The following is a 57,671-nucleotide window of genomic DNA, read 5'->3' on the forward strand; positions in this document are numbered from 1 at the left end:
GCCGCCATAGGCCGCATCGTCGAAATCCGGATGGAAGGTGACGGCAAGCGCCACGATGCCCTGGGCCTTGTCGAAGCCGATCTCGCCGCTGTCAAGGCTGGTCGGCCAGACATAGGCGTAGACGCTCGATCCCTCGAACCTGCCCGTCGCATCGGGCTTGTCCTTGCCCGCTTCGCCGCGTACGCGGGTCGTGAAGATCGCCGTGTCGCCCTTGGTGACGATCGTCGTCTCGATAATGTCGAAGGAGGCTTGAACCGCTTCTGCGGGCTCCGCCTTGATGGAGTGCGCTGACGCGGCTGTCAGCAATAGCAATGCCGTTCCGGCGCTGAGCGCGCCGGCCAAGAATTTCCCGAACATGATGCTGGTCTTCCTTTCTGTTGCCTGGAGGGTTGAATTATCCCGGTTGGAAAGCTTCCCAGGTGGCAGCCCGGGAAGCGGGATCGGCTTGATCGTGATCGCGGCAATCGATGCGCAGCTCCCGCTGGCCGAAGGACGCATCGACGAAATTGCAATGGTGTGGTTGCGCGGAATCCGAATGCGCGAAGGGCGCGAAGTAGCGACAGGTGACGCACATGCGCTGAACGGGGATGGCGTCCGTTTCCTGCAGGTGCCGGATCATCTTGACGAGCGCCAGCAGCAGGTCCTGCTGTTCGTCGGCATCGAGGGCATCGACGGCCTGCCTGGCGAGACCGTCGCTCGTTTCCACCGCGTGTAAATTCGCGATGCCTTCCGGCGTCAATGCCAAGCGAACAGCGCGCCGGTCAAGCTGGCCTGGCGTCTTGGCAAGATAGCCCTTGCGCTCCAGTGCATTGATCGAATCCGTCGCGGTCGGTTGCGAGACGCCGAGATGTGCGGCAATGTCCTTCACGCCGAATTCATGTTGTCCGCGCCCTTCCAGAAGGGCCAGGATCGCGAGTTGCGTGGGGTTGAGGCCGCTCGCCTTGGCCTTGTTCCATTCATCGACGCGCATTGCCATGGCCAGGCGCGCGAGGCCTTCGCGTATGCGGCAATTGATCGAAAGAGGGTTCTTCGGCGTTTCCATAAGAGAATATATATAGGAATCCTATCTATATTCAAGCATAAAATTGCGCGGAATGGCCTGCGCGGATCGCGCCAGACAGTTCGTCACGTGACGGATACATGGACTGGAGTGGGGCAGGGATATGACGGCGAACGACACGGGCACAGCTGAATACCCCTGGCCGAATGCGTGTCGGGTGAGGGCAGGCCGGTCGTTCGCCGTCGTCTCAGGCTCTTAGAAGCTTACGCCTGCCAATTTCCCCATCAGCGTGTCGCGGTCTTCGGCGGATCTCAGCCGGACCGTCAGGGCCGTGCTCTTGACGGGCACCTGGGGTGGAAGCGAGACGGCGACGCCGGGAATGTTTTCGGCCGCCCATTGCTTGAAACGGGGCAACTTGTTCGGGCCGCTGATGGGGAAGGTATGACTGTATTTGAAGGTCATAATGGTTCTCTCTGGAAAATCGGCAACGGATCGGCGCAACCATGCAACCGGCGTTGCTCGCAGGTTAAATCGGGACCGAAGACATTATCCTGGCGCCGCTCTTGCCATCGCAGTTAGGGGCGCCAGGCTGTCAGCGTTCGATGCTGACCCTGCGAAAAGGAAGGGTGGGGGATCTCCGCCGCCGGTGGCGCGCGACGGGGTATGACGAAGACATCAACGCTCTCACCTCGCGCACTCCTGCGTCTCGCCGGACGCCCTGAGCTGCTCCGGCGCCGCTTCGAGCGTCGTCACGAAGGCGGCGAGTTCCGCGTCGTCGAGCTTGTCCGCTGCTGCTTCGAGGGAAAACCAGCGCCTTTGTCTTTGCGATTTCTCCCGCCAATGGCTCAACGTGCCACGCACCTTCATGCCGAACACCGCGACGCGGCAAGGAACCTGCGCACCGTCGTTCGCCGCCTTTATGTAGCAATATTCGGTAAGCGGCGCCGGGCTGATATCGCCGATGACCCCGGCCTCCTCGAAGGCTTCGCGGGAGGCCGCGGCAAGAAGCGAACGGCCTTTTACCGGCCATCCCTTGGGCACGATCCATCGACCCTGCCGGCGCGAGGTGATGAGCAATATCTTCAACTCGCCGTCACGCCGGATGCGCCAGGGAAGTACCCCGACCTGCTGCATTTCCTCGGCATTGCCGGTGTCAAGGATGGAATCTCTGACATTTTCCGCGAGCATCAATGTCTGCCCCCCTTGTCGAAAGATGCCCAAGCCTGGTCACGCATGGCGCGACCGCGCAGAGCACGCGGACCGTGGGAAGCGGCAGGGCTGAGGATCGGCGTCTTGCACCAGGGGCAACGGCTGGCCGCCCGCGGGAAATGTCGGTCACAGGTGACGCAGATGGGCCGGGAACGAAAGAATGGCATGAAGAAGCTCCATCGTTACGCCAAAAAAAACGGGCGTAGATGAACCGCACTGTTTGCGAGTGGGGCCCGGAGCTAGGGGTCTGAGGCGGCGTTACAGAGTTATGGCTGCCAGCTCCGGGTAAGGGAGCATGCTTGATCGATGAGCCTCGAAATTCTGATAAAAGTTTCCATGCACATGAGCCTCATCTAGGAAGTCTTTAAGGCTATTCCAAGGAGGTGTTCTGCCATTCCATGGGATTACCGATGCGACGAGACGTCTCACCGTCGGACGGACGAGGCCTGCGCTGCGTCAGGTCTATGCCTGCTTTGAGGCGATGATTGGGGATTGGCGGATAAGTGCTTTGGCGCAAATGAATCCTGCCGATATATGTTCATGAAACGGGAGCCGTACGGGCCGCGCAATGCGCGCTCGGCGGCGGTCACATATGAAGGCGGATGATGGTTGCGATTGACGGCAGGCGGCTGGAGGAGGAGGTTGACGCCCTTCCGGCCCGGTATCAGGGTCCCGGCGGAGTTGTCGGCATTGTCAGCGAAGGACGAGTCATCGCCCGTCGTGCCTTCGGGTTCTCGGATCTCGACGACCACCGGCCGATGACGACGGAGACGCGGCTGCCGCTCTGTTCGGTCACGAAACAGTTTACCTGCGCGGCCCTTTTGGCCGCTTGCGGCGAGCCGGAGACGCTTGACCACCGGCTTGCGGCGCATCTGCCCAACCTTGCAGCGCCGTTGCCGCGGGTTCGCGATCTCTGCAACAACCAGTCGGGCCTGCGTGATTACTGGGCCCTGACCGTGCTTCACGGCGGCCGCGCAGAGCAGGTCTTTGCTCGCAAGGATGCAGCGTCCGTCTTTGCGCGGATGCGCAATTGCCATTTTTCGCCGGGTACCAGCTATTCCTACAGCAACGGCAATTTCCGCATTCTCGCCGATCTCATCGAAGAGGCCGCGTCGGAACCGCTCGAGGCGCTCTATGCGCGTCATATCTGGCAGCCGGCCGGGATGACCGGCGCCGTCTTGACCGCCGACACCCGCGATCCTGCGGATGGAGTCGTCGGCTATGAGGGCAATGACGCGACCGGATATTTGCCCGCGCAGAACGGCGTCTATTGGAAGGGGGACGCAGGGATTTCCGCCTCGCTCGACGACATGCTCGCCTATGAGCGCTGGATCGACGCCACCCGGGACGATCCGGACAGTCTCTACCAGCGGATCGCCGTGCCACAGACCTTCCGGGATGGAACAGCTGCCGCCTATGGCTTCGGCCTGCAGCATTCCCGGATTGGCGAATTCGCCTTCACCAGCCATGGCGGCGCGCTGCGTGGTTTTCGGACCTACCGCCTCTGTTCGACCGAAGCGCGGCTGTCGGTCGTGGTGATGTTCAACCATCACGGCGACGCCCATGGCGCGGCGCACCGGCTGGCACGCGCGGCGCTCGCCCTGCCGCATCCCAAGCCGCAGCCCTTGCGCGAAAGCTGGGCAGGCCAGTGGATCAGCCTTGAGACCGGTCTTCTCGCTCGTCTAGACCCGGGGGTCGATACGGTCGCCCTCCGTTACGGCACCTCTGTCGAGACGCTGACGGAAACGCCGGAGGGTGGACTTGCCTCGTCGGCGGTCCGGATTGCCCGCGACGGCGAAGACATTGTCATGCAGCGACCGCAGGAGAATTTCGCCGGTCGGCTGGTGCCGGTGGCACGGGTGATATCGGCTGCGGAGCAGGATATTGCCCGGCGCTATCGCTCCGAGGAACTCGATGCGGAACTGGTGATCGAAGTGCGAGACGGCGGCGCCTTTTTGTGGACCGAGGGATTTCTCGGCAAGGGGCGTCCGGAAATCCTCCAACCCGCCGGGCCCGACCTCTGGATCCTTGTCACGCGCCGCTCGATGGATGCGCCGGCTCCGGGAGACTGGACGTTGCAGCTCATGCGCGACGGCGACGGCTCCGTCACCGGGGTCAGGCTCGGATGCTGGTTGGCGAGAGGGATCGACTACGTCAAATGCGGCTGATGCCGGCCATGCCGATTAGATAAAAGCGTCACGCGGGTTCGCGTTCCAGCAATCGCGTGGCGGTGCGCCACAGGTCCTCGACCTTGCGACCGCGTTTTTCGGTATGACGGTAAAGCCTGATCTCGAGATCGAGGTTCCAGCCGTCATCCGCCGAGGCCGGCACAAGCCGCCCGGTCTCCATCTCATCGCGTGCCAGGCTTTCGGGCAGCCAGCACACGCCCGCTCCGGTCAGCGCCATGTTCATCAGGCCGGCGCTGATCGTATTCTCGTGCACCGTGCGACGGCGGAACGGCTTGCGCCGGACGAGCAGGCGCGAAAGGGCGACGCCGAAGAAGGAATTGAAGCCGTAATTGAGATAGGGCACTGTCAGCCTCGGCTGCGCGATGGCCTGGTCCAGGAGGTTGCGGCCCGGCTGCAGGCCGCCGCCAATCAGGACATTCGAGGCCACGAGCGGGATCAGCCGGTCATGCGCGATCGTCAGCGACGAAAATTTCCCACGGTCGAGATGGAAGGGAACCTCGGGATGGGCATAGGTGAGGAAAAAATCCGCTTCCTCGCCCACAAGCGCGTCCAGATTGGCTTCGATGCCGCCGCGATCCGGGATCAGCGACGTATTGAACACGGCTCCGGCCTTTTCGAGTTCGCCCAGCCAGCGCGGAAAGAAGGTGACCGTCAGGGTATGAAGGGCGGCGAAGCGAATGAGGTCGGCGTCCTGCGAGGGGCGCAGCGTCTCGCGCACGCCATGGAATGTCCGGATCGCATCCCGCGCGACAGGCAGGAAATTCCGCCCCGCCGAGGTCAGTTCGGCCGGCATCGTCGCTCGGCTGATCAAGGTCGCGCCCAGCCAGTCCTCGAGTTGCTTGATGCGGCGGCTGAAGGCGGGTTGCGTGACGTTGCGCAGTTCGGCCGCCCGCGAGAAACTGGACGTATCCGCAAGGGTGACAAAATCCTCCAGCCATTTGATCTCCATGTCACTCCCTTTCCGGCCGTGTACCACGGCCGATTGGATCATAAGTCTTTCCTTGCGGATAGATATGCAGTTTTCGCATGGCTTGGTGCAAAAAACGCATTGGCCAAGGCTCCCGCAAACCTTAACCTTGCAAACAGAGCGGAGGGGGGCCGGTCGGCACGACAGCGATTGGCGAGAGCCGGTCTGCCCTGATTTCCAAGGCTGGGAGGCTTTGGCCGCGGAAACGCGAAGGGTGCGCGACAGCGATCGGGAGGCTCGTCTCCGATGAATGTCGTCCCGGTGCTGACAACGGAGTGATGAATGCCTGTTCGAATTGAAGCCGATCTCATCCTGCACAATGGCCGCATCTGGCGCGGACGGCAGGAAGGCATCTGCGAGGCCCTTGCCGTCTGGCAGGGAAAGGTGCTGGCGACCGGGACCAGCGCCGAAATGCTCGACCTGAAGGGGGAGGGCACTAAGGTCATCGATCTGGAGGGCCGGTTTGCAAGTCCCGGGCTGATCGACAACCATCTGCACCTGATTTCGACCGGCATCGTCATGGGGTGGCTGGATGCCCGGCCGTCGGCCGCGCCGACGCTCGCAATCCTGCTCGAAGAAATCTCCAAGCGCGCCGCGACGACGCCGAAGGGCGGCTGGATTCGCGCCCGCGGTTATGACCAGGTCAAGCTGGATACCGGACAGCATCCGACGCGCTGGGACCTAGATCGTGCCGCTCCCGATCACCCGGTGTTGCTGACCCGTGCCTGCGGCCATGTCTCGGTGGCCAATTCGCGGGCACTTGAACTGGGTGGCGTCAGCGAGGCGACGCCGGTGCCGGATGGCGGCGTGATCGGCGTGACGGACGGCAAGCTCAACGGTTTCCTGGCGGAGAATGCCCAGCACCTCGTTACCGCCGCCATGCCGCCGGCAACAACGGAAGACCTGATCTCCGGCATCGAGCGGGGCGGGCAGCATCTCCTGTCCTTCGGAATCACCAGTTGCATGGACGCCGCCGTCGGGCAGATATCCGGTTTCGCCGAGATTCAGGCCTATGAGATGGCCAAGCTCGCCGGCCGCCTGCCGGTGCGCGTCTGGCTGACCGTCATGGGCGATCCGGAAGTGTCGATCGTCGAGGATTGCTGGCGCGCCGGCCTGCTTTCGGGCGCCGGCGACGACATGCTGCGCATGGGCGGCGTGAAAATCTTCCTCGACGGTTCGGCCGGCGGCCGCACCGCCTGGATGACCAAGCCCTACAAGGACGAGCCGGACAATATCGGCGTACAGATGCTGCCGGATGCGCAGGTCGAGGAAATGGTGAAGGCCTGCCACGACCGGGGCTACCAGATGGTCTGCCATGCGATCGGCGACGGGGCGATCGAGCAGCTGATCACGGCTTATGAAAAGGCACTGGACGCCAATCCGGATCCGGATCGCCGCCACCGGGTCGAACATTGCGGCTATTCCTCTCCCGAGCAGGAAGCGCGCATGAAGGCGGCGGGCATCCTGCCGGCGCCGCAAATGGCCTTCGTGCATGATTTCGGCGACAGCTATATCTCCGTTCTCGGCGAGGAACGCGGCATGCGCTCCTATCCGATCGGCACTTGGATGCGCATGGGCCTCAAGCCCTCGACCGGATCGGATTCGCCGGTCAGTTCGCCCGATCCCTTCCCGAACCTGCATGCGATGATCACCCGTAAAACCGGCAAGGGCACCGTGATGGATGCCTCCGAGCGATTGAGCAATGAGGAGGCCCTGCAGGCCTATACGGAATACGGCGCCTATTCGCAGAAGGCTGAAGCCGTGAAGGGGCGGCTGATACCCGGTCAGTGGGCCGATGTCGCGGTGTTCGACAACGACCTTTTGGCGGCATCGCCCGAAACGATCCTTTCAGGCACACGCTGCCTGCTGACCCTGCTTGCAGGCCGCGTCGTCCATGACGCGCGCTGATGGCCTGCCGGAATAACCAATTGAAACGAAGCCGTAAACGGCACGAGAGGGAGAACGAAATGTTGAAAAAACTGTCACTGGCCGCAATGCTCAGCCTTGGTGTGGCGACCGGAGCGTTTGCCGCGGGCGAACGTTCCGGCGGAACGCTCGTCTTCACCGCGCCTTATGGGGCGAGTTTCGCGACGCTGGACGTCATGTCCAGCCCGAACACGCAGGAAGAGTTCATCACCCAGGCCATCCACCGCGCGCTCTACAGCTGGGATTCGGTCAACAACAAGCCCGTGCTGGAACTGGCGACGTCCGAGGACGTATCCGAGGACGGAACGGTCCATACCTATCACCTGCGCGAAAATGCCGTATTCCACAACGGCAAGCCGATGACGGCCGATGACATCGTCTATAGCTACAAGCGCATCGCCAACCCGAAGAATGCCTTCCCGGGCGCCAGCTTCATCGCCAATATCAAGGGCGCCGATGACTATATCGCCGGCAAGGCCGAAGAGATCAGCGGCCTGAAGAAGATTGACGACCACACGCTGGAAATCACCTTCACCGGCCCGTTCAACCCCGGCTTTCCGCTGATGCAGAACACGACGGTGATCTATCCGTCCAATGTCGAGGACGAGGCCAGCTTCGCCACGAATCCCGTCGGTCTCGGCGCCTTCGTCTTCAAGGAGCACGTTCCCGGCTCGCAGGTCGTGGTCGAGAAGTTCGATAAATACTACGAGGAAGGCAAGCCCTATCTCGACAGCGTGAAGATCGTGCTGATGGCCGAAGACGCCGCCCGCGACGTGGCTTTCCGCAACAAGGAAATCGACGTGTCGATCCTGGGCCCGACCCAATACCAGGCATATCAGGGCGAAGAGGGCTTGAAGGACAATCTTCTCGAAGTCGCGGAGGTCTACACCCGCAATATCGGTTTCAATCCCGCTTACGAGCCGTTCAAGGACAAGCGGGTACGTCAGGCCATCAATTATGCGATCAACGCACCGCTGATCATCGACAAGCTGGTCAAGAACAAGGCCTATCCGGCATCCGGCTGGCTGCCGATCTCGTCCCCGGCCTTCGACAAGGACAAGGCGCCCTACACGTTTGATCCGGAAAAAGCCAAGGCACTTCTCGCCGAAGCCGGCTATGCCGACGGTTTCACCTTCGAGGTGACCGCCAGCCCGAACGAAAGCTGGGGCGTCCCGATCGTCGAGGCGATCCTGCCCATGCTGCAGAAGGTCGGCATTACGGTGAAGCCGAAGCCGGTCGAAAGTGCGGCACTTGGCGATGCAGTGAGCTCGAACAACTTCCAGGCCTTCATCTGGTCGAACGTGTCCGGCCCCGATCCCTTGAACGCGCTGCGATGCTATCATTCCAAGACGCTGCAATCGGCCTGCAACTATACGAGCTTTGCGAATGCCGAATTCGACAAGCTCTATGAGGCCGCCCAGATGGAGCGCGATCCGGCCAAGCAGAACGACCTTCTGCGCCAGGCCAACAACATCGTGCAGGATGACGCGCCGGTCTGGTTCTTCAACTACAACAAGGCCGTGATGGCCCATCAGCCCTGGGTTCACGGGCTGGTTCCGAATGCGAACGAGCTTGCCGTCCAGCCTTATGACGAGGTCTGGATCGACGAAACGGCGCCCGAATCGCGCAAATAGCGTGGGAGTTCGTGCCGTTGGTCGCGGGGGTCTCCCTGCGGCCAACGGAACAACCTGACTGTGTCCCGCCCATTCTTCGGGCGGTCAAACCGGAAAAGCCCATGCTTCGTTTTGCCCTGCGCCGCATCCTGCAGATCGTGCCGACGGTCATCGTGGTGGCGCTGCTGATCTTCATCATCTTCAGCGTCGTTCCCGGCAGTTTCGCCGCGAGCCTGTTTTCGGACGGCAAGCGCGCCGCGGACCCGCAGATGATCGCCCAGCTGAATGCCCAGTTCGGCCTCGACAAGCCTTTGACCGAACGGTTCGTGACCTATGCCACGGATCTTGCCCGGTTCGACCTGGGCACGAGTTTCCGCACCCGTCAGCCGGTCGCGGACCTGATCGGGGACCGCATGTGGGCCTCGCTGAAACTCGCCATCGCGGCCATGGTGTTCGCGGTGATTATCGGCGTGCCGCTCGGCTTTCTCGCAGCACTCAGGCCCGGATCGGTCCTCGATACCGTAACGATGGTCGGCGCCGTATCGGGCCTTTCCATGCCGCAGTTCTGGCTGGGCCTGCTGATGATGTATCTCTTTGCCCTGCAATTGAACTGGCTGCCGAGCTTCGGTTATGGCGACGGATCGTTCCGCCACTTGATCATGCCTGCCGTCACGCTTGGGGTGACGCCGCTTGCGCTCCTGGCAAGGACGACACGGGCAGGGGTTCTCGATGTCCTGAGTGCCGATTTCATCCGCACCGCCCATTCCAAGGGCATGAGCGAAGCCAAGGTGGTGCGGTGGCATGTGACGCGCAATGCGCTGGTCCTCATCGTCACCACGGTCGGGCTGCAGTTCGGCTCGCTGATCGGGCAGGCCGTCGTCATCGAGAAGCTGTTTGCCTGGCCCGGCATCGGTTCGCTCCTGGTCGACAGCGTGGCGATCCGCGACATTCCGGTGGTACAGGGGACCATCCTTGTCATCGTTCTCTGGTTCCTCGTCATCAATACCGCCGTCGATCTGATCTATGCCGCGATCGATCCGCGTATCAAGCAGGAGTGACGGGATGCGTTTCGGCTTCAATTTCATGCTCGGCGCCTTTCTGACGGCGCTCGTGATCCTGGCGGGTATTCTCGCTCCCTGGCTCGCGCCCTTCCATCCGGTGCTCGATGCCGACCTGATGAATTCCGAACTGCCGCCGGATGCGACCTTCTGGTTCGGGACCGATGCTCAGGGACGCGATGTCTATACCCGCATCCTTTTCGGCGCGCAGATTTCCCTGACCGTCGGCATCGTCTCGCAGGTGATCAATTCGATCATCGGCATTACGCTCGGCATGACCGCCGGCTATTGGGGTGGCTGGTGGGACGATCTGGTCAACGGGTTGACCAATGTGATGCTGGCCATCCCCTCGCTGATCTTCGCGCTGGCGGTCATGGCGGTGCTTGGGCCCGGCCTGCCATCGCTTCTGATCGCGCTTGGCCTGACGAACTGGAGCTGGACCTGCCGCATCGCCCGCTCGTCCACCCTGTCGCTCAAGTCGCAAGGCTATGTGCAGGCGGCGCAGACGCTCGGCTATGGCGATCTCCGCATCATGTTCACGCAGATCCTGCCCAATATGATGGGGCCCATCCTCGTCATGGCGACGCTGGGCATGGGGTCGGCGGTGCTGTCGGAAGCCGCCCTCTCGTTTCTCGGCCTCGGCATCCAGCCGCCTTTCCCCAGTTGGGGTTCGATGCTGACGGATGCGCGCCAGCTTATCCAGCTTGCGCCCTGGGTCGCGATCTTTCCGGGACTTGCCATCTTCCTGTCGGTGCTCGGGTTCAACCTGCTCGGCGATGGCCTGCGTGACAGTCTCGATCCGCATATGAGGACGCGTAATCCATGACCGATCCGCTTCTTCACGTCGATGGCCTGACGCTGGGCGTTTCGCTCGGCAGCTCCGTCCGTCCTATCCTCAGGGATGTCTCATTCCAGATCATGCCGGGCGAAACCTATGGTCTCGTCGGCGAATCCGGCTCCGGGAAATCGGTGACCTCGCTGGCCGTGATGGGCCTGGTCAAGCGGCCGTTGCGAATTTCCGATGGCAAGATCCTGTTCAAGGGCCAGAATCTCCTGGCGCTGCCGAAGCGGGAGATGCGGCGGCTGCGCGGCAATCGCATCGCCATGATCTTCCAGGAGCCGATGACGGCGCTCAACCCGCTGTCGACCGTCGGCCGCCAGATCGCCGAAATGTTCGTGCTGCACCAGAACAAGAGCTGGGGCGAGGCGGAAAAGCTTGCGGTCGATGCCCTGGCAAGCGTGCAGGTGCCCAATCCCGGCGAGCGGGCGCGAAACTATCCGCACCAGATGTCGGGTGGCCTGCGCCAGCGGGTGATGATCGCCATGGCGCTGGCCTGCAATCCCGATCTCCTGATCGCCGACGAGCCCACCACCGCGCTCGATGTGACCGTCCAGGCGGAGGTCCTGCGGCTGATCAAGGAACTCTGCGCCGAGCGCGGCACCGCCGTCCTGTTCATCAGCCATGATCTCGGCGTGATCGCCAGCGTCTGCCAAAGGGTGGGCGTGATGTATGCCGGCTGCCTGGTGGAGGAGAACGAAACGCAGGCGCTGTTCCGCAATCCGCGGCATGATTATACCAAGGGTCTTCTCGGCGCCTTGCCGCGGCTGGGCAGCCGCAGCCGGCATGGCCGTCAGCGGCTGGTGGATATCGACAGCATCATCGCCGATCGCTCGACATTGACCGATACGCGGTTCATTGCGCCGCGCGCTGCCGATGGAGGCCAGCCATGACCGCGCCGCTCCTGCAGGTGGACGATCTCCATGTACGCTTTCCCATTTCCGGCAGCGGGATGTTCGGAACTGGGCGGCGGACGCTCTATGCGGTGAACGGCATCAGCTTTGACCTGGTGAAAGGCGAATGCTTGTCGATCGTCGGCGAATCCGGCTGCGGCAAATCGACGACGGCGCTGGCGATCCTCGGATTGCAGGAGCCGACCGACGGTGCGATCCGCTATCACGGCCAGCCCTTTTCAGGACCCGGCGGGCCCGGGCGCATGGAACGTGCCAAGGCCGTGCAGATGGTGTTCCAGGACCCCTATTCGTCCCTGAATCCCCGCCAATCGGTGAGAACCTCGCTTGCCGCGCCGCTGCGGCTGCATGGCATTACGGCGGCGTCTGAGATCGCCGATCGAATCGAGGCGATGATGACCGATGTCGGCCTGACCCCGGAACAGGCCAGCCGCTATCCGCATGAGTTTTCCGGCGGCCAGCGCCAGCGTATCGGTATCGCCCGGGCCCTCATCCTCGAACCGGAGATCGTCGTGCTGGACGAGCCCGTTTCGGCGCTTGACGTCTCGATCCGGGCGCAGATCATCAATCTCCTTCTCGATTTGCAGGAGAAGCGCGGCCTTTCCTACCTGATGATCAGCCATGATCTGAGCGTGGTGGAGCATATGAGCGACAGGGTGCTGGTCATGTTCCGTGGCCAGATGGTCGAAGAGGGGGGCTGGCGGCAGATCTTCGAGACGCCTGTCCATCCCTATACGCGCCGGCTGATCGCGGCCATTCCCGATCCCGATATCGCCACCAAGCAGACCGAGACGCTGGAGCGATTTGCCGATATGCCGATGCCGGGGGGGCGCGACTTCGCCTCCGACGGCAGCAAGGCGCCGGATGTCTTCGTCGCACCCTCTCCATCCGAACTGGTTGAGATCGCACCCGACCACCGGGTACGGCTGGCGCTCGCCTGACCGGATTGTCAAAACAGGTAAGAACATGATGGAACGCAGGCCGAGAATTGCCGTGATCATGGATGAAGACACCAGTTCCGGTGGCACACGCTATGAAATCTCGAAGACATATTTTTCCGCCCTCAGCCGCGCCGGTGCTTTTCCCCTCGGCATCCCCTATGTGCTCGAAATGGTCGATCACATAGTCGACGAATTCGATGGGTTCCTGAGCGTCGGCGCGCGCATCAATTTCCCCGAGAAATGGTATGTCGAGGGTGATCAGTCCCAGTACCCGCCGTCGGAACGCCTCGCCGTCGAGATGGCGCTGATGAAAGACTTTCTCGGTCGCGACAAGCCCGTCCTCGGCATCTGCAACGGCATGCAGATGCTCGCCTGCCTGCACGGTTGCCGGATGGTTTCGGATGTGCGGACCTCCTGGCCCGGCGCGATCAATCATGACCAAGGGGATGTGTTCCACGACGTGGAGATCATGCCCGGCACCAGAATGGCCGATATCTTCAAGGCTGATAAGTTCAGCGTCAACACTTTCCATCGCGAGGCGATCGTCGAGGTCTCCGACGCTGTGATTGTAACGGCACGAGGCACGGACGGCGTTGTCGAGGCGATCGAGGTGCCGTCCTATAGGTTCGCCATGGGCCTGCAATGGCATCCGGAACGGCTCGACCCTGAAAGCCATCCCGGCGCGCGCATCTTCGACGCCTTTGTGGCAGCCTCGAACGTCAAGGCGTAGTGGTGGACTTGGGGTCGGAGTTGACATGAACGTTTAGGTCCGCACTCCGGTCACGGCGCCCGACCACCGGAAACGGCTGGCGCCCACTGCCTAACGCCTGTGCGAAATGCCGGGCGATAAACCCGAACGCGCCGTGGCAGGCGGGATGCAGCGGCGAAAAATTATTTCACTTCATTCGAGTATCTGGAATTTATTACCTCGGATTTATCGCGCTGCCGCGCGATAAGCTCGTGCCAGGATGAGCCTTGCAGGGGCAGGCAATCATTCATTGAAAAGGGACGACACGGGATGTTATGTCGGGGAGCGATCCGTCGAATGTGTTGCTGAAGACAGCCACACCTCATTTCCGGCCTGCCGCGATCCGTCGCGGATATCCACGAGTTCCCAATGTCACAGATTCCATCATCCGTTGTCCCGCCGCGTCCTGACGCGGCCATCATCCTGCCCGGGCAGCCGCTTGCGGCCAGCGCGCCCATGGTCGCGTTCGAGGCGGTCACCAAGCGTTTCGGCGGCGTCAATGGCCAGAATGCGTTCACTGCGCTCGACGGCATCGACCTGACGGTCGCCAAGGGCGCGATCACCGGCATCATCGGCCGCTCCGGCGCCGGCAAGTCCACCTTGATCCGCCTTGTGAACGGGCTCGAAAAGGCATCGTCCGGTCGTGTCGTCGTCGATGGCGTCGAGGTGGGCGGATTGTCGGAAACGGGCCTGCGGGACCTGCGCCGCCAAGTCGGCATGATCTTCCAGCATTTCAACCTGCTTTCCTCGCGCACCGCCTATGACAATGTCGCGCTGCCGCTCGAGATTGCCGGTTTCGACCGCAAGAAGATCCGCGAGCGCGTTGCGCCACTTATCGACCTCGTCGGTCTTGGCGACAAGTCCGGCCGCTATCCGGCGGAACTCTCCGGCGGCCAGAAGCAGCGGATCGGCATTGCCCGGGCGCTTGCCACGGAGCCGAAGCTGCTTTTGTCGGACGAGGCGACATCGGCGCTCGACCCGGAGACCACACAGTCCATTCTCGAACTCCTGAAGCGCATCAATGCGGATCTTGGCCTGACGGTGCTGCTCATCACCCACGAGATGGAGGTGGTAAAGACCATTGCCTCCGATGTCGCCGTCATCGACCGCGGCCTGATCGTGGAGGCGGGGCGCACCTTCGATGTGTTCACCGATCCGAAGCATGAAACCACCCGCGCGCTTCTTTCCGGCCTGCCGGGTTCCAACCTGCCCGAGGCCATTTCCCGCAAGCTGATGGAGGCTCCGCAACCCGGCTCGCGCGCCGTCGTTCGCGTGACCTTCTTCGGCGAGACCGCGCAACAGCCGCTGATTTCCAAGCTCATGCACGGGCTGGGTACGGAGGTGAACATCATTGCCGGCACCATCGACGAGATCGCCGGCGAGCCCTTCGGCTCGCTGGTCATCGCCTATGACGCCGGTCCTGAAACACTGGAACGGGCAAGCCGGTTCTACGCGCAAACCGGACTTCACACGGAGGTGCTCGGCTATGTCGCCTGAAATGCTGATTTCCCTTCTCCTGAAGGCCCTGTTCCAGACCCTGCACATGGTTGCGGTGGGCGGCGTCGTCGGCTCGATAATCGGGTTGCCGATCGGCATCTTCCTTGCCACCAGCAACAGGGGCGAGCTTTTCCCGGCGCCGCTCACCAACAAGATCGTCGGCGCCATCGTCAATGCCACGCGCTCGACGCCCTTCATTATCCTGGTCGTCGCCATCATCCCGTTCACCCGGCTGGTGACGGGAACCTCGATCGGTACGGCGGCGGCCATCGTGCCCCTGACCATCGCCACCATCCCCTTCGTCGCCCGCCTCGCAGAATCTGCGATCCGCGAGGTTGACCAGGGGTTGATCGAAGCCGCCCGCGCCATGGGCGCGACGCCCATGCAGATCGTCTTCAAGGTCTTGCTGGCGGAGGCCAAGCCCGGCCTGACGCTGGCCCTGACGCTTACCATCGTCAGTCTCGTCGGCTATTCGGCCATGGTCGGTGCCGTCGGCGGCGGCGGTCTCGGCGACCTCGGCATCCGCTATGGCTACCAGCGCTTCATGCCGGACGTGATGCTGGCCGTGGTGGTGGTGCTGATCGTGCTCGTCCAGGCAATCCAGAGCGCCGGCGACAGCCTTGCCCGCCGTTTCGATAAACGTAGCCGTAAGAACTAGATTCTGCGGCAGATTCTCAAGAAGGAGAAGATCATGAAGAAGCTCATCCTGGCGGCCGCGCTTGCCGCCCTCGTCGCCGGCCCGGCGCTTGCCGAGACCATCAAGGTCGGCGTCACCCCCGGTCCGCATGCGCAGATCATGGAGAAGGTGAAGGAAGTCGCGGCGAAGAAGGGTCTCGATATCGAGATCCTTGAATTCTCCGATTATGTGGTGCCGAACCAGGCGCTGGCCGATGGCGAGCTCAATGCCAATTCCTTCCAGCATCAGCCCTATCTCGACAACCAGGTGACCGACCGCGGTTTCGATATCGTCAGCGTCGCCAACAACGTCAACTTCCCAATGGGCGTCTATTCCAAGAAGGTGAAGAGCCTCGAGGAATTGAAGGATGGGGCGACGGTCTCCATCCCGAACGACCCGACCAATGGCGGACGTGCCTTGCTGGTCCTGGTCGACAAGGGGCTCATCAAGGTCGATGAGGCAAAGGGCCTGAAGATCGGTCCGGCCGATGTCACGGAAAATCCGAAGAATCTCGAATTCGTCGAACTCGACGCCGCCCAATTGCCGCGCTCGCTCGACGATGTCGATATCTCCGTCATCAACACCAACTACGCCATCGAGGCCGGCCTCAATCCGAAGACGGATTCCATCGCGATCGAAGGCGAGAAGGCGCCCTATGTCAACGTCATCGCCGTGCGCTCGGTCGACAAGGATGCGCCCTGGGTGAAGACGCTGATCGAGTCCTACCACAATGACGAGATCAAGGCCTTCGTGGCGGAAGAATTCAAGGGCGCGGTCGTCGCCGGCTGGTAAGATCGAGACCTGCAAATAGGAAGCACGGCCGTGTCCCACGGACGCGGCCGTTTTCGTTTGCTGTTCGCGCGGTGTAGTGGCAACGAAACTCCGTCAGACCGGTTTCCTTCCCCCGCGCCATGCACTAGAACGGCTTCTTCATGAAGATCGCGTTCTATTCTCCCTTGAAGCCGCCCAACCATCCCGTTCCTTCCGGAGACAGGCTGATGGCGCGGCTCTTGATGGCGGCGCTGGAAAAGGCCGGCCACCAGGTGCAGCTTGCCTCGCAGTTGCGTGCTTTCCTGCGCAATGACGAAGCCTCCACCAGCAAGGATTTGGCGGCGGCGGCGATGGCGGAAAGGCGGCGGCTGGCGGCGCTCTGGCAAAAAGAGGGGCTGCCCGATGCCTGGTTTTGCTATCATCCCTATTACAAGGCGCCCGACCTGATCGGTCCGGCGCTTTCGCGCGATTTTGGGCTCGCCTATATCACGGCGGAGGCCTCGTATTCGGCCCGGCGCAACAGCGGCATATGGGCGCAGACGCAAGGCCAGGTGCTCGATGCGGTCGGGCTCGCCGCCGTCAATCTCTGCCTGACGCAGCGTGATCACGACGGGCTTTGCAAGGCCTTGCCGGAGGCACGGCTTGCGCGTCTTCTGCCCTTCATCGATCCCGCCTTGCAGCTTGCGCGCCTGCCGGAGCCAAGTCGCGGCCGGCTGATCACGGTGGCGATGATGCGGGCTGGTGACAAGATGCAGAGCTATGCGATGCTGGCGGAAGCGCTTTCCAGGCTTTCGCATCTGGATTGGCAGCTGGATATCATCGGTGACGGGCCACGTGCCGGCGAGGTGCGGACGCTGTTTTCCGGCTTCGGCGCGGACCGTGTCGTCTGGCATGGGGAGAAGGGGCCGGACGAGATCGCCGATCTCCTGTCGCAGGCCGCGGTTTACGTCTGGCCCGGCTGCGGCGAAGCCTATGGCCTTGCCTATCTGGAGGCGCAGGCGGCCGGCCTGCCGGTGGTGGCGCAGGCGATTGCCGGCGTGCCGGAGGTGGTGAGCCACGGGCGCACCGGCCTGTTGACGCCGGCGGGCGATATCGATGCCTATGCACGGGCGGTCGAGCAGCTTCTGACCGGGCACGAGGAACGCAGCGCTTTTGCCGATGCCGCCCGGATATTTGCCGGCGAGGAGCGGTCGCTTGACAGGGCGGCGGTGCGGCTCGGCGAAATTCTCGACAGAACGCTGGCGCGGGTGCTTTGACCATGGATGATTTCGATGCGCTCCTGACGCAGGAACTGGATCGCTGGCACGCGGCGGGCAGGATAGCCGATTTCTGGTTGCGGGACGATGATGCGGTGGAGCCCACGGCGTCGCTCGATCGTCTGCTGGAGACGACGGCCGATTTCGGCATACCGCTGACGCTGGCCGTCATTCCGGCCCTGACCGGCGAGGCGCTGGCGCGGCGGCTGGAACAAGAGCCGCACTGCACGGTCGCCGTCCACGGCTGGGCGCATGTCAATCATGCAGGCATGACGGAAAAGAAGCAGGAACTCGGCCGACACCGGCCGGCGCCGGAGGTTCTGGAGCAATTGCGCCAGGGGCTCGTACGTCTCGACGAACTGAATCCCGGCCGTTTCGCACCGGTCCTGGTGCCGCCGTGGAACCGGATCGACGCCGATCTGGTGCCGCAACTGGGCAGTCTCGGCTATCGGGCGCTTTCGGTCTATGGGCCGGAAAAGCCGGCCGAATTGCCGCTTATCAATACGCATGTTGATGTCATCGACTGGCACGGGACGCGAGGCGGGCGGGATGCGCTGGCGCTCGCCGGCGAAACGATCACACGGCTCAGGCGGATGTTCGAGCATGGCGGGGCGATGGGGCTCCTCACCCATCACCTTGTTCACGACGCTGCCGTCGATGATTTCCTGCGGCGGCTTTTTACCATCACCGCAACGCAACCCGCCTGCCGGTGGCGGCCGGTGATGGATATTCTCACGGATATGGACGCAGCGCGGACTGATGCCGCCGGCTGAGAAGGCGGAACCCTTCAGAGGTCGATGATCTGGCCGTCGCGGGCCGTTACCGCGCCGTCGAATTCGCGCGTGGCAAGGTCCTGGATCGCATCGAGTTCCGCGTCCGTGCGCAGCGGCGAATGGTGGATGAAGGCGACCCGTTTTGCCCCAGCGGCCTTGGCGAGGCGGATGCCCTGCTGCCAGGAGGAATGGCCATAGCCGATATGGCGGTGCATTTCCTCGTCGGTATACATGCAATCATAGAGGAAGAGATCGGTGTCGCGGATCAGGTCCAGCACGGCGGGGTCGAGAACGCCCGGCTTGTGCTCGGTGTCGGTCACCAGGGCCACTGCACGGCCGTCCCATTCGACCCGGTAGCCGATGGCGCCGCCCGGATGATCGAGGCTGCCGGTGCGGATGGCGACGCCCGGATAGGGGCTAAGAACATCGCCGGAGCGGAAGTCGCGACAGCCAATCGAGGCGCGGCAGATATCGGGCTCGATCGGGAACCAGGGCGGCCGCATGAATTCGCCGATCATCTGGCGGGTGGACATGCGCCCGGCGAGATGCCCGGACCAGAGCGTTACGGCGGCATGCGGATCGAACAGGGCCGGCAGATAGGGCAGGCCGACGATATGATCATAATGGCAGTGGGTGAAAAACAGGTTGATATCGGATACGCCATCGGCCTTCAGGGCAAGGCCGGCCGGCATCAGCCCGGATCCGGCATCGAACAACAGCCTGTGGGGGCCACACTGCATCTCGATGCAGATGGTATTGCCGCCATATTGCTGGAATTCGGCCCCCGAGACCGGGAGGCTGCCGCGCACTCCCCACAATCGTACCCGAAACAATTTTTCGTTCACTCTCTCGCCTCAGTCAGGGCCGCGATAGCCCGCTGTCTGCAACTGTCCCACCAACGTTTTAACGCCGTCTTGTATATTGGGCCGGTTAACCAAGCCTCATTTCCGCCATGTTAGCCAAACTGCCCCGGTTAAGCGAGACGGCAATTCGCTTTTTCTTTTCATATGTGGCAGAGACGAAGGCAAACGAATCCGGTTTGAACGCACCGACGGACGCCAGACATGCCCGCCCTCCAGCCTTCGCGCATCGCCGTCATCGCCGATGCGCATTTTCACGATCTCCATGCCGATTACGGCCATGCCGGTATTGTCCGGGATGGTTCCCGCATGACCGCCAGATTGCTGGCCGATACGGCGCGCTCGACGCGGGTCTTCAACGAGAGCGATTTTGCGCTGCGCCATGCACTCGACAAGATCGCCGCCGACGGCATCCGCGACGTGGTGCTGCTCGGCGACTATTCCGACGATGGACAGGCGGAGACGGTGCGCGGCGTCAAGCGGCTGCTCGACAGCTATGTTGCCGAATATGGCATGCGTTTCCACGCAACGGTCGGCAATCACGATATTTTCGGCGCCAGCGGGCGCCATCGCTCCAAGCGGTTCATCAACGAGGACGGCAGCTACAGTATCGTCAGCAGCGATGCGGCGGTGCGCGACCGCGGCGCGCATGCCATTCTTGTGGACGAGCGCATGTATTGCGCCGGTTATCCGGGCGGGCTGGAGGCGATGGCGGATTTCGGGTTTTATCCGCGACCGGACGACCTCCATTGGGAAACACCCTTTGGCCACAGCGGCGAGCCAGCCGACCGGCTTTACGAGGTCACGTCGCCGGACGGCAAGAGCCGGCGCCGACTGATGGATGCGTCCTATCTGGTCGAGCCTTTCGCGGGCGTTTGGCTGCTGATGATCGATGCCAATGTCTTCGTGCCCGTCGATGGCGTGCCTGCGGGGGAGGCGGGCGACCTTGCTGATAGCACCAGTGCCGGCTGGAATGCCATGCTGGTCCGCAAGCGCTTCGTCCTCGACTGGATGAAGGACGTTTCCAGCCGCGCCCGCCGCGAAGGAAAATGCCTGCTGGCCTTTTCCCATTATCCGGTGCTTGATCCGCTCGATGGCACGGTCGAAGACGAGCTGGCACTTCTGGGGCGCACGGGCATGGTGGAGCGCATTCCGCAACAGGCAGTGGCCGAGGCGCTGATCGCCGCAGGCATCGAGGTGCATTTCAGCGGTCACCTGCATGTCAACGATACGGCGCGATATGCCAGAGACGGTGCGTTCCTCATCAATCTGGCGATGCCCTCGCTGGTGGCCTTTCCCTGTGCCTACAAGGTCATCACCGTCGGCGAGCGGCGGTTGGAGATCGAGACGGTCGGGATCGGCGAGATGCAGCCCGATGCGCGGCTGCGACGGGTTTACGAAACCGAGATCGTCGCGACCGGCCTCGATGCCGGCGGCATGCTCCATGCGAGCGATTACGGGACGTTTCTTTTCGAGCATCTCGGCCATCTGGTCAGCCGACGCTTTCTCAAGCGGGAATGGCCGAAGGAACTGGCGACGATGCTGCGCACGCTTGGCCTTGCCGATGTGGCGGCGCTGGCGCTGGTCGAGAAACCGGTTACGGTCGCCGATGCGGTGGCCGCTGCCGCGTCGATCCGCGACGACGACTGTCTACGACAGGCTCTGGCCGGGACGGCGATGGATTTGTTGCGGCAGCTTACGGCGATGGACATGCTGCGTGACTGGTACCGGCTGCGCATGGCAAGCGAACTGGCGCTGGACTGGATTCCGAAAGAAAGAATGGCGCTCTATCGTGCCATCGGCCGGCTTTTTGCAAAGGGCGACTGGCAGGACAGGCAGTCGGCGCAGGCGCGCCTTGCACTGATGTTCAGGATGCTGGAGAAATTCGTTTCCGGCCTCCCGTCGAACCATTTCAGCATCGACAGGAATACAGGGGAAATCTCACGGCGCGGGACTGCGGAAGCCGGTGACAGGAAGGAACAGGCGGTGGCGGGCGCGGCGTGATGCGGCAGCGAACCGCAAGGCTGCTAATCGGCGCTGCGGGCGCGGCTCCTTGCCTCGGTCAGTTCGCTCGTCGTGTGGCTGAGGCGATCGGCGAGCACGCGCATGATCTCGATGGTAATTTCGGGAAAATCCGTCAGGAGCTTGAGGAAATGGTCCTTGCGGATGCGCAGGGCTTCCAGCGCGGTCGTCGTCTGGACGGTAGCGGTTCGCGAGACATCGCAGAGGATGGCGATCTCGCCGACAATGGAATTGGTCTCGACTTCGGCTATCTTGACCGGACCGGTGGAAGAATCCACCAGGATATCGGCCTTGCCGGCCAGAACCACATAGGCCGCGTCGCCGATATCTCCCTGATGGAACAGTGCCTCGCCGACGCCATAGCTTACTCGGTCCGATGTGAAGGCCAGAAGCTTCAGCTTGCCCGGCTCGACATTCGAAAACAACGGCACCCGCCGCAGCATTTGAACTTCATCCTTCAAAAGCATGACCGTTTCCATTCCCATTTTTTTCCTCCATTCCTCGAACGTCTTCAGGCGCCTCCGCGCCGCGTCCGAACGGTTGCGATGCCTTATTGGCTGGCACGCATGACCGCTTCCCTTGACATTATGATGACACAAGCTCCTTAAAGATACCGTTATTGTTAACCAATGCGTCGGCCGTGCCGTCCTCCGCCAGAAAGCCCTTGTCGAACACCAGCACGCGATCGAACAGGTGCGACAGCGAGGTGTTGGACAGGACCCAGATGACGGCCGGATCGCGGTCGCCACGGCGCACCAGCTTCAGCACGTCGCGCACGATCTCGTCCTGCAGCCGGTGATCGAGGCCGGGCAGCGGCCGGTTGAAGATATAATAATCCGAACGGCGCACCAGCGCACGCGCCAGGTTGAGTTTCTGGCGCTGGACGGCGGTAAGCCGCCGGCCGCCGGCCCCAAGATTGAAATCCAGGCCAATATCGATCACCCGCTCGATCAGGCCGAGCGTGTTGAGGAGCGAGGTGACGACCGACCGAATCCGCTTGGATCCGTCTGTATGCTTGTGGCTGATGCGGCCGAACAGGATATTGTCCATCAAGCTTGCCGATGCCGAAAAATGCTCCGGATCATAGCGCTCGATGGCACCGCGCAGCTCCGGCGGCATTCCGTCGTAGAACTGTCCGCGGACTTCGACGATCTTGGCCATCAATTCCTCGGTCAAGAGGCCGAAGCGATGGCGCGGCTCGATATAGCGGGCGCTGAGCTGGATGATGGCGGAGCGGTCGTCCTCCGAGGCGGCGTCGAAGCCGCGGCCCTTCAATCTTTGCAGGAGCAACTGGTAGTCGGGGATGTCGTCCGCCGACATGAAGGTGAGCTGCTGGAAGAAGGGATGGTCCGGCGGCAGATCGGCAAACAGCTCGACGGCGTTTTCGGCGATGCTGTAGCCCATGTCGAAGAGGATGCGGTCGAGGCCGCTGCGCCCGACGACGGATCGGAAATAGGCGTTCTTGCCGATGGCCTTGCCGGTCAGAGCCGGCCCGATCGCAGTGCCAAACAACAGGTTCTCGCCGACGGTCGCCTCGGTATTGTAGGCGCCCGGCTCGAAGGAGACGACGAGGCTGCTTAAGCCCGCTTCCTCCAGTTCCCCGCGCAACGCGTGACGCATCTCGACGATGCCTTCGGCAAGGCCCGGATGATCGTCCGGGGAAATCGTGCTGCGCAGCGCGAGATCGAGAATGTCCTTCGACAGCTGCACCGTATCGAGAACCGACAGGACCGGCGTGAACAAGTCGCGGGCTTCCGTCGCGTCGGCCGCCTGGTAGTCGATCCAGTCGGCCTGCACGTCGTAGTCGGGATTGCCGGCCAGACGGGCTTCCTGGATTTCCCATTTGCGATGGGCCGCACTGCTGCCCTGATATTCCGCGTCCTTGAGCGGCGCATGTTTCAGGCCGTAGAGGAGATTGTCGCGCAAGGATCCGTAGAAGAAATAGGCATCCGAGGAGACATAGGAGATGCCGCGGCCGGTGACGGATTCCGGCAGTTCGAGAAGATCATGGCCGCCGGCGGTGACCTTGCCGCTTTCAGGCCAGGTGAGGCGGCCGAAGGCCTCGGCCAGCATATCCCCGCCGCCGGCGGCGCCGCCGACGATGGCAACCGTCTCGCCGGGATTGATCTGGACCGAGACGCGCTCCAGCAGCTTGGCGCCGCTATCGTCCGCCAGCGACAGGTTGACGGCCGCAAGCGGGACGGGCAGCGTCCCCGCATCCCTGATGGCGATGGCCTGGACAGCCGGATCGATGGTCGTTTCGGCGCTGAATTGCTCGACGACCTGGGTATATTTCACCTGAACGTCCTGGCGGGCCTGGTCCCAGTCGATCAGCTCCTTAAGCGGTCCGGGCAGGTCCTTGTAGGCGCTGATCACCGCGATCAGCTGGCCAATGTCGAGCCGGCCCTGCAGGGCCAGGTAGCCGCCGATGCAGTAGAACAGGAAAGGCGTCAGCTGGGCGAGGAAGTTGTTGAGGAATTTTACCAGGAACTTCCACTGGTAGAGATCGTAGCGGATCTTGAAAATCCGGCCGAGGCGCGAGGCGATATCGGCGCGCTCGTAGTTGGAGGTATCATAGGCATGAATGGTGCCGATGCCGTCGACGATCTCGCTGACCCGGCCGGCAAGCTCGCGGGCCGTGATCTGGCGTTCGCGGCCGAGTACCAGCAGCCGTCGGCGCATGCGGGGGATGACCGCGGCCTGAATGCCAACCATGACGGCCGCAACCAGTCCGAGCCACAGATTCTGCATCAGGATGAAGATCAGCGCCGTCAGTGCCTGGCCGCCGAGCAGGGCCGGCTGGACGAAGGCATCGCCGGTGAAGCCACCCAGCGGCTCGACCTCGTCCTTGATCATGCTGGAGACCTCGGCTCCCTTCATGCGCTTGAACTGATTGGGCGGGAAACGCAGGATCCGGTCGACGAGCTGGAAGCGGATGCGCCGCAACAGCCGCTCGCCCAGCCGGCCCTTGTAGGTATTGATGTAGAACTTGAACAGGCCGTTGATGATCACCAGCATCAGGAACACCATGCTGAGCGCAAAGAGCGTCTGCGTGCGCGTCAGGTCAAAGCCGGAAAAGAGCGCCACTTCGCCCAGCCAGGGAAGGCTGAAACTGATATCCATGAAGGTCTGCGTGGCGCCCGGCTGCTCGAAGCCCTGGCCCTGTATCGGCCCGTTGACGATCTGCTTGGGAAGATCGAAGGACAGGAAATAGGGGATCATCGAGACGGCGACGACCAGAAGTATCCAGAGCTGCGAGGCGCGGGTATGGGTCCAGATATAGCGGGTAAGGCGTTTTTCCATGGGCGGGTCAGCTAGCCGTGATGCGGGGTGTCGAGAACGTAGAAGCGCCTGGCGGCATAGGGCGTGCCGGCGATTTCCGGATCGTGAAGGTGAAGGTCGAACCGCCCCCGCACGGCCACCGAGGGGCGGCTCAGGATCTGCGGCACCTGCGAGGCGGCGCGTTCCAGTTCGGGCGCATATTCGATAACGATGGTTGCGGCATTGTCGATCAGCGAGAACAGGAGGTCGCCGAGCGGGTCCCTGCGGCCAAAGGGTTTCAGGGAATAGCCGATGAGAACCAGGCCATAGCTTCCCGGCTGGTAGCGGTAGTCGATCTCCTGGAATTTCTTGGCTATATGCCTGACCTGGCAGGGACTGCCATTGAGCTGGTCGGCTTCGTAGGCCTCGGTCTTCGGATCGATCGAGGTGACCGAGAGCGGCCGGTGGGTGAGATAGGGGGTGATCGGCCGGATATGGCCGCCGATTTCCAGGACATGCGGGCAATCGCGCATGAAATGAGCGGCAAAGACCTGCCGCATTGTGGCACCGAGCCCTGCCAGATGCGGTATGTCCCTGTCCGCCTCCGAGAGGGGCGAAAGGGAGAGGGCATCCTCCGGTTTGACCTGCATTCCTTGCGCTCCCGAAAAGACCAGACTACAACACGCCCATGATGAAAACCACCCAAACTAATGCAGCAAACACAACAGATTGGCACGAAAATGCCTTCGATATCATCCGCGGTCTGTCCGCCTATACGGGAAGTTCGCTGATCGATGGCCTTGCGCGCGTCGTCGCCAAATTTCCGGACGCAGACCTCGGCACGGCCTTCAATCACAAGCAGGTTGGAAGCAAGATATGGGCGCGCGACAGGCTGTTTGAAAGCCTTGGCGGAAAATTTCGCCACATGGTCGTTCTTGGCGGCTGGTATGGCGTGCTTTCGGCGATGTTCTTCGATGACCGCCGCTTCGCGATCGGCCTGATCGAGAGTATCGACATCGATCCGCATGTCGCAAGCGTCGCGGAAACGCTGAACGCCGGGCAGGTGACACGCTTTCGCGCGCTGACGCGGGACATGTACGGGCTCGACTACGGCGCGCTCGGCGCTGACCTTGTGATCAACACCAGTTGCGAACATATCGCCGACTTGCCGGCCTGGCTTGCGCTCCTGCCGCGTGGCACGCAGGTGCTCCTGCAATCCAACGATTATTTCGCCGAGCCGACGCATATCAACTGCGTGCCCTCCCTCGAAGCCTTCCTGGAACAGACTTCGCTTAGCCATGTCGCCTTTTCGGGTGCGCTGGCGATGAAGAAATACACCCGCTTCATGGTGATCGGCACGGTGTGAGGACGATCACCGTCGCCCCTCATCCGCCCTGTCGGGCACCTTCTCCCCGCTTGCGGGGAGGAGGGAGATGCGCACGTTTTTGCGTCCTTCACTGGCTGCGTGGAAAAGAGCACGCCCGAACATTTCTATGAAAAATGCAGGGACGGGTAGGCCTCGATAATCCCCGCTCGCGGGGCAGGGCTAGGGTGGGGGCGGTGGCCACAGGCTCAGTGCGATCGATCAGCGGGAGCCATCTAAACGACGGTCAGCAGCCCGCGCAGAATTTCAGCGGTGTGGTGGGCGCCCTCGAGGTCGAGACCGTGCGGCGGTCGGTCGGTTGCAGCGAGGGCCGCATTGATCGCCCGCGTCATGCTTTCCGGAGACAATTCATCCTCCGTCAGCACATGGGCAAGGCCGAGCCCTTCCAATCGACCAGCCCTGACGGATTGTTCGGTCTCCCCGCCGGCGGTGAAGGGGATCAACAGCGGGCGGCAGCCGGCACGCAAGACATCGCACACCGTGTTGTAGCCCGCCTGCGACACGGACAGTTTCGCGCCGGTGAGCAAGCTGGCGAAATCCGGGCGGAAGCGGAAAATGGCGACATGGGCAGGCGCATCCGCCGTGATCGCTTCGAAATCGGCCTGCGGCAGGTTGGGGCCGGTGATCAGGGCAAAACTGGTAGCCTTGCCGATGGTTCTTGCCGCTTCCAGCGCCGCCCGGATCAGGAGATTTCCGACCGCACCGCCGCCGGCCGAGACGATGACGTCGAAGCGATCGGCCGGAGAGCCGGGCAGCGGCGGCGCCACCAGCCCGGTATAGACGATCTTGTCGGCGATCTCGGCGGCGAGCGGAAACGTATCCTCCAGCCGGGCGAAATCCGGGTCGCCATGGACAAACACCCTGTCGAAATGCTGCTTTACAAGCGCGACGGTTTCCTCGTCGCGGCCGGGCTTGGCGCGCTCCTGCAGGATATCGCGTAGCGAGGTGACGAGGAGTGGCTTCGGGACCATCGCGGCGATTTCGTCGAGCAGCGGCAGAAGCTCGAAGCGGACCTGGCGGCGGCCGAAGGGGAAGGCTTCGATGATGACGACATCCGGACGGCATTCGTGAAAGGCGGTCAGGAGCCGCTGCCGGCGGTCCTCCTTGAAAGCGTCGTCGATCGGGTTGCCGTCACGATCGACAAGGCCCGAGAAGCCGGCATCGCCGGCGGTGATCGGCGGCAGGGCGACATGGCGGACGCGCGGCCCCGGAAAGCCGCTGACGGGCATGCCGCCAGTAACGACGGTGACCTCGAAATCGTCATCGGCGAGGGCGTTGGCAATGCGGCTGGCGCGGGCCAGATGGCCGATGCCGAGCAGATGCTGGACATAGAAGAGGACGCGGGGGCGTGGCCTTGTTGTCTCGTTCATCTCGTCGCCCGCCATTCGGTTTCGAACAACGTCTTCAGCTGGCGGATGCTGACATGGTGATCGAAGTCCCGGCGGACCCTTGTCTCGCCGGCATCGCCCAGGCGGTGTCGCAGAGCCGGATCGCGGATGGCGCGCTCCAGCGCCTGCACCAGGGCATCAGGATCTTCCGGCGGGACGACAAGGCCGTTTTCGCCATCGACCAGCAGTTCCGGCACGCCTGAAATATTGGTGGAGATACAGGCGAGCCGCTGGCTGGAGGCTTCGACGAGCACATTCGGCAAGCCGTCGCGATCACCATCGGCGGTGATGCGGCAGGCCAGCGCAAAGATGTCGGCGCTGCGGTAATGCTGCAGCACTTCGTCCTGCGAGAGGGCGCCATGCCAGGTAACCCGGTCGGAAAGGCCAAGTTCCGAGGCGAGAGCCTTGAGTTGGTCCAGCCGTTCGCCGCCGCCGATATGCTCGAACCGCCAATGGAGATCGGCGGGCAGCCGGGCGAGCGCGCGCAACAGGATATCATAACCCTTTTTCTCGACGGCGCGTCCAACGCTGAGGATCGTCACGGGTGCCTGCGGTCTCGTGCCGTCCGCCTCCGAACGCCGGCCGTTGAAGTGGCCGAAGCGGGCAAGGTCGAGGCCGTGATAGCTCAGATGCACCGGCGATCTGCCGGCGGACAGGTGGCGCAGATGCTCAAAACCGGTATGCGTGCAGGTCACCGTCCAGCGGGAACTGGCGAGCTTGCCGGCAAGCTCCCATTCCGGCGATGTCCAGATGTCCTTGGCATGGGCCGAGCAGGTCCATGGCGTTTTTCCGATCATGCCGGCATAGCGCGCGACAGAGGCGGGCGTGTGGATGAAATGGGCGTGCAGCCATTCTCCGCCCCGTGGCCATTCGGCGACCAGCACCATGGCCTGCCCGAAGCGACGCAGCCGGTTGCGGGTGGGGTCGCGGAGGAAATCGGCCAGGAGTGCTGCAAGGCCGCGCCAGAAGCCGGGCTTCGGCAGGCAGGCGGCCAGCGCGCGCAGAACCCGCGCGGGTTCCTCATGCAGATATTCCGGGAGATAGCGGACCGGAGCGCGGATCTCGTCATGGATGGGATGGCGCTTCCTGTCCGTCGGCCGACGCAGGGCAACCAGCGCCAGCTCGAAACCGGCTTTTTCCAGTCCCAGCAGTTCCTGGGCAATGAAGGTTTCCGACAGGCGCGGATATCCTTTCAGCACCACGACGATCTTGGGGCGTTGCGTCAAACCGGACTTACCCTTTCACGATGGCCAGATGCTCGCCTTCACGACGGCCGAGCCATTCGCCGACGATCTGCGAAATATTTGCCAGTCCCTCGAGCGTCATGCCGGCGGCGCTTTTCGACGGCGGATCGCGATCGGGCAGGGCCTTCAATGCGGCGGCGAAACGCTGGGGATCGCGTGCCTGTTCGGGCAGGAGCATGTCGATCAGTCCGAGTTCGGCGGCCCGGCTTGCCCGGATCAGCTGCTCCTCGCGCGGCATCACCCGCGGCACGATCAGCGCCGGTTTGTCGAAGGAGAGGATTTCGCAATAGGTGTTGTAGCCGCCCATGGCGACGACCGCTTTTGCACCGTCGATCAGTTCCTCCATGCGATTGTCGAACTCGATGACCTCGACATAGGGGATCTTTTCGCCCTTCAGGATCAGCTTCTGGCGCTGCTTGGCCGGCATATAGGGGCCGAGCACGATCAGGGCCTTGTGGGTCAGCGTCGGATCTTCCTGATAGGCGTCGATGACGTCATGGATCAGGTCGGACCCGTCGCCGCCGCCGCCGGTGGTGACGAGGATATAGTCGCCCCTTGGTTTGTGATCGGGCTCGACATCCTGCGAGACGCTTCTTTGCAGGAAGCCGACGAAATCCATCCGTGCGCGCACCTGCGGGGGAACCTCCAGGCCGACCAGCGGATCGTAGAAGTCCGGCGGGCCATAGACCCAGATATTGTCGTAGAACTGGCCGATCTTGCGCATCACGTCGTTGCGCTTCCATTCGGCATCGAGCAGGTGCGGCGCATCCATGACCTCGCGCAGGCCAAGCACCAGCATCGTTCCCTGTTTCTTCAGATAGGCAAGCGTTTCCTCGACCTCGCCCTGCAGCCCCATCGGCTCCTTGTCGACGATGAAGATATCGGGCTGGAAGGTCTCGGCCGTATGGCGGATGATCGACTTGCGCATCTTCAGCGTCTCGTGCAGGTCGATATGCCGGTCCATCGATGTATATTCGCCGTTGCGAAGCTTAATGACGCTCGGAATCTTGACGAAATCGACCCGAGCCCGGTAGTCGAAGGCGCCGGCGATGGTGGCGCCTGATATGATCAGGATATTGACGCCGCGATAATCCTCGACCAGCGAATGCGCGATGGTGCGGCATCGTCTCAGGTGACCGAGACCGAAGGTGTCGTGGCTGTACATCAAGATGCGGGCGTCTTCGATCCGGCGTGTCATGAGGAAAGTTCCTTGTTTCCCCCGACGCTGCCTGTCTCCTGGCGGAGTTCGCTTAGCATATTACAGTCCACTTCACTTATAGGGATCGGCCGCATCGCGAAGACCGTCGCCAAGGAAATTGAACGCCAGAATCACGAGAATGACCGGAATGGTTGGAAACAACAGCCAGGGATAAAATGCAATGACGCTGACGCTGCGGGCTTCGGTGAGCAGAATGCCCCAACTGGTGATCGGCGGACGCAGCCCGAGGCCGAGGAAGCTGAGCGCCGTTTCGCCGAGGATCATGCCGGGGATCGACAGGGTTGCCGTGGCGATCAGGTGCGACATGAAGCCGGGGACGAGATGCCTGCCGATGATGCGGCTGGAGCCCGCGCCCATCAGCTGAGCTGCCAGCACGTAGTCCTCCTCGCGGAGCGCGAGCAGCTTCGATCGCACGGCGCGGGCCAGGCCCGTCCAGTCGAGTAGACCGAGAATGGCGGTAATGCCGAGATAGATGAGCAGGGGACTCCAGGTGACCGGCATGATCGCTGCCAGAGCCATCCACAGGGGGATGCTCGGAATGGATTGCAGAACCTCGATGATGCGCTGGACGATGAGGTCGAAGACGCCGCCGTGATAGCCGGCAAGGCCTCCGATGACGATGCCGAGCACGAAGCTCATTGTGATGCCGAGAAGGCCGATGGTCAGCGAGATGCGCGAGCCATAGAGGATGCGCGACAGCACATCCCGCCCGAGACGATCGGTCCCGAGCAGGAAGAATTCGCCATCCTTGGCCGGGCAGACGAGATGCCTGTCGGTCTCAAACAACCCCCAGAAGCGATAGGAGTCGCCACTGCAGAAGAAGCGGAGGGGCTGGACCTGCTGCGGATCGACAGTATAGGTGCGCCGCAGCGTATCCATGTTGAGTTCCATGGTGCGGCCGTAGACGAAGGGACCGACGAAACTGCCCTCGTGAAACAGATGGATGCCCTGCGGCGGCGCATGGATGAAATCGACATTGCGGGTGTGGAGATTGTAAGGCGCCAGGAACTCGACGACGACGATCATCGCATAGAGCAGGGCGAGGAAATACAGGGAGACGACCGCCAGACGGTGCTTCTTGAATTTCCACCACATCAGCCGCAATTGCGAGGCCTGGTAGACCCGCATCTGCTCTTCGGTCATCGCCTCGACGGAATGCGGGTCGAAGGGGGCGGCGGACACGTAATGCGCCAGCGGCGCGCCGGATTCGGGAAGGGAGACCGTCACTTGGTGCTACCGCCTTGCAATCTGATGCGCGGATCGAGGAAGGCGAGCGCGATGTCCGAGATCAGCACGCCGATCACCGTCAGGAAGGCGAGGAACATCAGGAAGGAGCCGGCGAGATACATGTCCTGACTTTGCAGTGCCTTGATCAACATCGGACCGGTGGTTTCCAGGGATAGGACGATGGCGGTGATTTCGGCACCGGAAATGATGGCCGGCAGAATGGAACCGATATCCGAGATGAAGAAATTCAACGCCATGCGCAAGGGATATTTGACCAGCGTGCGGAAGGGATGCAGCCCCTTGGCGCGGGCGGTGACGACATATTGCTTCTGGAGTTCATCGAGCAGGTTGGCGCGCAGCCTGCGGATCATGCCGGCCGTTCCGGCGGTGCCGACGATCAAGACGGGGATCCACAAATGCTCGAGGATGGATTTGGCCTTGGCCCAACTCATTGGCTCGGACAGGTATTTCTGGTCCATCAGATGGCCGATGGAGGTGCCGAACCAGATATTGGCGAAATACATCAGGATCAGCGCGAACATGAAATTGGGGATGGCGATGCCGATCAGCCCCAGGAAGGTCAGCCCGTAGTCGCCCCAGCTATATTGATGGGTCGCCGAATAGATGCCGATCGGGAAGGCGACGAGCCAGGTGAAGAGGATGGTGACGAAGGACACCAGAACCGTCAGCCACAGCCGGTCGCCGACGACTTCGTTGACCGGTAGCTGATATTCGAAGGAATAGCCGTAGTCTCCCTGCACGAGGCCCGCCACCCAGTGGAAATAGCGAAGCACCGGCGGCTGGTCGAAGCCGTATTGCTTGCGCAGCTCCTGGATCTCGGCCATGTCGACATCTTCGCCCTTGGCGCGGAGTTCGGAAATATAGCTCTCGAAATAATCGCCAGGCGGCAATTCGATGATGGTGAACACCAGGGCGGAGATGATCAAAAGGGTCGGGATCATCGCCGCGACGCGCCAGAAGATGTAACGCAGCATGATCAGCTAACCTCGTCGCTGTACCAGAACGTATCCGGCATATAGACCCCGAGATAACAGGTCGGCTCAAACCCGTAGAGCCCCTCCGTGGGTACGTTGTGCAATTTCGCCGAATGCAGAACCGGTTGCAGGGCGCCATTGACGATGCCGATGGAAAAGACCTGCTGCGTAAAGATATGCAGCATTTCGCCCCAGATACGAGTCTGTTCCCCGATATCGACGGCGTGGCGCCAGTTGCCCAGCAGTTCCAGCAAGCGCACGGCTTCCGGAAGATCCGGGGCCTCGCCCTTCGTCTGGCCGGACAGGTAATGCATGCCCCAGACCGGCCATTGCAACTGGGCATCGCCGGTGGGCGCCAGCTGGCCGGGGTTCATTTCGGCTGTGGGCACGCCGTTATCCAGGCCCGACCACATCGACATGACGATGTCTCCACCCATGGCGCGGCTGCGGAAGACATCGCGCTGCGACGTCTTGATGAAGAGCGAGATGCCGATCTTTGCCCAGTGATCGGTCACCAGTTCGAGAACGTCGGTTTCCAGCGTGCTTTCGCCGGCGGTTTCGACGATGATCTGCGCCATGCGTCCGTCCGGCAGCAGGCGAATGCCGTCGCTGTTGCGCTCGGTCAGGCCGACCTCGTCAAGCAGGGCGTTTGCCTGGTCCGGATCGTGAGCCGCCCAGGCTTCCGCATATTCCGGCTTGTAGAGGGGGCTCTCCGGCAGGATGGAATCCGCCGCCTCGCGTGCCAGGCCGAAAAAGGCGACCATGTTGATCTCGTGCCGGTCGATGGCCAGCGACAGCGCGCGGCGGACCCGCACATCCCGAAACAAAGCACGCCATACCGCGTCGCTACAGTTCAGGTTCGGCAGGAGATTGACGCGGGAGCCCTGCGTGCGCTTCCACAGATTGACTTTGACCGGGTAGCGCTTCTCGGAATCCTTGAGGAAGCTGTAATCGACGAAATCGATGCCGGTCGACTGCAGGTCGCTTTCGCCGGCGCCGGTCTTTGCCGCGATGATTTCGGACGAACTGATGTTGAGCACGAAGCGGTCGACATAGGGAAGCTGCACGCCGTTCTCGTCGACCCGGTGGAAATAGGGGTTGCGCTCGAAAATGAATTGTTCCGCCGGCGGCGCCGTGGTGTTGCGCCAGGGATCGAGTGTCGGCAGTTCGGGATTTTCCGGCCGGTAGCTGCGCGACATCTTGATATGCAGGTCGGCCCATTTCTTGACGCGGTACTGTTTCATCAGCGCCGAAATGCGGAAATCGTCCTGATATTTGCGGTGGAATTGCCACATATAGGCAAAGGGCAGGACGATGGTGGCTGGCGATGCGGCGGCCAGGTTTGGCAGGAAATCCGGGTTCGGGCTGTCCCATGTATAGCGCACGGTGAGTTCGTCGAGCACTTCGAAGCGCGGCGGCTTGCCATCGGCGAGGAAATAGGTGGGAAGCCCTCCCGGCCGCAAATCCTCGTTGAGGACCACGTCTTCCCAGCAATACTGGAAATCCTTGGAGGTTAGATGGCTGCCATCCGACCAGCGATGGTTCTTGCGTAGCTTGAAGGTGAAGATCCGGCCCTCCTGGACATCGAAGCTTTCCAGGATATCGGGCTGAAGCTGCAGCTTTTCGTCATATCCGACCAGCCGGGAATAGCCGTTGATGGTCATCAGCCGGATATCCTTCTGGCTGCCGATCAACATGCGCACGGTGCCGCCGGGTCTACCGGGTTCGCGGCCCATGGCGGCGAGATCGATGCGGCGTGGATTGACCGGCAGTCGGTCGTTCGGATCCGGCAGCGGCTCGGTGCGGAAATAATGGCGCTGATATTCGGGCTGCAGCAGGCCGGCGCGAGCGGCGCCCGGAAGCAGCACGGAAGCAAGCAGGCCAAGACTGGTGCGCCGGGTGATCACGGTTGCAACTCCCTCACATCGGCATTCCGGCTGGCCAGAACCAGATGGCCATTACCCAGATCCGCCGTCGAAAGGCCATCGCCATCGCCGCTGTCGCAGAACTGCTTGCCCCACCCTTTGGTGTCGGAGGCGCCGCTCGGATTGAGAGCGGAAAAATCGAGCGGGCGATCGAGATCCGGGAAGGGAACGGCGGCGAGCAGCGATTTCGTATAGGGGTGGACCGGCGTGCGCATCAGCGTTTCGCGCGGCGCAATCTCGACGATCCGCCCGCCGCACATGACGGCGATGCGGTCGGCCATGTAATCGACGACGGCGAGATTGTGCGAGATGAACAGATAGGTGAGCCCCAGTTCCTGCTGCAGGTCCTTCAGGAGGTTGAGAATCTGCGCCTGGACGGAGACGTCGAGAGCCGAGACCGGCTCGTCGCAGATCAACAGGTCCGGACCGAGCGCGAGCGCCCTTGCAATGCCGATGCGCTGGCGCTGGCCGCCGGAAAAGCTGTGCGGATACCGGTTGAGATGGCGTTCGTTGAGACCGATCGCCTTCAACAATGCCTTGACGCTTTCGGTGCGGGACCTCGCATTGCCGCGGCCGTGGATTTCGAGCGGTTCGCTGAGGATGTTCTGCACCGTCATGCGCGGCGACAGCGAGGAGACCGGGTCCTGAAAGACCATCTGGACGCGGGTGCGCAAAGCCTGCAGTGCATCGCCTTCGGCTCTCAGCACGTCGATGGGCCCATTGCCGCCGTTGAGCGTGACCGTGCCCTCGTCCGGCGTCACCGCCCGCATCAGGATCTTGCTGACGGTGGTCTTCCCGCAGCCGCTTTCGCCGACCAGTCCCAGGCATTCGCCCCGCATGATGTCGAAGCTGACGCCGTCGACGGCGCGGGTGGCGGTGGCGGTGTTCTTTGTCAGCCAACTCGATTTGCGCGTGGTGAAGGTCTTGGCGATGTCACGCACCGAAAGCAGGACGTCCGGCTTTCCTTCGCCGGTGCCGGCCGTGGGCCGCTTTCCGAGCAGGTCGCCGGCATTGACCGGCACTTCGCGCAGCGCCTTCAGCCGTTCGCCCGGCTTCATGTCGAAATGCGGAACAGCGGCCATTAGTCCCTTCAGATAGGGATGGGACGGCTTGCGGAAGATGGTCTCCACCGGGCCGGCTTCCATGATCTCGCCGTGATAGATCACCACCACCTCGTCGGCGACATTGGCAACGACGCCGAGATCGTGGGTAATCAGGAGCATGGCCATGTTCAGCCGGGTCTGCAAACTGCGCAGAAGTTGCAGGATCTGCGCCTGGATCGTCACGTCGAGCGCCGTCGTCGGCTCGTCGGCGATCAGCAGCGAGGGACCGCAGATCAGCGCCATGGCGATCATCGCACGCTGGCGCATGCCGCCGGAAAGCTCGAATGGATACATGTCATGGGCGCGGGACGGCTTGGCGAAACCGACCAGGCCGAGCATTTCCTCCGTCCGCTCCCGCCGTTCCTTGGCAGACATGTTTCGGTGGATTTTCAGCGTTTCGCCGATCTGGTTGCCGATCGTGTGCAGGGGCGACAGCGAGGTCATCGGTTCCTGGAAGATCTTGCCCATGCGATTGCCGCGCAGGTGGCGGATCGCTCGGCCATCGCGCGGCATGTCGAGGAGATCGGCCGGCTCGCCGCCGGTTGCCGGATCGCAGAACAGGATGCGTCCGCCGACCGTCGCGGTTTTCGGCAGGATGCCCATGATGGCCTGGCTGATCACCGATTTCCCCGAGCCGGATTCGCCCACCAGGGCGGTGACCTTGCCAGGCAACACGCGCAGGCTGGCATTGCGCACGGCGTCGAGCTGCCCGCCGAGCATCGCGAACGAGATGGTCAAGTTCTCGATTCGCAACAGGTCCGCGCCTGAATTCATGCCAACAGGTTTCCTTGTCTTCAGAGCTGCCCGCGAACCGGCAAAACTCGCTCCGGGTGCCAGCCCGGCCTTGTCGAAGGAAGACTATCGTAGGGAAATTGGCCTGTCCATGACCTTGCGCTGGTAAAGTTCGCGCGCATACGCGAAGAGGCAAGTGCCGCCGACTGCCGAATGCCGCCAGTTTTATGGAAGCCGAGCCGGCATGCCAGGGCTCGTCGTCATCTGGCGGCCTCATCCTGTTGTTCGCCTGCAGGGAGAGAGGCGATCCAACCCCAAATTTCCCTGCAGCAGGCCGATCATATCCTGCCTGGACGCGCAGACGGCAATCCGGCTACGCTTGACACCCAAGGATTTTATCCTCAACTGACCCGCATCCGAAAACGCCGCCGCAGGCGGTCAGCAGCCGGGATCACGGATTTGAACGACCATTCCTCTACCAGCCAAGCCCTTCTGTCGAAGATCGCCGGCCGCGGCGCCCGCGTGGCGGTGATCGGGCTCGGTTATGTCGGCCTGCCACTGGCGATCGCTGCGGCGCGCGGGGGATTTCCCGTGACCGGCTTCGACATCGATCCGCAGAAGATCGTCGCCATCGATGCCGGACGTTCCTATATCGAGGCGGTGCCGGACGCAGCGCTGGCGGAAGAGATGGCGCAAGGCCGCTTTGCCGCCACGACCGACTTCGCCCGGCTGGCGGATTGCGATGTCATCATTATCTGCGTGCCGACGCCCTTGACCAAGCATCGTGATCCGGATCTGTCTTTCGTGACGAGGACGTGCGAGCGCATTGCCGAGACATTGCGGCCCGGTCAGTTGGTGGTGCTTGAATCGACCACCTATCCCGGCACCACGGACGAGGTCGTTCGGCCGATCCTCGAAAAGACCGGCCTGAGATCGGCGCGGGATTTCTTCCTCGGTTTTTCGCCCGAGCGCGAGGAACCCGGCAACCGCGATTTCCATACGTCGAGCATCCCGAAGGTGGTGGCCGGCGACGGCGCTGCCGCGGCAGAGCTTGTCGAAGCTTTTTACGGCGCGGTGGTGGAGACCGTGGTGCCCGTGTCGTCGCCGGCGACGGCCGAGGCGGTCAAGCTGACGGAGAATATCTTTCGCGCCGTCAATATCGCCCTCGTCAACGAATTGAAGCTTGTCTACGAGGCGATGGGCATCGATATCTGGGAGGTGATCGAGGCGGCGAAGACCAAGCCCTTCGGCTATATGCCCTTCTATCCGGGTCCGGGTCTCGGCGGCCACTGCATTCCGATCGATCCCTTCTACCTCACCTGGAAATCACGCGAATATGAATTGCCGACGCGCTTCATCGAACTTGCCGGTGAGATCAATTCCGCCATGCCGCGCCATGTCGTCGGGCGTCTCGCAGAAGCGCTCGACATGCGCCTCGGCAAGGCACTCAGCCGGTCGAAAATCCTGGTGATCGGCCTTGCCTACAAAAAGAACGTGCCGGATATACGCGAAAGCCCGTCGCTGAAACTGATCGAGCTGATCGAGGAGCGCGGAGGGCAGGCGGCTTTCCACGACCCGCATGTCAGCGAAATCCCCTCCACCCGCGAATATATGTCGCTCAAGGGACGCCGATCCGTGCCGCTTTCCGAGGAGACGATCAAGGGCTTCGACGCAGTGCTGGTCTCGACCGATCACGATGCGGTGGATTATGCAGCCCTTGCCCGCTGGTCACCGCTGATCGTCGATACCCGCAATGCGCTTGCCCGGAAGGGCATCGAAAGCGACGCGATCGTCAAGGCGTAAAGCCAGAGGGCGTGGCGGAGGAGCCGAGCAGCTGCTTCTTCAGCCGGCTGGCGGCAACCGCGTAACCGCCGGCGGCGCCGTCGATGAAATGCATATGGTCATGGCTGAGCGGCGTCGGCACGATGCAGGTCATCAGCGCGGAATCCTGCCGGTGCAGGCCGAACCGGCAGATGCCGGCGGCGGCCGCCCTTTCCAGCCGAGTTTCGATCTGGCGCAGCCGCTCCGGGTCGATATCGATGGTCATCTTCAAACCATCGTCGAACTTGCGAAAATCGGTGTTGCGGGCGACGTCGCGGCGATATTCCTTCGGGTCGAAACGGCCAAGCGTCATTCCGAGCCGGGTAAGGCCGACCGTCAGGAGATATTGCAGGAGGATGACAAGCCGCTTCCTGAAGCGCGTGCCCTTCTGCACCGTCTTCGTTTCGGCCGATACGCCGGCCGCCGACAGGCCGAACTGCGGTCCCTCCGCAGCGACCGGGTGGCCGCCGCGCTCCTCGCCGGCTGAAAGCGCGACGATATCGGCAATCAATGCCTGGAACGCGTCGCCGCTTTGCGGGCCGGCCGGCACGGCGATGATGGAGACGATATCGCCATGCCGCGACCGGATCGGGTTCCAGCGGCAGGAAAGGCCGGAAAGATCGGGCACGGCCCCCGGTGGTGCCGGTTCGACGGCAAACAGGCCCTCCTTCATGCGGGCTTCCGCCCAGCTCGATCCGCCGCCGGCAAACATCGCATAGGAGACATGCGGCGTGACCTGGAAGCGCGCTACACGAACCTCCAGCCCGGCGGCAAGGACATCGGCGACCGGGACGAGGGCCGCGCGCAAGGTCAGCTGCAATTCCTCCGCCACCCAGTTCTGTACGGCGGCGAGCGCCTGCCGGGCCTTTTCCGCCGCCGACGGCGGCACCGCAACCAGGGCGCCGTCTCCGCCGAAGACGAAGGGAAGATCGTGCTTGCCGAGCGCGTTCAGGATCGCCGAGATGACACTGGCACCGGCCATGTTGACGGCCTTGTAGCGGCCGTCCTCGATCGCGCCGGTGGAATCGACGATATCGGCGGTCGCTAACGCCCAATCGGCCGGCAGCGCCCGATAATTTCCGCTATCGGCCACCCCCTCGAACTCCGTGAAGACGGGTAGGGTGTTGAAGAATGTTTCGCTGGAATGCTGGTCCATGCGCGAAGGCTAGCATAATCGCCTGCGCCGGTCATGCCGATTGCGTGTGGTGCGCCGCGCCGTCTGGTCGAATTATCCTGTTATTTGATCCGGTTGCGGTCGACCGGGAGCGGAAAGCCATGATAAGCGGGGAGTGCCTTTTTCTGGAACGGATGGAAAGCGATCCCATGAGCCGCCTCGACAGCTTCATCGCCCGCATGCAGGCGCAACGCAATCTTCTCAATCACATCGAAGAGACGGCAATGGTCGCGCCGGGCGGCGTCATCCTGGAAATCGGGCTGGGCAACGGGCGGACCTATGATCATCTGCGCGAACGGTTTCCCGAAAACCGCATCATCGTCTTCGATCGGGCTGTCGGCTCGCATCCGGCCTCGACGCCGGCGGAGGACGATCTCGTTCTCGGCGATATAAAGGAGACGATCCGCCAGTTCGCCGGCACCGGTGTTGCCTTTGCGCATGCCGATATCGGTACCGCCTATGCGGAGAAGGATGCGAAAACCCTGACCTGGCTGCCACAGTCGGTCGCGGCGGCGCTTGCCTCCGGTGGCATTGCCGCAAGCGGTCTGCCGCTCGAGGACCCGCAGCTCGAACCGCTGCCGCTGCCGCAGGGGATCGAGCCGGGGCGCTATTATTTCTACCGCAAGCGCTAACCGACGTCGGTCGTTACGGCAGAAGCAGGACGTCGAACTGATCGATTTCGATCGGCAGGGCGGCGACCTTCATGTCGATTTGCCGATCTTCGAGAAAGACGATGCAGTTTTCGTAAAAGCCTGCGAGATGATCGACAAAGGCTCTTGATCCTTCAGGTCCGTAAAAGATCGGGGAAAATTCGAGGTAGAAGGGCACTCGCTGTTCGAGAAGCGGGGTCATCGAGCGGACGGCGACCGGCTCGTAGCCCTCGATATCCATCCAGACCAGTCCGATGTCATCGGGAGCGATCCCGGCTTCGGCAAGCAGGACGGTGACCGGCAGGACAGGAACCTTGATCTCTATATCCCGCTCGCTCTGGCGGATCGCGCTGCTCTTGCCGTGATTGTCCCGGTGCATGAAGAAGTCGAGCTTTCCGGAGGTCTCGCCGGCGGCGCTGTTGACCGTCGTTATGTGGTCGGTAAGGTTGTTCTGGTCGATATTGGTGCGCAGCAGACGGAAATTGCGCGGATCCGGCTCCACCGTGACGATATGGCGGAAGGCTTGGGCCAGCGCGAAATAGAGCGTCTGGGTGCCAATATTGCCGCCGAGTTCGAGCAGCACCTTGTCCGGGCCCAGCAATGCCCTCTGGCGCAGGACCGCAAGCAGGCGGTTGACATGATCGCGCTCGAAATGGCCTTTCCGGTAGATCTTGCGGCCAATGTAATCATGCGGCGAAAAGGTCAGGACGTGATCGCCGCAATCGGCGGTCATCGACAGGATTTTCGGGCTGACGGCATTGATCAGCATCTCGCGGCCGGAACGCGTGCCAAGGACCCGTCTTGCCAGATGATTGCGCCATTTGCGCAACCGGCGCTTCCAGGATTTCATTGCCGCTTGCCTTTCATTGCCGCCGTCTCCTTCTTCAATACGAGATCGATCTGGAAATGAAGAGCCTTTCTGCTTTCAGCGCGGTTTTGCCGTGGTGCCGCGACGCACCAGCGGGCCATCCACCTTGATCGTCATCGGCCTCGGCTGCTTGCCGTGGATGGCCATGTCGATGAGGATTTCGGCCGCCTTCTGGCCCATTTCGTAATTGGGCAGGACAAGGGTGGAGAGGGGCGGGTGGGTGTAGCGCGCCAGTTCCTGGTCGTCGTAGCCCATGACGGAGAGGTCTTCGGGGACACGCAGGCCTTTTTCGGCAGCGGCCTCCATGACACCGATCGCCATCAGGTCGTTGCCGCAGAGGATCGCCGATGGCGGGTTATCGAGCGACAGGAGATCGAGCCCTGCCTCGTAGCCGCGCAGGGGCAACCAGTCGCCGTCGCGCACCAGGCTCTCGTCAAAAGCGATATCGGCGGTGGCGAGCGCCTGCTTGTAGCCTTTCAGGCGATCGATCGCCGCGTCCATCCACGGCTCGCCATTGATGAAGCCGATGCGCTTGTGGCCGAGCCCGGTCAGATGCGCGGTCGCGGTGAAGCCGCCCGCCACTTCGCCCGGCACGATGGCCATGTGCTGGCGGGGCTCAGAGTAGCAATTGAGGAGAACGGTCGGGATGTTCTTCAACTGCGGCGGGACAGTGACCTTGCGGGTGAAGATGGTGGCGTAGACGACGCCGGCAATAGAGCGGTCGCGCAGGATGGAGCGCAGAACCGCATCCTGCAGGTCGGGATTGGAGCGGGTGGCGTGGGCGGAGACCAGCAGTCCCTGTTCGAAGGCATAGTCGCGGATGCCGTCGAGACTGACCACCGGATGGGGGCTGGTGGAAATCTCATCGACAATGAAGGCGATCGTGTCCTTTTCGACCTCCGGAACGGCGCCGACGGCATTGCGAATGGTTGGTAATCGATAGCCGATTTTATGAGCAGCCTCGCGAACCCGCATCTGCGTCTCTTGCGAAATCCGGGCTCCGGACATTTCGTTGAGCACCAGAGAAACGCTGGACTGGGACACACCGGCAATCCGGGCAACGTCCGTCATCGTCGGCCGACCACTATCGTCGTCATTGCGCCTGGTGCTGCTGCGCCCGTTTCCCCTGGCCATGTCCGTTCCTGCTTCCATTCCGGTTCTGCTGCGCTGCAGAACGACTTTTTGCGAGTGCTAATAATTTAGCGCTTGACTGATAATATTATTAGCGCAAGATTTGCGTATGTGAAGCAGAAAAATGCTCACGGTCCGGTAGTGGAGTACCGGTAAATTTCGGAGGAGAAAATACCGATGTCTATGATTTCACGTCGCACCTTCATGCTTGCCGCTTCGGCCATGGGCGCAGTCGCGCTTTCCGGCTCTCTCGCCTACGCGGAATTGCCCGTCCTTGCCAAGAAAGACACCTACAAGGTCGGCTTCGCGCAGACCGAATCCAACAATCCCTGGCGCATTGCCCAGACCGACAGCATGAAGGCGGAAGCCGAAAAGCTCGGCTACCAGCTGGTTTATACGGATGCCGCCGGCTCCGCCGCAAAGCAGGTGGCCGACGTGAACTCGATGATTGCCCAGGGCGTCGACGTCATCTTCCTGGCGCCGCGCGAGGAAAAGCCGCTGATCCCGGCCGTCATGGCCGCCAAGAAGGCCGGGATTCCGGTCATCCTGCTCGACCGTAATGTCGACCAGGCACTTGCCAAGGCCGGCGAAGACTATGTGACCTTCATCGGCTCGGATTTCGTCGAGGAAGGCAAGCGCATCGCCGAATGGCTGGCCAAGAACGCCAACGGCAAGTCGAAGATCATCGAACTGGAAGGCACGACCGGCTCCTCGCCGGCCAATGACCGCAAGAAGGGCTTCGACGAAGCGATCACCGCAGCCGGCGGCTTCGAGATCGTCGCGTCGCAGACCGGCGATTTCGCCCGCGACAAGGGCCGCCAGGTTGCCGAGGCGCTGCTGCAGGCGCATCCGGACGCCGATGTGATCTATGCCCATAACGATGAAATGGCGATCGGCGCCATCGCCGCCATCGAGGCGGCCGGCAAGGTTCCGGGCAAGGATATCCTGGTGCTTTCGATCGACGGCGGCAAGGAAGCCGTGCAGGCGGTCGTCGATGGCAAGATCAACGCCGTCGTCGAGTGCAATCCGCGCTTCGGTCCGAAGGCCTTCGAAACCATGGCGCGTTATGCCGCTGGCGAGAAGATCGAGCCCTGGGTCATCAATACCGACAAGTTCTACGATGCATCCAACGCAACGGCGGAATTGTCCAGCGCCTACTGATTTCCGCTTGCATAATTCCCCGGATCGGTAACGATCCGGCTGGGATTATCGCTCTCCGGGGTGCCGGAGCAGCCATGTGCCGGCCCGATCGGGCACGGTGCTGCCGGGTGATCACCCCGGCCGGTGCGGCAATGCCGTTCCGGCCGGATTTTCATGTCTGCTTTCAAGGGGATGGATGGATCATGCTGCTGTCCATGCAGGATATCTCCAAGGCCTTTTCCGGTGTCGCCGCCCTGCGGTCGGCTTCGCTTTCGATCGCCGAGGGCGAGGTCATGGCGCTGGTCGGCCAGAACGGTGCCGGAAAATCGACACTGATCAAGATCCTGACGGGCGCTTATCAGCGCGATACGGGTCTGATACGTTTGGAAGGCGAGGATGTCGTTTTTGCAACGCCGGGCCAGAGCCAGGCCCGTGGCATTGCGACGATCTACCAGGAAATCAATCTCGCGCCGCAGCGTTCGGTGGCCGAGAATATCTATCTTTCCCGCGAACCGAAGACGCGGTTCGGTTTGCTTGATCGGCGCGCCATGCGCGACGGGGCCGCCGCCGTTCTCAAGACCTTCAATCTCGATATCGATGTCGACCTGCCGGTGGCGCATTTCAGTGCCGCCACCCGCCAGATGATCGCGATTGCGCGGGCGGTGACCCAGAAGGCGCGGCTGGTGATCATGGACGAGCCGACCTCCTCGCTCGACGAGCGCGAGGTGGCGATCCTGTTTCAGACGATCCGTACGCTCAAGAAGAACGGCGTCGCGGTGCTGTTCATCGGCCACCGGCTGGATGAGCTTTACGAAATCTGCGACCGCGTTACCATCATGCGCGACGGCCAGACGGTGGCCGAAAGCGCCATGGCCGACATGCCGAAGATGGAACTTGTTCGTCATATGTTGGGCAAGGAACTGGCCGCCTTCGAGGCGATTGCGCGCGACGGCGGGAGTGAGGCCAAGCCTGTTCGTCTCCTTGCCGATGGCGTCGGCTCCGGCGTCCGGGTTCGCGATGTCAGCCTGACGGTGCGCGAGGGTGAGATTTCCGGTCTCGCCGGCCTGCTCGGTTCCGGGCGCACCGAGACGGCGCGGATCCTCTTCGGCGTCGATCGCCTGCAAAGCGGTGCGATCCGGGTCGATGGGAGGGAACGCGACTATAACGAGCCCGCCGACGCGATCGCCGATGGTATCGGGCTGGTCTCGGAAGACCGCAAGATCGACGGCATCATCCCGGACATGAGCATCCGCGAGAACATGACGCTGGCGCTTCTGCCGAAGCTGAAGAAGGCAGGCATCGTCGACCGCGCCCGCCAGCAGGAGATCGTCACGCATTACATCAAGGCGCTTGGTGTCAAATGTGCTTCGCCGGACCAGCCGATCAAGGAGCTTTCCGGCGGCAACCAGCAGAAGGTGCTGCTCGCTCGCTGGCTCTGCACCGATCCGCGCATCCTGATCATCGACGAACCGACCCGCGGCATCGATATCGGCGCCAAGGCGGAAATCCTGAAACTTCTGCGCCGGCTTGCCGATGAGGGCCTGAGCGTCTTGATGATATCCTCCGAACTGGAAGAGCTTCTGGCGGCGGCGGATCATGTCACCGTGTTGAGCGACGGCCGGTCGGTGGCCGCACTCAAGCGGAACGAACTCAGCGAGACGGCGCTTCTTGCCGCCATGGCCCATCAGGTGAACTGACATGACGACGATCGATACATCCGCCGCCCCTGAACGCGCCGCCCGGCCGAATGTCGTCCGGTTTCTCAGCCGCTACGGCACATTCGCCGCCTTTGTCGCCCTGCTTCTGTTCAATATCGCCGTCACGCCGAATTTTCTTTCGTGGCAGACGCTGAACGTCAACCTGACGCAGGTGGCGACCATCGTCATCGTCGCGGTCGGCATGACGCTGGTGATCGCCACCGGTGGCATCGACCTTTCCGTGGGCTCGCTGATGGCGATTGCAGGTGCCGCGGCGCCGATGATCTTCATGGGCAAGCTGTTGCCGATCGACAATATGGGCGTTCTGATCATCCTCTCCTTCATCTTGCCGGTGCTGCTTGCCATGGCGTTCGGATGGTTCAACGGGTTCCTGGTGGCCCGCCTGTCGATCCAGCCGATCGTCGCCACGCTGGTTCTGTTCATTGCCGGGCGCGGCCTTGCCCAGGTGGCGACCAACGGCAATCTTCAGGTCTTCAAGAATCCGGATTTCCAGTTCATCGCAATGGGCCGCATCGCCGGCATTCCGGCCCAGGTGATCATCATGATCGTCGTGGTGGCGCTCGCCTATTGTCTGGTGCGCTATAGCGTCATCGGCCGGCAGATCATCGCCGTCGGCGGCAACGAGAAGGCGGCGCGGCTGACCGGCGTTCCGGTGCGGCGGGTGAAGACCTTTGTCTATGTCGTCAGCGGCGCGCTTGCCGGTGTCGCCGGGCTGATCGTCGTTGCCCGCAATTCGGCCAGCGATGCCAATCTGGTCGGGCTCGGCATGGAGCTGGACGCCATTGCCGCTGTTGCGGTCGGCGGCTCGCTGCTCACCGGCGGGCGGGCCAATATCATCGGCACGGTGCTTGGTGCCTTCGTCATCCAGCTGGTGCGCTATACGCTGCTTGCCAATGGCGTGCCGGATGCGGCCGCGCTGATCGTCAAGGCGGGGCTGATCATCGTCGCCGTCTTCATCCAGCAACGCGCCGATAAAGTGTAACGGACAGGACATCATGCTGAAAACCCTCTCCCGGCTCTTCATCCCCAAATCCTCCGGCGACTATGCCCGTCTCGGCGTGCTTCTGGCGCTTGCCGGCCTGATCCTCTTCGGGGCGCTGCGCTATGACAATTTCCTGTCGCAATTCAATATATTGAGCTTCCTGCGCTACAATTCCATGTTCGCGCTGATCGCGCTCGGCATGGCCTTCGTGATCATCACCGGCGGCATCGACCTTTCCGTTGGGGCGGTGGCTGCCATGTCAAGCGTGGTTGCCGCCTATCTCTCGCCTTATGGCTGGCTGCCGGGCCTTGCTGGAGGCATGGCGGCGGGTTTGGTTGCCGGCGCCATCAATGGCGTCATCGTCACGCGGTTGCGGATTCAGCCGTTCATCGCGACGCTCGCCATGATGCTGGCGGCCTACGGCACGGCGCTGCTTTTGGCCAACAACCAGTCAGTCTCGGTTTCCTACGACACCGGCTTCACCACGATCGGGCAGGATGATTTCCTCGGCTTCCCGATTCCTGCCTGGATTGCGGCCTTCGTCTACGTGCTGGGCTGGGTGTTTCTCGAGCGTCTTCCGACCGGCCGGCATGTGCTGGCCATCGGCGACGGCGAGGCGACGGCCAATCTCATGGGACTGAAGGTCGAGCGCACCCTGTTTGCCGTCTATGCGCTATCGGGCCTGCTTGCCGGGCTTGCGGGCGTCATCCTTGCCTCGCAGTTTGGTGCCGGGCAGCCGACCGAGGGCGTGGGCTGGGAACTCTTCGCCATTGCCTCGGTCGTGGTCGGCGGCACGCTTCTGACCGGCGGCTCCGGCTCGGTCGGGGCGACGCTGGCCGGCGCTCTCTTGCTCGCCATGGTCTTCAACATCCTCAACTTCGAGAATGGCCTCGGCTGGATTTCCCTGTCCGCCTATTGGCAGTCGGTGATCCGCGGCGCCTTTCTCCTGATCGTCGTCGTGCTGCAGGCCCGGCTGATGAAGAAGACCGAGGCGCCGTGAAACGCCGGCTCAGCAGCCCTGCGTGATGAGGAAGGCCTTCATCCGCTCGGTTGCAAGCTCCGGCCTGTCGAGCACATTGGCCTTGTCGGCGAGACGGAAGATATCGGCATAATGCAGGAGGCCGCGCGCCGACTGCATCCCGGCCGGCATGGTGAAGTGCTTCTGGTGGCCATTGAGCCAGGCGAGGAAGACGATGCCGGCCTTGTAATATTGTGTCGGCGCCTCGAAGATCTTTCGCGAGAGCGGCACGGTCGGCTCGATCACCGCGCGGAAGGCGGAAACATCTCCCGTCGCCAGCGATGCCAGCGCCTTAGAGGCTGAGGGGGCGACGGCGTCAAAAATGCCGAGCAGGGCATGACTGTATTTCATGCCGTCGCCTTCGATCAGGTCGGCATAATTGAAATCGTCTCCGGTGAAGCAGAGCACGCCTTCGGGGAGCCGGTTTCGCAGCGCCACTTCGCAGGCATTGTCGAGCAGCGAGATCTTGATGCCCTCGACCTTTTCCCGGTTGTCGCCGATGATCGACAGAACGGTTTCCAGTGCTCCCTCGAAGCTTTCGGAGCCCCAATAGCCCTTCAATTGCGGGTCGAACATGTCGCCCAGCCAGTGCAGCACCACCTTGTCGCTGGTTTGCGACAGGATGCGACCATAGACCTTGCGGTAATCGTCGGGCGATGCGGCGATGCGGGCAAGCGCACGGCTTGCCATCAGGATCGCCCGGCCGCCCTGTTTCTCGACATAGCCGACCTGGTCCTCATAGGCGCGGATGACATCATCAAGCGACCGCGCCTCCGTCGGGGCGAGATGGTCGGTGCCGGCGCCGCAGGCGAGATCGGCGCCCGGAACGCTTCGCGCCTCGGCCAGCGACCGGCGGATCAGGTCCTGCGCGCCGGCCCAATCGAGGCCCATGCCGCGTTGTGCGGTGTCCATCGCCTCGGCGATCTTGAAGCCAAGGCTCCAGAGATGGTGACGAAAAGCCATTGTGGCATCCCAGTCGATCGCCGGACGGCCCCAGGGATCGATTTCACGCAACGGGTCGGAGACGACATGAGCGGCCGCATAGGCGATCCGGTTGAAGGCCGGCGCGGAAGCGGGGCGCTCAAGGGGCGTACCCGAGAGTGCATAGACTTTTAGGCCGCCGTCGGCGTGTGGCAGGGAAAGGCTGATCGACATGGATTCCTCCCGAAGGTTTGTATGGCCATTAATTTAGACCGTTCCAAATTTCAAGTTTATTTTTTTCGAGCGTGGCTGGCAGTGCGTCATTTAATCCGTGATTTGCGATAATTCTGGAAGCCTTGAAGCGCTTTCTCAGCTGTCGCATGCCATCCTGAGTCGTGAATTCGTGGCGTTATGATCAATTTTTCTTGGTTTCGCGGAATCAGTAATCCGACTGCCCGCTTTCAACATGAGTGGCCAAAAATTTCCCAAATGGACTTGACAGATTTGGAACGTTCCAATTAACTAAGTATGCAAGCGGGCGGTATCGACCCGCCGGGGAGGATGTCTTGGGCAAGGAACGGGTAACGGTCATCGATATTGCGCGCGCCGCCGGCGTGTCGAAGTCGACCGTGTCGCTCGTCCTGCAGGCGAGCCCGCTCGTCAACGAGGTGACTCGGGCCAAGGTCAATGCGGTCATCCGCGAGCTTGGCTATGTCTATAATCGCGGCGCGGCCAATCTGCGCCAGTCCAATGCCAAGTCGAAGATCGTCGGCATCGTCGTCAACGATCTGACCAACAGCTTCTTTGCCGAACTTGCGGTGGGTGTCGACATGGTGGTGCAGTCGGCCGGCTATGTGCAGTTTCTTGCCAATACCGCCGAAAATCCCGATCGCCAGCGCGAGGTCATCGCCTCGATGCGCGAACATGGCATCGCCGGACTGATCCTGTCGCCGGCGCGCGGCACGGAAGCGGCCGACCTCAAGCCTCTGATGGCCAGTGGCATTCCGGTCGTCAATGTTGTGCGCCAGATCGCCGGCGCCAAGGTTTCGTCGCTGATCTCCGATAACCGGGCCGGCATACGCGATGCGGTCCGGCATCTGGCCGGGCTCGGCCATCACCGTATCGCCTTTCTCGGCGGCTTTCCCGATACGGCGGTCTTTGCCGAGCGGCTGGAAGGTTATCGTGAAGCGCTGGCGGACATGGATCTGGCGGCAAGGAATGAACTGGTCATCGGCTCGGCGCCCTCGCGCGCCGGTGGCGTTGCAGCCATCGAGCGCGCGCTTGCCTTGTCGGAACGGCCGACGGCGGCGGTCTGCTTCAATGATGCGGTCGCCTTCGGCGTCTGCGACGGATTGCGGGCGCACCGGCTCGATCCCGGCGAGGACTTTGCCGTTATCGGCTTCGACGACGTGATCGAGGCGCAGACCGCCGTGCCGGCCCTGACGACCGTTTCCGTCGATCCGCAGGGCATGGGCCGCCGGGCGGCGCAGCTGCTTTTGAAACAGATCAATGCCGGACGGGCGGACGCCGAGGCGATCGTCGGGTCCGTGCGGCTCGTCGTGCGCCAAAGCTGCGGCGCTGCGAGCGACAAGAGAGAAAGGCTGGCTTTGCTATGACGCGTTGGGGTTTGATCGGGGCAAGTACGATTGCCCATGAATGGGTGATCGATGCGATCCGGGCGGTGGGCGGCGAGATCGTCTCCGTCATGAGCACCAGTGCCGAACGCGGCGCATCCTACGCCCGCGATCACGGCATTGCGAAATCCGTTGCCACCGTGGCCGATCTCCTCGGTGATCCGGACGTGCAGGCGGTCTATGTTTCCACCACCAATGAACTGCACTGTGACCAGGTGATCGCCGCCGCCAGGGCGGGAAAGCATATTCTCTGCGAAAAGCCGCTGGCGACCTCGCTTGAGGATGCGCGCGCCATGGTCGAGGCGGCGAAAGATGCGGGCGTCGTCATGGCGACCAATCATCATCTGCGGGGCGCTGCCACCCACCGGGCGATGCGCGACGCAATCGCCGCAGGCAGGATCGGCAAGCCGCTGGCCGCCCGGGTCTGCCATGCCGGCTATTTACCGCAGCATCTGCAGGGTTGGCGTCTCGAAAGACCCGAGGCCGGCGGCGGCGTCATTCTCGATATCACCGTGCACGATACCGATACGCTGCGCTTCATTCTCGGCGACGATCCGGCCGAAGCGATTGCCTTCGGCCAATATGGCGGCATGGCGAAGGCCGGGCTCGAGGATGCGGCGATGGGCGTGCTCCGCTTCAAGTCGGGCCTGATTGCCCAGTTCCACGATGGGTTCACGACGAAATATGCGGTGACCGGCCTTGAGGTGCACGGATCCGAGGGCTCGCTGATCGGCCGCGACTGCATGATCCAGAAGCCGGGCGGGACGGTGACGCTGCGTAATGCCGATGGCGAGACCGAACTGCCGCTCGAACACCGCAATCTCTATGAAAACACGCTTTTAGCCTTCGATGAGGCGATTGCCGGCAAGGGAGCGCCGCTTTGCAGCGGGGAAGACGGCATCTGGTCGCTGGCAACGGGGCTTGCGGTGGTGAAGGCCGCGCAGGCGGGCACGACTGTTGCGATTGAAACAGGACTTTGAGACGAGACCGATGAGCAAGCATATTACCCCAGCCGAAGCCGCCAGCCTCATTCCCGACGGTGCCATTGTGTCGGTGTCGTCGTCGAGCGGGCTCGGCTGCCCGGACCTGATGCTGAAAGCCATCGGCGAGCGTTTCGAGGCGACCGGCCATCCGCGCGACCTGACGACGCTGCATCCGATTGCCGCCGGCGACATGAGCGGCATCAAGGGCATTGATCATATTGCGAAAAGCGGCCTGCTCAAGACGATTATTGCCGGCTCCTATCCGTCCGGCCCCTCGACATCGGAGCCGCCGTTGATCTGGCAGATGATCGGCAATGACGAGATCGCAGCCTATAATATCCCGTCCGGCGTGATGTTCGACATGCACCGCGAAGCCGCCGCCAAGCGGCCGGGCGTGCTTACCAAGATCGGTCTCGATACCTTCGTCGATCCGTCGCGCCAGGGCTGCGCGATGAATGCGTCGGCGGCGGCCCAGCCGGTCGTGAAGAAGATCGCGTTCGAGGGCGAGGACTGGCTCTATTTCAAGGCGATCGCGCCGCAGGTGACGATCATCCGTGCCACGACGGCCGATGAGCGCGGCAATCTCACCTATGAGCATGAAGGCGCCACTCTCGGCGGCCTCGACCAGGCGCTCGCCGCCCGCAACAATGGCGGCATCGTCATCGCGCAGGTGAAGCGCATCACCAAATCCGGATCCCTGAAGCCCCATGACGTGCGGGTGCCGGGCATGCTGGTGGACTACATCGTCGTCGATCCCGACCAGAAGCAGACGACCCTGACGGAATACGATCCGGCGATCTCCGGCGAAATCTTCAGGCCGATCGAGAGTTTTCGCGTGCCTGAGTTCAATATCCAGAAGGTCATCGCGCGCCGCGTCGCGCAGGAATTGGAAGGCGGCGCCTGCGTCAATCTCGGTTTTGGCATTTCCGCCAATGTGCCGCGTATCCTGCTTGAGGAAGGCTTGCATGGCGCAGTCACCTGGGTGATCGAGCAGGGTGCCGTCGGCGGCGTGCCGCTGCTCGATTTCGCTTTCGGTTGCGCCTCCAATGCCGATGCCTTCATGCCGTCTCCCTATCAATTCACCTATTTCCAGGGCGGCGGCTTCGATGCCTCGCTGCTCTCCTTCCTCGAAATCGGCAGGGATGGCTCGGTCAATGTCTCGAAGCTCTCCTTCCGGCCGCATGTGACGGCGGGGGCGGGCGGTTTCGTCGATATCACCGCGCGGGCAAGGAAGATCGTCTTTTCCGGCATGTTCAATGCTGGGGCGAAGCTTTCGATGGCGGACGGCAAGCTGGTGATCGACAAGGAAGGCAAGCTGAAGAAGCTGGTCAACGAGGTCGAGCACGTCACCTTCTCCGGCCGGCGCGCCGTCGAACAGGGGCAGGACATCACCTATGTCACCGAGCGCTGCGTGATGAAGCTGACGCCGGAAGGCATCATGCTCACCGAGATCGCGCCCGGCGTCGATCTGCAAACGCATATTCTCGACCAGTCGGAATTCCCGCTGATCGTTTCCGCGAACCTCAAGGTCATGGATGCGGCCTTGTTCCACGAAGGGCCGATCGGCCTGACGCTACGCCAAAAGCCAGAGCGGACGCTGGAAGGAGCATCGCATGACTGACGCGCGGATCAGGATCGACATCGACGGGGCGATTGCCACTCTGACGGTTGCCCGGCCGGAAAAGCTGAACGCCTTCGACATCGACATGCTGAAGGCACTGTCTGTCGCTTGCGATACGGTCGAGGCGGATGCCGGGGTGCGGGTCGTCATCCTGACGGGGGAGGGCAAGGCCTTTTCCGCCGGGGGCGATATCAAGGCCTGGGGGGCGATGAACCCCAACGAATTCGGCCATCACTGGGTGCGCTTCGGTCACCGCGTATTCGAGCGTCTCGCGACGCTGCGCATGCCGGTGATCGCGGCAATGAACGGCCACGCGCTCGGCGGCGGCCTGGAACTGGCGGCGGCTGCCGATATCCGCGTCGCCGAATCCCAGATCCGGATCGGCCTGCCGGAAACGAGCCTCGGCATGGTGCCGGGCTGGTCGGGCACGCAGCGCCTGGTCAGGCGTTTTGGCGCGCAGGTGGTGCGGCGGATGGTGCTCGGCGGCGAAATGTTTTCGGCCGAGGAAGCCAGGGCGCTTGGGCTTGTCGATGCAGTGGTGGAAACCGGGACGGTGCTGTTTGCGGCGCGGGAACAGGCGGAGCGGATCGTCAGGCGCGGACCGGCGGCGCTGGAAATCTGCAAGCTGATGATCGCGTCGGCGAATGGCGAGGACAATGGCACCGCCGTCGAGGCGCTGGGCTCGATCCTTGCCGCCAAGACCGGCGACATGAAGGAGGGCGTTGCGGCTTTTACCGGCAAGCGTCCCGCGGAATTCAAGGGAGAATGGTAATGACGGTCCTCATGAAGCCCAAGGCGCTCACGGATGTTAAGAGGCGCGATTTCCGGATGCTGATCGATGGCAAATGGGTGGATGGTGCAGAAGGCCGGACGCTGGAGCGCGTGGCGCCCGGGCATGGCGTCACCGTCAGCCGTTATCCGGCCGCAGGCAAGGTGGATGCGGAACGGGCGATCGCCGCTGCGCGCAAGGCTTTCGATGATGGCCCGTGGCCGCGCATGACCGCATCGGAGCGCTCGCTGGTGCTCTTGAGGGCGGCCGATATGATTGCGGCGCGGGCGGACGAACTCGCCTATCTCGACTGCGTCGAAAGCGGCAAGCCGATCAGCCAGGCGAAGGGCGAACTGGGTGGTGCCGCCGATATCTGGCGCTATGCCGCCGCCCTTGCGCGTGACCTGCATGGCGAGAGCTACAATACGCTCGGTGACGGCACGCTCGGCGTCGTGCTGCGTGAGGCGATCGGCGTCGTGTCGATCATCACGCCCTGGAACTTTCCGTTCCTGATCGTCAGCCAGAAACTGCCGTTTGCGCTGGCCGCGGGTTGTACTGCGGTGGTCAAGCCATCGGAGCTGACCTCGGGCTCGACGCTCGTTCTCGGCGAAATCCTCGAAGCGGCCGGCGTTCCGGCCGGCGTCGTCAACATCATCACCGGCACCGGCCCGGATGTCGGCGCGGTCATGACCACGCATCCGGACGTCGACATGGTCTCGTTCACGGGCTCCACCGGCGTCGGCAAGCTGACGATGAGCAATGCGGCGCAGACCCTGAAGAAGGTATCGCTGGAGCTTGGCGGCAAGAACCCGCAGATCGTCTTTCCGGATGCCAATCTCGACGATTTCATCGATGCCGCCGTCTTCGGCGCCTATTTCAATGCCGGCGAATGCTGCAATGCCGGCTCGCGACTGATCGTCCACAAGGAGATTGCGCAGGATGTGATCGCGCGTGTCGCGGCGATGTCGGCCAAGGTCAAGGTCGGCGATCCCCTCGATCCGGAAACGCAGGTCGGCGCGATCATCACGCCGCAGCATCTGGAAAAGATCATGGGCTACGTCTCGGCCGCAGCTGACAAGGGCGCCACCGTGTCGCATGGCGGCGGGGCACTCGATTTCGGCGCCGGCCAGTTCATGTCGCCGACCATCCTTTCCGCCGTGACGCCGGACATGGCGGTGGCGCGCGAGGAAGTTTTCGGTCCGGTTCTTTCCGTCCTCACCTTCGAAACCACCGATGAGGCGATCCGGATTGCCAATTCCATCGACTACGGCCTTTCCGCCGGCGTCTGGAGCCGGGATTTCGATACCTGCCTGTCGGTCGGCCGCAAGGTGCGGGCGGGCACGATCTGGATGAATACTTTTATGGACGGCGCATCCGAACTGCCCTTCGGCGGCTATCGCCAGTCCGGTCTCGGCCGCGAACTCGGCCGCCATGCGGTGGAGGATTATACCGAGACCAAGACGCTCAACATGCACATCGGCGGCCGCACCGGCTGGTGGATGCCGCAGTCGTAAGAAATTCGGCGCGACGAAACGGGAAGAGAGGAGGGCGTGATGCAGGAATTGAATTGTACTGAGCGGAATGTTGCGTCTTGCTGTTTCATTTATCCGACTGAGATCGAGGAAGTTTACCCCCCTCTGTCACTTCGTGACATCTCTCCCTCAAGGGGGGAGATTGTTCTTTTTCCCTGGGGCCACAGTGGTTGCGGCTCATCTCCCCCCTTGAGGGGGAGATGTCCCGGAGGGACAGAGGGGGGTGAAGCCGCGAACACGGCAGCCGACGCCTCAAACCTCCGCAAACCCAATCTGCGGCTTCAGCAGGACCTGCAGGCCGGCCGCATCCTCGCCGGCGATCCGGGCGAGCAGGACGCGGCCCATCTGTTCGCCGGTGTCGGTCAGGTCCTCGTAGATGGTCTCGACCTTCGGCTGGATCTGGCTGAGCAGCTTGGAGGTCCGCTTGGCGACGATGTCGTATTCGATACCGAGCGTCAGGCCGTGGTCGCTCATGCCGGTGATCGTCGCCAGCGCCGAGACTTCGCCGCCGCAGGCAAAACCGTCGGGGGCGTCCGGCTTTCCGGCGCGCCTGCTCATATAGTCGCGAATCTGCTCGACGGGACAGTCGAGGTCGATCTCGTCGGGAATTTCGTAGGCGACGCCGGCTTCGCGCACGGCGGTCATGAAGCCGTGCAGCAGGTGCTGGGTAAACGTCATGCGCTTGGGCGGCAGGATGATCATCGGCTTGCGGCGGCCCCGGCTGATCAACCGCCTGGTCGCCTCATAGGCGAAGGCGAAATTGTCGTAATCGACATAGGGATGCGGGGTGGAGAATTCGGTTCGTCCATGAGTGACGAAGGGAAAGCCGTTTTCGAGAAGCAGGCGCACGCGCGGGTCGAAGGGTTCGGTGCGCGAAAAGATCAGCCCGTCGGCCATGCCGTTGCGGACGATATGCCGGACGGCATCGACATTGCTGTCGTTGATGAAATTGGGCGTGACGATCAAGTGATAGGGCGTGTCCTTCAGCGCCTTTGCCAGCCCATGCATCAGCGAGATGCCGTAGCCGAGGATTTCCTCGTGCGGGTCGAGAAGAACGCTGATGACATTGGTGCGGCCGGTCTTCAGGCGCTGGGCGGCGCGGTCTGGCAGGTAGCCGATCTCGGCCGCCACCTCATGGACGCGCCTGCGGGTCTCGACCGAAATCTGCGGCGCATTGCCAAGTGCGCGCGATACCGTGGTCACGGCAAAACCGGTGAGATCGGCGATCGTCCGCAGGGTCGGCTTGCCGCTTTTCGGCCGGGCTCTCGATGGCGCGGGTTCGGGCGTGTCGGCCAATGAGATACTCCGGTGGGGCGATGACAAGCCGCTTTTGTAACGCCAGACAGGGGCTTCTGCAACGGCTTTTATGCAAACGTTTTAAATCGTTGAATTTATGGAATGCGCACGGAAGGCAAACCATCAAAGATGTGGTTTTAATGCGAGGATTTCAGCGGGTTAAGGTTACCGCACGGCGATAGGCGCCGACGGTGCGGGGTGCTTGACTTGACGGGACTTATAACGTTTTAAATGAAGTAGCGGCAATGCCGCAGAGCAATTGCTGCCTGTGAAACGGGACGGCATCAATGGCGGGGAGGAGTTCCCGCATCACGACTTGCAAAATGGGAGGAATATAATGCGCAAGTTTTTCACGACGACGGCAGTAGCGGCCATCATGGTCGGCTGCATGGCAGGCGGCTCGGCCGCGAATGCGGCGGAGAGCGTCGAGGTTCTGCACTGGTGGACATCCGGCGGCGAAGCGGCGGCGCTCGACGTCCTGAAGAAGGACCTTGAGAGCAAGGATATTTCGTGGACCGACATGCCGGTTGCCGGCGGCGGCGGCACGGAAGCCATGACCGTCCTGCGCGCCCGCGTTACCGCCGGCAATGCCCCGACGGCCGTTCAGATGCTCGGTTTCGACATTCTCGATTGGGCCAAGGAAGGCGCACTCGGCAATCTCGACGAAATCGCTGCCAAGGAAGGCTGGGACAAGGTCATTCCGGCTGCCCTGCAGCAGTTCTCGAAATATGACGGCCACTGGATCGCGGCTCCGGTCAATGTTCACTCCACCAACTGGATGTGGATCAACAAGGCGGCGCTCGACAAGGCCGGCGGCAAGGAGCCGCAGAACTGGGACGAACTGGTCGCACTGCTCGACAATTTCAAGGAGCAGGGCATTACCCCGATCGCCCATGGCGGCCAGCCCTGGCAGGATGCGACGATCTTCGACGCCGTCGTGCTTTCGCTCGGCACCGATTTCTACAAGCAGGCCTTCATCGATCTCGATCCGGCAGCCCTTGGCGGCGATAAGATGAAGACCGCCTTCGACCGCATGACCAAGCTGCGTTCCTATGTGGACGACAACTTCTCCGGCCGTGACTGGAACCTGGCTTCCGCCATGGTCATCGAAGGCAAGGCCGGCGTCCAGTTCATGGGCGATTGGGCAAAGGGCGAGTTCGTCAAGGCCAAGAAGGTGCCCGGCACCGATTTCGTCTGCATGCGCTACCCGGAAACCCAGGGCTCCGTTACCTTCAACTCCGACCAGTTCGCGATGTTCAAGGTTTCCGAAGACAAGGTTCCGGCCCAGATGCAGATGGCGGCCGCGATCGAAAGCCCGACCTTCCAGTCGGCCTTCAACGTGGTCAAGGGTTCGGCACCGGCCCGCACGGACGTTTCCAACGAAGCGTTCGACGCCTGCGGCAAGAAGGCAATCGCCGACCTGGCCGAGGCCGACAAGAGCGGCAAGCTGTTCGGTTCCATGGCGCATGGCCATGCCAATCCGGCAGCCGTCAAGAACGCCATCTACGACGTCGTGACGCGCCAGTTCAACGGTGAACTGTCCGCCGAAGACGCCGTCAAGGAACTGCCGGCCGCTGTTGCAGCCGCACAGTAATCCGTCAATCACTGGCGCCAGCGTTTACCCCTCATCCGCCCTATCGGGCACCTTCTCCCCATTCATGGGGAGAAGGGATAAGCGGCAAGCTCCGTCGTCCCCTCTCCCCGCCAGCGGGGAGAGGGCTAGGGTGAGGGGCATTTGATTTCACTTAAATTTTACGGTGGTAGTCGCTATGGATAGCCGCAGCCGGCTGCAGGATATTGTGCCAAAACTGGTGCTTGCTCCCAGCTTCCTCATCGTCCTCGTCTTCGTCTATGGCTTCATTGCCTATACCGGCTTCCTGTCGATGACCGATAGCAAGATGCTGCCGTCCTACAATTTCGTGGGTTTGAGCAATTATTCCAAGCTCTGGGCGCTGCCGCACTGGTGGCGGGCGATCTCCAATCTGGCGATCTTTGCGACGCTCTATATCGGCATATGCTCGGTTCTGGGCCTCGGCCTTGCCATCCTGCTCGACCAGAAGATCCGTGCCGAGGGGCTGCTCCGGCCGATCTATCTCTATCCGATGGCGCTGTCCTTTATCGTTACCGGCACGGCCTGGAAATGGTTTCTCGATCCCGGCATCGGGCTCGAAAACACCATGCATCTCTGGGGCTGGGAAAGCTTTACCTTCGACTGGATCAAGGATCGCAACTACGCCATCTATTGCGTGGTGATCGCCGCTGTCTGGCAGTCCACCGGTTTCATCATGGCCATGTTCCTCGCCGGTCTTCGCGGCGTCGACAATGAGATCATCAAGGCGGCCCAGATCGACGGCGCTTCGTCGACGACGATCTACCGGCGGATCATCATTCCCCTGATGCGGCCTGTGTTTCTCTCCGCCTTCGTCGTGCTCGCCCATCTTGCCATCAAGGCCTACGATCTGGTCGTGGCGCTGACCGGCGGCGGGCCGGGGCAGGCGACCGAGCTTCCGGCAACCTTCATGTATTCCTACACTTTCACCCGCAACCAGATGGGCATCGGCGCCTCCTCGGCGATCATCATGCTGGCGATGATCTTCTCCATCATCATTCCCTATCTCTACTCCGAAATCAGAGGGGAGAAGCGCGCATGAGTGTGCAGAGCTCCGACAACGCAATCTCC

The 57,671-nt window shown here is 62.4% G+C and carries 50 protein-coding genes (2 of these 50 cut by a window edge); 29 read left to right on the top strand and 21 right to left on the bottom strand.

The annotated features are described in order from the left end of the window. The 4 genes from ASD31_RS12525 to ASD31_RS12540 all read right to left on the bottom strand — a co-directional run. Positions 1-357: the start of a hypothetical protein gene (locus tag ASD31_RS12525; protein ID WP_056333811.1), read on the bottom strand. 360 nt of this gene lie to the left of the window's left edge; 357 of the gene's 717 nt are visible here — the first part of the coding sequence; its start codon is at positions 355-357; the stop codon falls past the left edge of the window. 37 nt (positions 358-394) lie between these two features. Next, the gene (locus ASD31_RS12530; RefSeq protein WP_244483839.1) at positions 395-970 is read right to left on the bottom strand and encodes a MarR family winged helix-turn-helix transcriptional regulator; all 576 of its coding nucleotides are present in this window, start codon (positions 968-970) and stop codon (positions 395-397) included. 285 nt (positions 971-1,255) lie between these two features. Next, on the bottom strand, positions 1,256-1,462 hold the full coding sequence (locus tag ASD31_RS12535) for a hypothetical protein (protein ID WP_056333820.1): 207 nt from the start codon (positions 1,460-1,462) through the stop codon (positions 1,256-1,258). Positions 1,463-1,684: 222 nt separating this feature from the next. Next, a complete protein-coding gene (locus ASD31_RS12540) occupies positions 1,685-2,188 on the bottom strand; it encodes an NUDIX hydrolase (RefSeq protein WP_082520557.1) in 504 nt (167 codons plus the stop codon). Positions 2,189-2,811: 623 nt separating this feature from the next. Here ASD31_RS12540 and ASD31_RS12545 point away from each other — a divergent pair. Continuing rightward, a complete protein-coding gene (locus tag ASD31_RS12545) occupies positions 2,812-4,377 on the top strand; it encodes a D-aminopeptidase (protein WP_244483840.1) in 1,566 nt (521 codons plus the stop codon). Between the two features lie 28 nt (positions 4,378-4,405). Here ASD31_RS12545 and ASD31_RS12550 read toward each other — a convergent pair whose 3' ends face one another. Further along, entirely contained in the window at positions 4,406-5,347 is a 942-nt protein-coding gene (locus ASD31_RS12550; protein WP_056333821.1) for a LysR family transcriptional regulator, read from the bottom strand. Positions 5,348-5,647: 300 nt separating this feature from the next. Between ASD31_RS12550 and ASD31_RS12555 the strand changes: the two genes are divergently transcribed. The 12 genes from ASD31_RS12555 to ASD31_RS12610 all read left to right on the top strand — a co-directional run bounded on the left by ASD31_RS12555 (position 5,648) and on the right by ASD31_RS12610 (position 18,373). Next, complete coding sequence (locus ASD31_RS12555) at positions 5,648-7,273, top strand: amidohydrolase (RefSeq protein ID WP_056333825.1); 1,626 nt, start codon at positions 5,648-5,650, stop codon at positions 7,271-7,273. 59 nt (positions 7,274-7,332) lie between these two features. After that, complete coding sequence (locus ASD31_RS12560; protein WP_056333828.1) at positions 7,333-8,925, top strand: ABC transporter substrate-binding protein; 1,593 nt, start codon at positions 7,333-7,335, stop codon at positions 8,923-8,925. 101 nt (positions 8,926-9,026) lie between these two features. After that, positions 9,027-9,962 carry an ABC transporter permease gene (locus ASD31_RS12565; protein WP_056333831.1) on the top strand — a complete coding sequence of 312 codons (936 nt, stop codon included), beginning with the start codon at positions 9,027-9,029 and terminating at the stop codon, positions 9,960-9,962. A gap of 4 nt (positions 9,963-9,966) precedes the next feature. Continuing rightward, positions 9,967-10,788, top strand: coding sequence for an ABC transporter permease (locus ASD31_RS12570; protein ID WP_056333834.1), 822 nt, complete (start codon positions 9,967-9,969; stop codon positions 10,786-10,788). Continuing rightward, on the top strand, positions 10,785-11,693 hold the full coding sequence (locus ASD31_RS12575) for an ABC transporter ATP-binding protein (protein WP_056333837.1): 909 nt from the start codon (positions 10,785-10,787) through the stop codon (positions 11,691-11,693). Before ASD31_RS12570 ends, ASD31_RS12575 begins: the two co-directional genes overlap by 4 nt. Further along, the gene (locus ASD31_RS12580; protein WP_056333840.1) at positions 11,690-12,652 is read left to right on the top strand and encodes an ABC transporter ATP-binding protein; all 963 of its coding nucleotides are present in this window, start codon (positions 11,690-11,692) and stop codon (positions 12,650-12,652) included. The genes ASD31_RS12575 and ASD31_RS12580 overlap by 4 nt, the downstream gene beginning before the upstream one ends. A 25-nt stretch (positions 12,653-12,677) precedes the next feature. Then, positions 12,678-13,382, top strand: a complete 705-nt coding sequence (locus ASD31_RS12585) for a gamma-glutamyl-gamma-aminobutyrate hydrolase family protein (protein ID WP_244483841.1) — start codon at positions 12,678-12,680, stop codon at positions 13,380-13,382. 474 nt (positions 13,383-13,856) lie between these two features. Beyond that, the gene (locus ASD31_RS12590) at positions 13,857-14,897 is read left to right on the top strand and encodes a methionine ABC transporter ATP-binding protein (RefSeq protein ID WP_056334671.1); all 1,041 of its coding nucleotides are present in this window, start codon (positions 13,857-13,859) and stop codon (positions 14,895-14,897) included. Further along, positions 14,887-15,555, top strand: a complete 669-nt coding sequence (locus ASD31_RS12595; RefSeq protein WP_056333843.1) for a methionine ABC transporter permease — start codon at positions 14,887-14,889, stop codon at positions 15,553-15,555. The genes ASD31_RS12590 and ASD31_RS12595 overlap by 11 nt, the downstream gene beginning before the upstream one ends. Positions 15,556-15,588: 33 nt before the next feature. After that, complete coding sequence (locus ASD31_RS12600) at positions 15,589-16,365, top strand: MetQ/NlpA family ABC transporter substrate-binding protein (protein ID WP_056333846.1); 777 nt, start codon at positions 15,589-15,591, stop codon at positions 16,363-16,365. A 140-nt stretch (positions 16,366-16,505) separates the two neighbouring features. After that, entirely contained in the window at positions 16,506-17,600 is a 1,095-nt protein-coding gene (locus ASD31_RS12605; protein ID WP_056333849.1) for a glycosyltransferase family 4 protein, read from the top strand. 2 nt (positions 17,601-17,602) lie between these two features. Then, entirely contained in the window at positions 17,603-18,373 is a 771-nt protein-coding gene (locus ASD31_RS12610; RefSeq protein WP_056333852.1) for a polysaccharide deacetylase family protein, read from the top strand. Positions 18,374-18,387: 14 nt separating this feature from the next. Here the strand turns inward: ASD31_RS12610 and ASD31_RS12615 are convergent, their stop codons facing one another. Next, entirely contained in the window at positions 18,388-19,218 is an 831-nt protein-coding gene (locus tag ASD31_RS12615; RefSeq protein ID WP_056333855.1) for an MBL fold metallo-hydrolase, read from the bottom strand. Between the two features lie 219 nt (positions 19,219-19,437). Between ASD31_RS12615 and ASD31_RS12620 the strand changes: the two genes are divergently transcribed. After that, the gene (locus ASD31_RS12620; RefSeq protein ID WP_056333859.1) at positions 19,438-21,237 is read left to right on the top strand and encodes a metallophosphoesterase family protein; all 1,800 of its coding nucleotides are present in this window, start codon (positions 19,438-19,440) and stop codon (positions 21,235-21,237) included. 23 nt (positions 21,238-21,260) lie between these two features. Here ASD31_RS12620 and ASD31_RS12625 read toward each other — a convergent pair whose 3' ends face one another. The 3 genes from ASD31_RS12625 to ASD31_RS12635 all read right to left on the bottom strand — a co-directional run bounded on the left by ASD31_RS12625 (position 21,261) and on the right by ASD31_RS12635 (position 25,166). Next, positions 21,261-21,722: a cyclic nucleotide-binding domain-containing protein gene (locus tag ASD31_RS12625; RefSeq protein ID WP_056334672.1), complete on the bottom strand. Its 462-nt coding sequence runs from the start codon at positions 21,720-21,722 to the stop codon at positions 21,261-21,263. 118 nt (positions 21,723-21,840) lie between these two features. Next, on the bottom strand, positions 21,841-24,558 hold the full coding sequence (locus ASD31_RS12630; RefSeq protein ID WP_056333863.1) for an ABC transporter transmembrane domain-containing protein: 2,718 nt from the start codon (positions 24,556-24,558) through the stop codon (positions 21,841-21,843). A gap of 11 nt (positions 24,559-24,569) precedes the next feature. Further along, entirely contained in the window at positions 24,570-25,166 is a 597-nt protein-coding gene (locus tag ASD31_RS12635) for a hypothetical protein (protein ID WP_056333866.1), read from the bottom strand. Between the two features lie 38 nt (positions 25,167-25,204). Between ASD31_RS12635 and ASD31_RS12640 the strand changes: the two genes are divergently transcribed. Then, positions 25,205-25,882 (top strand): hypothetical protein, encoded by a 678-nt coding sequence (locus ASD31_RS12640; protein ID WP_056333869.1) that lies wholly within the window; start codon positions 25,205-25,207, stop codon positions 25,880-25,882. A gap of 233 nt (positions 25,883-26,115) precedes the next feature. On the opposite strand, the gene ASD31_RS12645 is transcribed toward ASD31_RS12640, so the two are convergent. From ASD31_RS12645 to ASD31_RS12675, 7 genes are all read right to left on the bottom strand, one after another. Further along, positions 26,116-27,270: a glycosyltransferase family protein gene (locus tag ASD31_RS12645; RefSeq protein WP_056334675.1), complete on the bottom strand. Its 1,155-nt coding sequence runs from the start codon at positions 27,268-27,270 to the stop codon at positions 26,116-26,118. Beyond that, a complete protein-coding gene (locus ASD31_RS12650; RefSeq protein ID WP_056333873.1) occupies positions 27,267-28,514 on the bottom strand; it encodes a glycosyltransferase in 1,248 nt (415 codons plus the stop codon). Before ASD31_RS12650 ends, ASD31_RS12645 begins: the two co-directional genes overlap by 4 nt. A 7-nt stretch (positions 28,515-28,521) precedes the next feature. After that, positions 28,522-29,730: a glycosyltransferase family protein gene (locus tag ASD31_RS12655; protein WP_056333877.1), complete on the bottom strand. Its 1,209-nt coding sequence runs from the start codon at positions 29,728-29,730 to the stop codon at positions 28,522-28,524. 72 nt (positions 29,731-29,802) lie between these two features. After that, entirely contained in the window at positions 29,803-30,978 is a 1,176-nt protein-coding gene (locus ASD31_RS12660) for an ABC transporter permease (protein ID WP_056333880.1), read from the bottom strand. Continuing rightward, a complete protein-coding gene (locus ASD31_RS12665; RefSeq protein WP_056333883.1) occupies positions 30,975-31,973 on the bottom strand; it encodes an ABC transporter permease in 999 nt (332 codons plus the stop codon). Before ASD31_RS12665 ends, ASD31_RS12660 begins: the two co-directional genes overlap by 4 nt. Before the next feature lie 2 nt (positions 31,974-31,975). Continuing rightward, positions 31,976-33,880: an ABC transporter substrate-binding protein gene (locus tag ASD31_RS12670; RefSeq protein WP_056333886.1), complete on the bottom strand. Its 1,905-nt coding sequence runs from the start codon at positions 33,878-33,880 to the stop codon at positions 31,976-31,978. Continuing rightward, a complete protein-coding gene (locus ASD31_RS12675) occupies positions 33,877-35,775 on the bottom strand; it encodes an ABC transporter ATP-binding protein (RefSeq protein ID WP_056333889.1) in 1,899 nt (632 codons plus the stop codon). Before ASD31_RS12675 ends, ASD31_RS12670 begins: the two co-directional genes overlap by 4 nt. 417 nt (positions 35,776-36,192) lie before the next feature. Here ASD31_RS12675 and ASD31_RS12680 point away from each other — a divergent pair, with 417 nt between their 5' ends. Next, on the top strand, positions 36,193-37,536 hold the full coding sequence (locus tag ASD31_RS12680; RefSeq protein ID WP_056333893.1) for a nucleotide sugar dehydrogenase: 1,344 nt from the start codon (positions 36,193-36,195) through the stop codon (positions 37,534-37,536). Here ASD31_RS12680 and ASD31_RS12685 read toward each other — a convergent pair. Then, positions 37,526-38,710 carry a DUF3095 domain-containing protein gene (locus tag ASD31_RS12685; RefSeq protein WP_056333896.1) on the bottom strand — a complete coding sequence of 395 codons (1,185 nt, stop codon included), beginning with the start codon at positions 38,708-38,710 and terminating at the stop codon, positions 37,526-37,528. The genes ASD31_RS12680 and ASD31_RS12685 overlap by 11 nt on opposite strands. A gap of 167 nt (positions 38,711-38,877) precedes the next feature. Here ASD31_RS12685 and ASD31_RS12690 point away from each other — a divergent pair, with 167 nt between their 5' ends. After that, positions 38,878-39,360: a class I SAM-dependent methyltransferase gene (locus ASD31_RS12690; RefSeq protein ID WP_056334678.1), complete on the top strand. Its 483-nt coding sequence runs from the start codon at positions 38,878-38,880 to the stop codon at positions 39,358-39,360. Positions 39,361-39,373: 13 nt separating this feature from the next. Here ASD31_RS12690 and ASD31_RS12695 read toward each other — a convergent pair whose 3' ends face one another. Together ASD31_RS12695 and ASD31_RS12700 are read right to left on the bottom strand one after the other, a co-directional pair. Then, a complete protein-coding gene (locus tag ASD31_RS12695; RefSeq protein ID WP_056333899.1) occupies positions 39,374-40,228 on the bottom strand; it encodes an FkbM family methyltransferase in 855 nt (284 codons plus the stop codon). A gap of 75 nt (positions 40,229-40,303) precedes the next feature. Next, positions 40,304-41,380 carry a LacI family DNA-binding transcriptional regulator gene (locus ASD31_RS12700; protein WP_056333902.1) on the bottom strand — a complete coding sequence of 359 codons (1,077 nt, stop codon included), beginning with the start codon at positions 41,378-41,380 and terminating at the stop codon, positions 40,304-40,306. A gap of 174 nt (positions 41,381-41,554) precedes the next feature. Between ASD31_RS12700 and ASD31_RS12705 the strand changes: the two genes are divergently transcribed. From ASD31_RS12705 to ASD31_RS12720, 4 genes are all read left to right on the top strand, one after another. Next, positions 41,555-42,538 (top strand): ABC transporter substrate-binding protein, encoded by a 984-nt coding sequence (locus ASD31_RS12705; RefSeq protein WP_056333905.1) that lies wholly within the window; start codon positions 41,555-41,557, stop codon positions 42,536-42,538. Positions 42,539-42,720: 182 nt separating this feature from the next. Next, entirely contained in the window at positions 42,721-44,214 is a 1,494-nt protein-coding gene (locus tag ASD31_RS12710; protein WP_056333907.1) for a sugar ABC transporter ATP-binding protein, read from the top strand. A 1-nt stretch (position 44,215) separates the two neighbouring features. Further along, positions 44,216-45,217, top strand: a complete 1,002-nt coding sequence (locus ASD31_RS12715; protein WP_056333911.1) for an ABC transporter permease — start codon at positions 44,216-44,218, stop codon at positions 45,215-45,217. 13 nt (positions 45,218-45,230) lie between these two features. Beyond that, positions 45,231-46,217 (top strand): ABC transporter permease, encoded by a 987-nt coding sequence (locus ASD31_RS12720; RefSeq protein WP_056333915.1) that lies wholly within the window; start codon positions 45,231-45,233, stop codon positions 46,215-46,217. A gap of 9 nt (positions 46,218-46,226) precedes the next feature. Here ASD31_RS12720 and ASD31_RS12725 read toward each other — a convergent pair whose 3' ends face one another. After that, positions 46,227-47,390, bottom strand: a complete 1,164-nt coding sequence (locus ASD31_RS12725) for a dihydrodipicolinate synthase family protein (protein WP_056333916.1) — start codon at positions 47,388-47,390, stop codon at positions 46,227-46,229. Positions 47,391-47,722: 332 nt separating this feature from the next. Between ASD31_RS12725 and ASD31_RS12730 the strand changes: the two genes are divergently transcribed. The 5 genes from ASD31_RS12730 to ASD31_RS12750 are packed head-to-tail and all read left to right on the top strand — an operon-like array spanning position 47,723 to position 53,677. Then, complete coding sequence (locus ASD31_RS12730) at positions 47,723-48,772, top strand: LacI family DNA-binding transcriptional regulator (protein WP_056333925.1); 1,050 nt, start codon at positions 47,723-47,725, stop codon at positions 48,770-48,772. After that, a complete protein-coding gene (locus ASD31_RS12735; RefSeq protein ID WP_056333929.1) occupies positions 48,769-49,770 on the top strand; it encodes a Gfo/Idh/MocA family protein in 1,002 nt (333 codons plus the stop codon). The genes ASD31_RS12730 and ASD31_RS12735 overlap by 4 nt, the downstream gene beginning before the upstream one ends. A 10-nt stretch (positions 49,771-49,780) precedes the next feature. Next, positions 49,781-51,394, top strand: a complete 1,614-nt coding sequence (locus ASD31_RS12740; RefSeq protein WP_056333932.1) for an acyl CoA:acetate/3-ketoacid CoA transferase — start codon at positions 49,781-49,783, stop codon at positions 51,392-51,394. Next, positions 51,387-52,166, top strand: coding sequence for an enoyl-CoA hydratase/isomerase family protein (locus ASD31_RS12745; RefSeq protein ID WP_056333937.1), 780 nt, complete (start codon positions 51,387-51,389; stop codon positions 52,164-52,166). Before ASD31_RS12740 ends, ASD31_RS12745 begins: the two co-directional genes overlap by 8 nt. Continuing rightward, positions 52,166-53,677, top strand: coding sequence for an aldehyde dehydrogenase family protein (locus ASD31_RS12750; protein ID WP_056333940.1), 1,512 nt, complete (start codon positions 52,166-52,168; stop codon positions 53,675-53,677). The genes ASD31_RS12745 and ASD31_RS12750 overlap by 1 nt, the downstream gene beginning before the upstream one ends. Positions 53,678-53,947: 270 nt before the next feature. Here ASD31_RS12750 and ASD31_RS12755 read toward each other — a convergent pair whose 3' ends face one another. Further along, on the bottom strand, positions 53,948-54,997 hold the full coding sequence (locus tag ASD31_RS12755; RefSeq protein ID WP_056334680.1) for a LacI family transcriptional regulator: 1,050 nt from the start codon (positions 54,995-54,997) through the stop codon (positions 53,948-53,950). Between the two features lie 370 nt (positions 54,998-55,367). Between ASD31_RS12755 and ASD31_RS12760 the strand changes: the two genes are divergently transcribed. From ASD31_RS12760 to ASD31_RS12770, 3 genes are all read left to right on the top strand, one after another. Then, positions 55,368-56,585 carry an ABC transporter substrate-binding protein gene (locus tag ASD31_RS12760; protein WP_244483852.1) on the top strand — a complete coding sequence of 406 codons (1,218 nt, stop codon included), beginning with the start codon at positions 55,368-55,370 and terminating at the stop codon, positions 56,583-56,585. Positions 56,586-56,760: 175 nt separating this feature from the next. Further along, positions 56,761-57,642 carry a carbohydrate ABC transporter permease gene (locus tag ASD31_RS12765; RefSeq protein WP_056333946.1) on the top strand — a complete coding sequence of 294 codons (882 nt, stop codon included), beginning with the start codon at positions 56,761-56,763 and terminating at the stop codon, positions 57,640-57,642. Next, on the top strand, positions 57,639-57,671 hold the 5' end (the start) of the coding sequence (locus ASD31_RS12770; RefSeq protein ID WP_056333949.1) for a carbohydrate ABC transporter permease. Its footprint extends 849 nt past the window's final position; only the first 33 of its 882 coding nucleotides appear in the window; the start codon lies at positions 57,639-57,641; the stop codon falls past the right edge of the window. Before ASD31_RS12765 ends, ASD31_RS12770 begins: the two co-directional genes overlap by 4 nt.

This window comes from Rhizobium sp. Root482, from assembly GCF_001426565.1.
GTDB lineage: Bacteria > Pseudomonadota > Alphaproteobacteria > Rhizobiales > Rhizobiaceae > Pararhizobium.

What these genes read in the sequence shown, in the direction of transcription:
- ASD31_RS12530 (WP_244483839.1), bottom strand. Translation starts at nt 970, where the DNA reads ATGCGCGTCGATGAATGGAACAAGGCCAAGGCGAGCGGCCTCAACCCC.
- ASD31_RS12535 (WP_056333820.1), bottom strand. Translation starts at nt 1,462, where the DNA reads ATGACCTTCAAATACAGTCATACCTTCCCCATCAGCGGCCCGAACAAG.
- ASD31_RS12540 (WP_082520557.1), bottom strand. Translation starts at nt 2,188, where the DNA reads ATGCTCGCGGAAAATGTCAGAGATTCCATCCTTGACACCGGCAATGCC.
- ASD31_RS12545 (WP_244483840.1), top strand. Translation starts at nt 2,812, where the DNA reads ATGATGGTTGCGATTGACGGCAGGCGGCTGGAGGAGGAGGTTGACGCC.
- ASD31_RS12550 (WP_056333821.1), bottom strand. Translation starts at nt 5,347, where the DNA reads ATGGAGATCAAATGGCTGGAGGATTTTGTCACCCTTGCGGATACGTCC.
- ASD31_RS12555 (WP_056333825.1), top strand. Translation starts at nt 5,648, where the DNA reads ATGCCTGTTCGAATTGAAGCCGATCTCATCCTGCACAATGGCCGCATC.
- ASD31_RS12560 (WP_056333828.1), top strand. Translation starts at nt 7,333, where the DNA reads ATGTTGAAAAAACTGTCACTGGCCGCAATGCTCAGCCTTGGTGTGGCG.
- ASD31_RS12565 (WP_056333831.1), top strand. Translation starts at nt 9,027, where the DNA reads ATGCTTCGTTTTGCCCTGCGCCGCATCCTGCAGATCGTGCCGACGGTC.
- ASD31_RS12570 (WP_056333834.1), top strand. Translation starts at nt 9,967, where the DNA reads ATGCGTTTCGGCTTCAATTTCATGCTCGGCGCCTTTCTGACGGCGCTC.
- ASD31_RS12575 (WP_056333837.1), top strand. Translation starts at nt 10,785, where the DNA reads ATGACCGATCCGCTTCTTCACGTCGATGGCCTGACGCTGGGCGTTTCG.
- ASD31_RS12580 (WP_056333840.1), top strand. Translation starts at nt 11,690, where the DNA reads ATGACCGCGCCGCTCCTGCAGGTGGACGATCTCCATGTACGCTTTCCC.
- ASD31_RS12585 (WP_244483841.1), top strand. Translation starts at nt 12,678, where the DNA reads ATGATGGAACGCAGGCCGAGAATTGCCGTGATCATGGATGAAGACACC.
- ASD31_RS12590 (WP_056334671.1), top strand. Translation starts at nt 13,857, where the DNA reads ATGGTCGCGTTCGAGGCGGTCACCAAGCGTTTCGGCGGCGTCAATGGC.
- ASD31_RS12595 (WP_056333843.1), top strand. Translation starts at nt 14,887, where the DNA reads ATGTCGCCTGAAATGCTGATTTCCCTTCTCCTGAAGGCCCTGTTCCAG.
- ASD31_RS12600 (WP_056333846.1), top strand. Translation starts at nt 15,589, where the DNA reads ATGAAGAAGCTCATCCTGGCGGCCGCGCTTGCCGCCCTCGTCGCCGGC.
- ASD31_RS12605 (WP_056333849.1), top strand. Translation starts at nt 16,506, where the DNA reads ATGAAGATCGCGTTCTATTCTCCCTTGAAGCCGCCCAACCATCCCGTT.
- ASD31_RS12610 (WP_056333852.1), top strand. Translation starts at nt 17,603, where the DNA reads ATGGATGATTTCGATGCGCTCCTGACGCAGGAACTGGATCGCTGGCAC.
- ASD31_RS12620 (WP_056333859.1), top strand. Translation starts at nt 19,438, where the DNA reads ATGCCCGCCCTCCAGCCTTCGCGCATCGCCGTCATCGCCGATGCGCAT.
- ASD31_RS12625 (WP_056334672.1), bottom strand. Translation starts at nt 21,722, where the DNA reads ATGCTTTTGAAGGATGAAGTTCAAATGCTGCGGCGGGTGCCGTTGTTT.
- ASD31_RS12630 (WP_056333863.1), bottom strand. Translation starts at nt 24,558, where the DNA reads ATGGAAAAACGCCTTACCCGCTATATCTGGACCCATACCCGCGCCTCG.
- ASD31_RS12635 (WP_056333866.1), bottom strand. Translation starts at nt 25,166, where the DNA reads ATGCAGGTCAAACCGGAGGATGCCCTCTCCCTTTCGCCCCTCTCGGAG.
- ASD31_RS12640 (WP_056333869.1), top strand. Translation starts at nt 25,205, where the DNA reads ATGATGAAAACCACCCAAACTAATGCAGCAAACACAACAGATTGGCAC.
- ASD31_RS12645 (WP_056334675.1), bottom strand. Translation starts at nt 27,270, where the DNA reads ATGAACGAGACAACAAGGCCACGCCCCCGCGTCCTCTTCTATGTCCAG.
- ASD31_RS12655 (WP_056333877.1), bottom strand. Translation starts at nt 29,730, where the DNA reads ATGACACGCCGGATCGAAGACGCCCGCATCTTGATGTACAGCCACGAC.
- ASD31_RS12665 (WP_056333883.1), bottom strand. Translation starts at nt 31,973, where the DNA reads ATGCTGCGTTACATCTTCTGGCGCGTCGCGGCGATGATCCCGACCCTT.
- ASD31_RS12675 (WP_056333889.1), bottom strand. Translation starts at nt 35,775, where the DNA reads ATGAATTCAGGCGCGGACCTGTTGCGAATCGAGAACTTGACCATCTCG.
- ASD31_RS12685 (WP_056333896.1), bottom strand. Translation starts at nt 38,710, where the DNA reads ATGGACCAGCATTCCAGCGAAACATTCTTCAACACCCTACCCGTCTTC.
- ASD31_RS12690 (WP_056334678.1), top strand. Translation starts at nt 38,878, where the DNA reads ATGAGCCGCCTCGACAGCTTCATCGCCCGCATGCAGGCGCAACGCAAT.
- ASD31_RS12695 (WP_056333899.1), bottom strand. Translation starts at nt 40,228, where the DNA reads ATGAAATCCTGGAAGCGCCGGTTGCGCAAATGGCGCAATCATCTGGCA.
- ASD31_RS12700 (WP_056333902.1), bottom strand. Translation starts at nt 41,380, where the DNA reads ATGGCCAGGGGAAACGGGCGCAGCAGCACCAGGCGCAATGACGACGAT.
- ASD31_RS12705 (WP_056333905.1), top strand. Translation starts at nt 41,555, where the DNA reads ATGTCTATGATTTCACGTCGCACCTTCATGCTTGCCGCTTCGGCCATG.
- ASD31_RS12710 (WP_056333907.1), top strand. Translation starts at nt 42,721, where the DNA reads ATGCTGCTGTCCATGCAGGATATCTCCAAGGCCTTTTCCGGTGTCGCC.
- ASD31_RS12715 (WP_056333911.1), top strand. Translation starts at nt 44,216, where the DNA reads ATGACGACGATCGATACATCCGCCGCCCCTGAACGCGCCGCCCGGCCG.
- ASD31_RS12720 (WP_056333915.1), top strand. Translation starts at nt 45,231, where the DNA reads ATGCTGAAAACCCTCTCCCGGCTCTTCATCCCCAAATCCTCCGGCGAC.
- ASD31_RS12725 (WP_056333916.1), bottom strand. Translation starts at nt 47,390, where the DNA reads ATGTCGATCAGCCTTTCCCTGCCACACGCCGACGGCGGCCTAAAAGTC.
- ASD31_RS12735 (WP_056333929.1), top strand. Translation starts at nt 48,769, where the DNA reads ATGACGCGTTGGGGTTTGATCGGGGCAAGTACGATTGCCCATGAATGG.
- ASD31_RS12740 (WP_056333932.1), top strand. Translation starts at nt 49,781, where the DNA reads ATGAGCAAGCATATTACCCCAGCCGAAGCCGCCAGCCTCATTCCCGAC.
- ASD31_RS12745 (WP_056333937.1), top strand. Translation starts at nt 51,387, where the DNA reads ATGACTGACGCGCGGATCAGGATCGACATCGACGGGGCGATTGCCACT.
- ASD31_RS12750 (WP_056333940.1), top strand. Translation starts at nt 52,166, where the DNA reads ATGACGGTCCTCATGAAGCCCAAGGCGCTCACGGATGTTAAGAGGCGC.
- ASD31_RS12760 (WP_244483852.1), top strand. Translation starts at nt 55,368, where the DNA reads ATGGTCGGCTGCATGGCAGGCGGCTCGGCCGCGAATGCGGCGGAGAGC.
- ASD31_RS12765 (WP_056333946.1), top strand. Translation starts at nt 56,761, where the DNA reads ATGGATAGCCGCAGCCGGCTGCAGGATATTGTGCCAAAACTGGTGCTT.